Source organism: Bacteroides sp. 51, assembly GCF_010500965.1.
Taxonomy (GTDB): domain Bacteria; phylum Bacteroidota; class Bacteroidia; order Bacteroidales; family Bacteroidaceae; genus Bacteroides.
The window spans coordinates 193,555-246,323 of sequence record NZ_QVMI01000001.1; the positions used below are offsets into that span (position 1 = coordinate 193,555).

The window sequence follows — 52,769 nt, forward strand, 5'->3', positions numbered from 1 at the left end:
GTTCCAATATAAAGTCCAATGCGAGCTTTCATTGCCAGTGCCGATGAACGGCTTGCCCGGCCCCAATCGCTAGAAGAAGCTGCAATCGCTGAGTGTTTGGGCAACCATTGTATTGCAAAGTCTAAATCTTCATAACATTGAGCAATAACTTCTTCCAAGGTATTACGTCCTTTAAGTATCTCAGGATCATCTGTTGTGTCGAAAGGTTGTAGCATCATCGGCACACCACCATAACGTTTTGCAAGTGCGAAATAGTTGTATGCACGGAAGAAGCGAGCTTCGGCCAACCAACGGTTTTTAGCATCTTCCGGTATTGGGGTATTCACGGCCTTAGCCAAGATATTATTTGACACATATATCTTACGATATACGTCACGCCAGTTTGTATCGTCTGTGGAAGGTACAGACCGGCTACCACTTGAAGTATCATCGGCAGATGTTCCTACTAACTCATCGGAACGTTTGTCGTGCCAGAATCCACCCAATTGTTCGTATAAACGGTTACAAGCACCACGCAAATCATTTTCTGTTTTCCAGAATGCCGCATCAGTCAATGTAGTTTCAGGTAGCCTGTCGAGCTCACAGCCTGCAAACAGTAATACTGAGGCGATTAATAATAATGATATCTTTTTCATAATAAGTCTACGATTTAAAATGTAACATTTACACCCACTGTCCATGTGCGGAAGAAAGGATAATAAGTTGCTTTAGCGTCGTTTCCAACCTCGGGGTCGAATACCGAAAGTAGGTTGCTGTGTTCCCAAAGGTCGGCGCCCGATACATAAACTCTTAGTTTTTCAAGGACATTCTTCTTAACTGGTACGGTATATCCTAACGTTACGTTCTTAAGACGAATATATGAAGCATCCTGCACCCATTTATCGGAAGGATGATAGTTAAATGCTTCCTGGTTATTGTAGTTATACAACCGTGGCCAATACCCTTCTTTAATCAAGTTGCCTTCGGCATCAACCTGACAATAATCGCGATGAATTGTCCAAGGCATTAATGAAGTTTGGCTTAATGGCGCTAATGTTCCCGAGTTTACCAGTATTTTACGCTTTCCAACACCTTGGAACATCATTGAGAAGTCAAATCCCTTCCATTGAGCAGCAAGGTTAATACCATACAGATATCTTCCTGTTGTGTTTCCTAAACAAACCAAGTCGCCAGAATCGCCAGGTTTTCCTTCGCCTGAACCTATCTTATGATTGCCATCCCCTTGTGCTACATATTTAACATCACCACCGGAAACTTTACCATTTTGGAATGATTCGTATCCAGGATGGGCTTTTTGATATTCGAGATATTCTTCACGGCTTTTCCAGTATCCATCGGTTTTGTATCCCCAAATTGAGTTGATAGGGTAACCTTCGAGCAGCTTTACTGTCCCAGCCGAAACTACATCAATTCCATTATATTCAACCAGTTCGTTTTGGCTATCGGATATATTGAAGCTAACCTGATAGTTAACATCTTTGATTTTGTCCTTCCAACCAATCACAAAGTCCCATCCCCATGTTTTGAGTTTACCAACGTTAGCATTAGGTGTTTTAATACCAATCTGCGTAGGGAGATTCACTGTAGCCAACATATCATTATTATACTTCCAATAATAATCAGCAGTAATATTCAACCGGTTGTTGAGTAAACCTAAATCAAGACCAATATTCGTAGATTCAATGGTTTCCCAGGTTTTTGATTTTGAAGCTAATACATCTTGGTAATAGAAACCATCACCCTGATATTTACCACTGGAAATTAATGGCAGGTAGTCATAAAGGCCTAATACCGCGCCATTACCCAATTGCCCCCAAGAAGCACGCACTTTAAGATTATTGATCTGCTCTATATTGAACCACTTTTCTTCGTTAATTCTCCATGCTACAGAGAATGAAGGGAAAGCTTTCCAACGCTTGTCCGGATCAAGACGTGAGCTACCGTCATAACGTACATTAGCTTCGAACAAATAGCGATCTGAAAAGTTGTAGTTAATGCGACCAAAGTATGACATTATTGACCAAGGTTCGATCAAGTCTTTCAATGTAGTATTTGAAGCTTCTGAAGTATCATAGTAATTGAAAGAAAAGAAATCATTAGATATCATATTCTTTGCTGTACCTTCAATTTCGTCTTTACGATAATTCTCATATGTAGAACCACCAAGCAAATTGATTGTATGTCTACCCAAGTTCAGATCATAATGAACAGTCGCTTCAAAAAGGTCGTGATAATCATTATTTTTCTTTTTATTCAGTTCATTCGGATTATTCACCTGAAAACGGGGAGGATCTACAGCACCTACGCGATTATACCAGATCAAATGACGCTTTTTAGTTTCTTGTGAATAATATCCAGCCTTTCGTGAAGCACTCAAATTAACCCGAAGTCCTTTTACTACATTCTTAATAGTTAATGTACCTTTAGCCATAAAAGTTTCGTACTGACTCTTTCTAGTACCGCCATTTTTCATAATATCTATGGCATTCTGTTGCAAGTCACCATTATAGGGGCTTTCATTAATATCTTCTTCGGGGTTGTATATTGGCTGACGACCACGAACGCGATAAAGACGTTCCAGAATATTGGTTGCTCCATAAGGAGAATCTTCCGTAAACTTACCTTGATAATTTGCATTCAAACTAAAAGAAAGATAGTCGTTCAATTCTGCATTAATCTTTGCACGTAAATTGAAACGTTCATTGCTATCGGGACCATATTTCAATAAACCATCTTTTGTGAAGTAGTTGGCAGATACCAGATAATTAAGGTCTTTTGTTCCCCCGCTAACAGAAACCGAATGGTTGTGCTGAGTAGTATAATCCTTAACTCCTTCGTCTATCCAGTTTGTGGCCTGAAAGAAATCCCAGCGATTATTCGTTGGATTCTCACGATAGTTAAAGTTAGGATTTCCAATCCATGAACTTTGTTCATCATTCCACTCGGGAGTACCGCCGGTATTTACACGCGATTCATTAATAAGCATTTGCTCTTCCCATGCCGGAAGACGTTCGGGCATATTACCCGGAGAGTTAACAGCAAAGTATCCATTGTAAGTAATCTGAGGCTTACCACTCTTCCCGTTTTTTGTTGTAACAAGAACAACTCCAGCCGCTGCCCGCGCACCATAAATAGCAGAAGCAGCAGCGTCTTTCAGAACTGAAATAGATTCAATATCACTGGGGTTCAAGAGTGTAAGATCGCCTTCTATACCATCAATCAACACCAAAGTTTGTGTATCATTAGTCGATGAAAAGCCACGAATACGCATACCCGAAGTTTCTGAACCGGGCTGTCCACTACTTCTTAATACTGCAACACCAGGCATTTCACCCTGAAGTGAAGTAAGCACATCGCTCGAAGGCTTAGAGGCAATCGCATCTCCTTCAATAGCAGAAACCGCACCCGAAAGATTCACTTTCTTTTGAACTCCATATCCCACTACGACTACCTCATCCAGCGTTTTGGAATCTTCTTTGAGTAGAATAGTGCCTTTTACGTTTTCCGCTTTCATTTCCTGAGTCAGATATCCTATATAAGAAAAGGACACCATTGCACCAGCATTTACTTTAATTGAGAATTTACCATCAAAGTCGGTGATGGTTCCGTTTGTTGTACCCTTTTCTAAAACAGATACACCGATAAGAGGTTCTTGTGATGTTGCATCAAGAATCTGTCCCTGAACAGTTACACTGCTCTGAGCAGAAAGCCCCACAGAATAAAGAAAGAACAGACAGCAGAGTGAGAGTAGCTGCATCGCTTTCTTAGAATAGTTCTTTTCTCTCATAATAAATAGATTTTGTTAATAAATGATTGCCCAACCGGCAATAGTGCAAATATATGTTTAGATGAGCCGCAAATTCTTAAAAAACACTACAACAAAAACTCAATTGAAAGTGATCTATAATACATCACCACTTTCTCTACATTTACAAGATATTACTGATAATCAATACTATAAAAGCACATTATGCCTCATCATTTCTTTTCATTATTTACGAACTGATGTAGTGACGGTTGAGTAAGAAATCTGTTATTCAACACATTAGGATTATCTTTTATTCTCTTGAGCCTGTCTAAAACTTCTTTTATTTTTGCTTTTAGCAAATTATCCTCTAACTTTGTTATACTTAACTCTAATACCATATGAGACACTTCTTATTCCTCGTTTTTCTTTTACTATGTGTTTCAGAAGTCTTTCCCAACTGGCAAAGATCGGTGACCAACTATACCCGTCAGACATATAAAGCGGCCAACCAGAACTGGATGGTGGCACAGCATGAGAATGGATGGATGTATTTTGCCAATAACAAAGGGTTATTGGAGTACGATGGCACATCATGGAATACCTACTCCATTCATAATGCAAAAACACGCGCTATAAAATGTGGAAACGACGGGCGTATATATGTAGGAGGGCTACGGCAATTTGGCTATTTCAACCCGAATAAGTTCGGTGGATTGGACTATATTTGTCTATCGGACAGTCTGAAAGATGAAAGACCGGGCAATATGTGGAACATTCAAATTGCAGACGACCGGGTATATTTCCAAGCCGACCGCCACATTACTTATTTAGAGAATGATTCTATCAAACAGATTAATTATGGTTTGGGCATTATGCACTCTGCCATCATCAACAATAAATTCTATATTGCTACCTGGGAGGGGTTAATGATATTAAACGGAAATACGCTTACCCCGCTACCCAACACGCAGGAAGCCAGCAGAAGTAAAATTGTAGGTTTATATCCGCTGAATAACAACATACTGATTGTCACCAGTCAGCATGGGCTATATTTATATGATGGTATACATACGACGAAATATGAAACTCCGGCAGATGGATTCCTCCATTCAAACCAGCTGTTCTGCACAGCGATGAAGGATTCGCTTCTTGCATTAGGGTCGGTTCAGGATGGGGTTTTATTATTCAATGTATCTAATAATGAGACTGAGAAGATATCGATCCATAATGGTTTGCAGAACAAAACCGTCCTTTCCATGGAGTTTGACCGGGAGAACAATCTTTGGTTGGGGCTGGACAATGGGATTGACTGCGTAAACCTCAACTCTCCGATGTACTTTTTATATAGTAACCGCACGGCCATAGGCTCGGGGTATACATCGAATTATTATAACGGGAAACTGTATCTGGGAACTAACCAGGGGTTATATACCACAAGTTACCCACCTTCCTTACATAAAGAAGTTAACCCTGTGCTTGTTCCCGGAACAGAGGGGCAGGTATGGTCCTCAACAAAGTACGATGACAAGCTTTTCTGTGCAGGAAGCAATTCGTTGATTGTTATTGACGGAGAAGAGAGATCGCGTATAAGTGGCATTCGTGGTATCTGGTGGATCAAGACAATCAGCTATCATCCCGATGTTTTGCTGGCAGGAACATATACGGGAATCTTTCTGTTGAAGAAGAATGGGAATAAGTGGGAACTATCGCACATGCTGGAAGGAGGAGGTTATTCGCCCAAATCAATGCATATAGAAAAAGTTTCGAATGCGATATGGGTGGCCAATAAAGAGCATGGTCTGCACCGGTTGACTTTGTCGCCGGACCTGAAATCGGTAACAGGAAAGAACTATAATAATCAGGAATTGCCTATCGGAAACAATGTATATGTATCGGGCATTGACGATGAGATCGTTATTGCCTCGCGCGAGGGTCTTTTCCGTTATAACCAAATCAAGGATTGCCTGGAAAGGTATACCAGGCTGGAAGAGTTGTTGGATGGAAGAACCAGCTACACCTATATTCTTCAGGATGAATACGGGGATATCTGGTACGTGGCCGACGGCATACTGAAACTTGCCCGGTACAATGCCGAAACAAAGAATTATCATAAGGATGAGAGTGAAACGTACCTGAAAGACTTCCTGATAGAAGACTTCGAGCATATTCAAACATTCGACAACAATCAGGCTATTATCGGGACGGAAGAAGGGTTCTCGTTGTTGCAATTCGACAAGAATACCACAAAGAAATACCCGCTGAACCTACAGATACGGAAGGTTTATCTTACCATAGGAAAAGATTCACTGATCTACGGAAGGAGTTATGCTTATAATGATGTGCCGCTCGTTATTTCTTATAAGAATAACTCGATGCGAATAGAATATAGTGTGAATAATTACGATAAGTCCATCTCGACATTATACTCTTACCGGCTGGAAGGCGACGCAAATGATGCCTGGAGCGAGTACAATGAAAACACCACGAAGGAGTATACCAATCTTAAAGAAGGGAAATACACATTCCACGTTAAGATCATTACAAGTCAGGATAAGGACCCGATCACGACTTCCTTCGACTTCGAGATTCTACCCCCCTGGTACCGCACCTGGTGGTCTTATATGATTTATGCACTTGCTTTTATCGGATTTTTGTTCTATGCTTACTATCAACTGAGCAAGACTCAGAAGAGAGCCATTGCACAGAAAGAGCGGGAAATCCTGAAACAGAAGAAACAGAATGAACTGAAAGACCAGAAAATTGATTCGCTGAAAGAGGAAAAGCTTCAGGCAGACCTCACGCACAAATCGGATGAGCTGATCCGGACTACGCTCAATATTGTACGCAAGAACGAGATGTTGCAGGAGATAAAGAAAGAGGCTGTGGGCATTTCGCACTCCATTACCGAAGAAAACCTGCCGAATATCCGCCGGAAGATGCTCCGACTAATCAGTCATATTGATACGAACATCGAACATGATGAGGATTTGCGCTCTTTCGAGACATCATTCGACTCTCTCCACCATCATTTCTTTGAGAAGCTGGAACAGCGATTCCCGGAACTGAATAAGAAAGAGAAGTTGATGTGTGCCTATATCCGCATGGACCTGATGTCCAAGGAGATTGCTCCGCTGATGAATATCTCGGTGAGAGGTGTTGAAATCGGCCGGTACCGGTTGAGGAAGAAGCTACAACTGACCTCTGATGATAACCTGGCGGACTTCTTGCAGAAGATATAATAAGCCACACTCCGGTGATGCCCGCAGGGGTGCTTACCAGTAGGATAAATGCACTAACAGACAAGCAAAAGACGCGCAAGCAACGCGCTTTCTTTAAACATGCCAGTGCTTGGGATAGAAAAAGACCCGGGTGTTTCTGATTGGAACACCCGGGTGTATTGGGTGGAAAGACCCGGGTGTTTTAGGCTGGTACACCCGGGTCTTTTGATACCTATCATAGTTTTAAATCAAAAGAATTAAATAACAATTCGTGATGTTTTAAATAAGGATACATACCGTGGGCAACTGGTTTATTGAGCCTATCCGTGAGACTTGTGACATTAGGATGTTACTTTTGTGTGAGATACAGATTTTGAATGTCCCTATCCATCGGCATTCCGAGGGGGTGTGTGAGATATGACGCTTTTTCTCTAAGAAAACGCTATGTATGGTGTGGTTAGCGGAATGCTAATATTTGAACAAACAGGATGGAAAGGTGTATAACGGTGTGGAAAGGAAGGAAACGGGAAATAGGTTAACTGTAGGGGCGGTTCGCGAACCGCCCAATGCCCAGAATACACAGGAAGCCATTTTCGGGCGGTTCGCGAACCGCCCCTACAGTAAATCATTTACATCAAAACCCTACAGAAATGAGTGAAACGAGATACATTTACTTCTTATTCTTCGGCTTCCGTCTTGCCCAGCCTTCTTCGCTAAAGTCCGGCTCATCGCCCTTAAAGAACTGCTTCCAGTCGTCTTGTTTCTTTGGACCACGAGAGTTGTTATATCCCCTTTCCTCGCGGCTTGGTTTATCTTTCTTCCGCGAAGATTCTTTAGCGTCATTGCTAGCCGGTTTAGAAGACCGGTACTCTTTCTTCGCACCTGTTGCAGCTCTACCTGCCGAAGGTCTGGGAGAGTCGAATCGTTTCTTATCACCCCGTCCGCCGCCGGCAGGAGTTTCTTCTCCGGCCACCTCAACGGTTACTTTTCTACCGTTGAAAACGGTATTATTCAATCCCTTCAATACGGTTTGCGCCTGTTTTTCTTCCACTTCGAAGAAAGAGAAACTACGCATCAGGTCTATACGGCCAAGACGTATGCGGCGTTGCAGGTTCTTGTTGACCAGGTCAATGAGTTGTGCCGGGTAGAAACCATCTACCTTTCCAAGACTGATAAAGATACGCGTAAAACCCGCTTCGGCTTTCCGACTCATCTTTTCGCTCGACGATCCACGGTCGCGGCGTTCATAACCGGCGCTGTTGCGTTCGCCGCGGCTATCGGTCGGAATCTCAATTTCCTCACGGTCGCGGTAATATTCCAGGAAGCGGTTAAACTCAAGAGATACCATACGTTTGATGATATCTTCCTTGTCCAGCCATTCCAGTTTCCGGTAAATAGAAGGCATATAGTCGGCTATTTCCTCTTCGTTTACCTTTACTTTCTCTACATCATCAATTACTTTCAGGAGTTGCTTTTCACAGATCTGCTTGTTGGTCGGCATCTCTCCCGGTTCGAACTTCTTGCTGATGATGCGTTCTATTTCGCGCATCTTCCCCTTTTCGCGAAGGTTTATAATGGCGATGGAAGTTCCGGTTTTCCCTGCACGTCCGGTACGACCGCTACGGTGGGTGTAACTTTCGGTATCATCGGGCAAGCCGTAGTTGATCACATGCGTCAGATCGTCCACATCCAGTCCGCGGGCAGCCACATCGGTTGCTACGAGGATTTGCAGGTTGCGGATACGGAATTTCTGCATCACCGCATCACGTTGCGCTTGCGAGAGTTCGCCATGCAGCGAGTCGGCGTTATAGCCTTCCTGCATCAGCTTATCTGCAATCTCTTGTGTTTCCTTGCGGGTACGGCAGAAGATGATACCGTATATCTGTGGGTAATAGTCGACAATACGTTTCAGCGCAGCATACTTATCCTTGGCATGAACCACAAATGCTATGTGCTTTACGTTATTTGTACTTTCGTTCTTGCGACCGATGGTTATTTCCTTGGCGTCGCGGAGGTATTTCTTTGCGATGCGTGCAATGTCCGGTCCCATCGTTGCCGAAAACAATAGCGTGTTCCGCTCCTCGGGTACATCGGCCAAGATGGCGTTGATGCTATCGGTGAAACCCATGTTGAGCATTTCATCGGCCTCATCCATAATCACGTTGCGGATGGTGGCCAGGGAAACGGTTTTCCGTTCCATCAGGTCGAGCAACCGGCCTGGGGTTGCTACGATAATGTGTACTCCTTTCTTCAGACTGCGTATCTGGCTGTCAATAGACGATCCTCCGTAAACAGGAAGAACCTTCAGTCCGTCAATATACTTAGAGTAGTCATTCAGGTCGCCTGCGATTTGCAGACATAGTTCGCGGGTAGGGCAAAGTATCAGTGATTGGGGTGCACGGTCGTCAACATCAATCTTTTGTATAATAGGTAGGCCAAAAGCTGCCGTTTTTCCAGTTCCTGTTTGCGCAAGAGCTACAACATCATTGTTTTCTCCCAGTAAATACGGTATTACTTCTTCTTGTACGGGCATAGGGGAAACATACCCCATTTCTTCAATCGCTTTACGTATTTCCGGAGAAACACCCAGCTCTTCAAAACTCTTCATCAATTATCTTTGTATAAATTTGGGCGCAAAGGTACGGATAATTATTGAATTTCAATGAGTTCCGCCCAAATATTCGATCAATGAAGGAGTACACCGCGGAGGTCGCGTATATCCTCTTCCGTCAGGCCGAGTCCCTTATCCAGATAGGTGGGAATATTGCCGTAACTCTTTTCTACCTGGCTTTTGGCGGCATTCAGGAATCCCTCGCGGGCGGAGAACAGGGTAGTTATGGCTTCTTGTGCATGACGCGGCAGTCTGTATCCATAGCCCGATGCACGGGGAATGTCAAAGAAATCATTGCTCCGAAGATAGTCGGACATGATGGTTTCATCGTTTACTCCCAAGGCGGAGAGGATCATGGCCGAGGCGATGGCCGTCCGGTCCATGCCCGACATACAAACGATCATAGCCGGATAGTTATCTTCTTCCTTCAACAGATCAAACATCTTCTTGTACTCGGCCCGGTAATAAATAACCATTTCACGGTTTACGCGCAACATCAGCCGGTAGATACTGTCATTTCTGATCTTTCCTTCGCGGACTTTCTGCATAATATCGTCGGCATTCACAGAGCCGATAGGGATATGAACGACATTAAGTCCTTGTTCCTCCAAGCGGGGGGTCTTGGCTACTTCCTCAGGGGTACGCAGGTCAATGACCGTTTTAATACCAATATTCTTGAGTTCCTTAAACGTAGAATAGGACAAACTTTCAACCTGTGCCGAACGGTATAACATGCCCCAACGGGTTTTCTTTCCCTTGGCGGCAGCGTAACCGCCTATATCGCGAAAGTTCTGTATGCCGGGGATAACGGAATTGCGACTGGCCGTGACCACGCGGTAACGGTTGTTGAACACCATCTTATAGTAATACCGTTGCGTGGGGTCGCTGATTACAATGGTGGCCAATTGATCGGAGATATCGGCTGTGAGTATAGGATTCTTCTCGGGAATCTTGTCCTGATCGGTGGAGGCGTAGATCTTTACCTTGCCTTCGATAACCGGGGTCGTCTCCCATTTTATGATACAGTTTCCCCGTCCTACTCTTGGATCTTCTTCGCAAACCACAGATATGCTGGGCGAATTATCCGAGCAGGATGGACAAAGCAATAACATTGTCAACCATCCAAATAGTTGTCTATACATAGCCTCTTACTCCAAACTTATAATACAAAGTTAGAAATTCCCTACACACAGCCGCATTTGTTTGCTATTATTAGCGAAAGTAAATACTTTTTAAGGCGGCAAATTCCGATGATACGGAATTCGAGAATGTGCGGCACACTTCGGCAGAGAATTCCATTCCGCATTCCACGATCTTATCCCACTGCGCCTCGCTCAGGGTATCGAGTTCACGATAAAGGATGTTATACTTTAGTAATCCGTAGATCAGTCCTGCATTGAAATTATCTCCCGCGCCAATGTTGCTCACTGTCTTCAATGGCTCAACCGGATATTCTTTTGCAATTGTCCGGGTACGTAGCGAAATGTCTTCGGCACCATTTGTACAAAGGAAATTCGGACAATAGAACTGGATCTTTTCTTTATAAATGCGGTCCACCTCATTCAGCTTATACATATTCTCGAAATCTTCTATTGACCCACGTACAATATGAGCGTATTCCAGATTCTCGATAATAGTCGAAGTCAGCCTCATAGCCTCATCCTTATGCGTGCTACGGAAATTGGGATCATAATAGATGATAGCCTTTCTCTCTTTCGCCAGTTCCAGGAATTCAACCACCTTCTCACGGAGCACAGGGTTCAGTGCAAAGTATGAACCGAACACCACAATATCATCTTCCTGAATCTTAGGAAAGACTACATCCAGCCGTTGTGCCGGATAGTCCTTATAAAAAAGATATTCCGCATCGCTGTTTTCATCAAGGAAGGCTAAGGATACGGGCGATTTTCCGTCGGGGAATACACTCATGTATTCGGTCGTCAGGTTGTTCTCGCGCATAAATTCCAATATGGTATTCCCTACCCTGTCGTTCCCCGTCTCACTGATAAAAGATACGTCGGCTCCCATCCGTCCGAGGGAGATCATTCCGTTAAATACCGATCCGCCCGGCACAGCTACAGAAGGCTGATTGTTCTGGAAAATGATATCCAGTATGGTTTCTCCTATTCCGATTACTTTCCGCATAGGCTTCTCGATTTTTCTCCCAGATATCCGCCGTGATGGCGCTTAGAATAGTCGGCTACTGTGAATCCGGTTTTCTCCATCGTCTTGACCACCAGTATATCGCCGATAACGGTCATTACGGTGGTCGATGTGGTTGGAGTCATTCCAATTAAGCAAACTTCATCCGGTTTACCGGTACAAAGACACACGTCGGACTCCTGAGCTAATGGGCTCTCAGGGTTGGCGGTTATCACGATAAACTTTAAGTCCGGATTCAGATTATGTGCCAGTTGGGTAAGCTCCACAATCTCGCGGGTTTTACCGGAGTTGGAAATGAGTAGCAAGAGATCATTTTCTTGTAAGATACCCAAGTCGCCATGTTGGGCTTCGCTCGGGTGCAGGAATACCGCCGGTATGCCGGTGGAACAGAAGGTTGTAGCGATGTTCATCGCGATCTGGCCGGCTTTCCCCATACCCGAGGTTACCAGTTTTCCTCTTTTCACGTGGACTTGCTCCACAATCAGCGCCACTGCCTTTTCGTAGGCATCGGTCACGGGTATGCTCAGGACAGCTTGCGCCTCCTGTTGCAAGAGTTGTTGGATAGAATTTATCATTTGTTATGCTTAGTACTAAATGTTTTCGAGTAATCTGATCAATTCATCTTGTGTGTTTGCTATTTCATAGTGGCTGAAAATCTTCGTCCGGGCAAACTTCTCCCGAATTAATTTATCGAGTATATCTAACAGGTCGTTATAGAATCCTTCTATATTATAGAATACCACTTTCTTATTATGATAGCCCAGCGTAGCTGCCGACATGACATGGAATACTTCATCCAGTGTGCCTATTCCTCCGGGCAGGGCTATCAGTACATCGGACTTTGCGGTAATGATATCTTTCCTGTCGTTCAGGTTCTGGGTATGGATTACCTCATCGGGAATCAGGCTTTCGCGACCGTTCTTCTCCAATTTGGTTGGGATTACTCCGATCACATGTCCGCCGTTATCTTTTACGGCTTTGGCAATGCACTCCATAAGTCCGAGATTAGATCCCCCGTAGACGAGGGTTTTGTGTTCCCTGCCCATCCATTCTCCCAACTGACTAGCCGCATCGAAATACGCCTGGTCAATGGTATTGGAAGCAGAGCAAAAGATTCCTATATATTCCATAAGGATAAGAAGGATTATGTTACCAAGATGCAAATATCCGCATTTTCCTATAAATAGCAATAACTTTTGTTGTAATTTTGCGCGGCGAGGCGGCAGCGAGGCGCTGCACCCAGGTTACCATGCGGAAAGGGCAATGTGCCGTGCGAAGTTTTAATTAATACGTTTTATGGAATACAATCAATATACGTTGCGCAATGGGTTGCGCATTATACATCAGCCTTCATCGTCTAAAGTAGCTTATTGTGGTTTTGCAATTAATGCAGGAACACGAGATGAACTCCCTCACGAACATGGAATGGCGCATTTCGTGGAGCACATGGTGTTCAAGGGAACGAAATCACGAAGCGCCTGGAAGATTCTGAACGGAATGGAATCGGTGGGTGGCGACCTTAACGCTTATACAAATAAAGAAGAAACGGTGGTGTATTCGGCCTTTCTGGTCGAGCACTTTAATCGTGCCGTAAGTTTGCTGGGGGATATTGTATTCCACTCTACTTTTCCGGAGAATGAAATCCGCAAAGAGGTAGAGGTCGTGATTGATGAAATCCGCTCTTATGAGGATAATCCTTCGGAGTTGATCTTCGATGATTTCGAGGATATGATTTTCCGCGGACATCCATTAGGACATAATATATTAGGGACTCCTGAACTGCTGAAAGAGTATTCTTCGGAGAAGGTTATTGATTTTACGTCTCGTTATTACCATCCATCTAATGCGGTTTTCTTTGTACAGGGCAATATTGATTTCAAACGGGTAGTGCGTCAGGTAGAAAAAGCGGTTGGCGATTTACCTGATGTACAGATTGAGAACAAGCGTACTCCTCCACCGGTTTATGAAAAGGCGGAAGAGATCTTGCATAAAGATACCAGTCAGGCCCATGTTATGATGGGTTGCCGCGCTTATAATGCGTACAGCGAAAAGCGCACCGCACTTTATCTTTTGAATAATATGTTGGGTGGACCGGGCATGAATAGCAAACTGAACGTGAGCCTCCGCGAGCGTCGTGGTTTAGTTTATAATGTGGAGTCGAACCTTACTTCATTTACCGATACGGGACTTTTCTCTATTTATTTCGGTACCGACCCGGATAACATTAAACAGTGCATTCGGCTGGTTGAGAGAGAACTCAACACATTGCGCAGCAAGCAACTGACTGAAAGTCAATTGTCTGCTGCAAAGAAGCAACTCATCGGGCAGATTGCCGTAGGATCGGATAATAATGAGAATAATGCATTGGGGATGGCAAAGACTTTCCTGCATTATAATAAATGGGAAGCACCCGAAGCGGTGTTTGGGCGGATCAATGCACTTACTGCCGAGCAGGTGCTGGAAGTAGCGAATGAGGTTTTCGATCCGGCGCAAATGTCGACGTTGATTTATAAGTAAAACATCCACCCCCTGCCCCCGCCAGCGGGGGATACGATGCCGCAGGTATCCCCCGCTGGCGGGGGCAGGGGGTGGATCTCGCTATATCTTCAACTTAATCTTTCCCTTAACCAGCAGTCCCGTAATCCAGACAATCAGCAACGAAAATACCATCGAGCGTAATAACCCGGGAATTCCACTATTCAATATGTCCGGATAACCTATATGCAGCATACTCATCACGCTATACCATATATAAGGTAAAACATAGCAAGTCAGCGTTGCAGTCCCGGCAGGCTTAATAATATCAAACCAGTTTTGTTTCTGCTTCACATCAGTCAGCCAGTAGAAGAATCCGAAAAGTGGGAAGAACGCCGCCATACAATAGAAGAACCAGGTAGGAGTAGCTTGTATTTTAGAGATAATCCAATGCGGATGCGAAATCAATGCACCGATCAGCATGACTACACCTAGCGCACAAAGTATAGAAATAAACTTCCACGGTTTCTTTGTATCGGCATACTTTTGCATCAACAAAGATGTCAATACTCCGGAGAAACCGAATATATGCAACGTAAAATCGCTCGGAATAAAGCTCAATGAGATAATCTTAGCATGGTTCAGGAGCATCAAAACGATGAATATCACCCAAACCACCGCATTACGGACCAGGCTCTCACGGGTGAAAAGGTAGATCACTGCACAGATCACATACGTCCATCCGATCAATCCAAGGATACCCCACCATTTAGGTCCGAAAGGAACTCCATCCCTTCCTTCATAGATAAGAAACAAGAAAACCAGTAGCGCGACTCCAATGGCTTTCATTCCGATGAAAAGGTACTTTTTCTTCTTATCTTCTACTTTAGGATATACTGCCCAGACAAGGAAGAAACCAATAACCATCAATATGCAATACACGTTTACGGTCATACCTGTTGCAACGGGGTCCAGCGAACCGTAGTTTACCGTGAAAAGTCCCATAACAATCAGTGCAACCGTACGCCAGAAAATATGCATACCTACCTGCAACAGACTATCACCTTTCTTTATGCGCCCTTGGACGGCAAACGAAATAGACATACCCATGCAGAAAAGGAAAGCGGGGAAAATAGTGTCCGAGAAACCTAGCATATCTTCATTATATTCGGCATGAAGGAGCCAGTGGGGAATATTCCTCAATCCGGGAATGTCATTCACAAAAAGCATCAAGAACATGGTCAACGCGCGAAACACGTCGATAGCGGCAATGCGCTGTAATGTTAAGTTTTTCATTAGATAGGTGATTTGGGGGTTTGCTACAAAGATAAGGACAGAAGAACAAACGAACAAAATTCTGGTTTATTATTTCTTCTCTCGTTCTTTTGTTCTTCTGTTTGCATTTGTTGTTATCTTTGTGGAACTATGAAGGTCAAAGTCGCCATAATCTGCATCCTATCCATTCTGCTGCCCCACAACCTATGGGGTGGAAACCGGTTGGACTCGCTCCTGCTTGTACTGGATGAAACGATCAACATCCACCAAACCTTTACAGAAGAGAAAGAGAACCGGATAAATGGACTGAAAGCGGAACTCTCAAAAGCCCAGATTCCTGAGGAATCTTACCAATGGAACTTATCCTTGTTTAAAGAATATAAAACATATATCTGCGACTCTGCCATCCATTACCTGAACGAAAATATTGCTTTAGCCGAACAACTCGAAGACCGGAATAAAGAAAACGAAAGCCGCCTCTTACTCTCGTTGTTACTGAATTCATCGGGAATGTTCAAGGAAGCCATTGATATGTTGGAAACAGTAGACCGCCATTTCCTGTCTTCTCACCACCTTACCGAGTATTTTCTTTGTTACAACAACATATACAGTGAACTTGCTTTTCATACACAGGATAAAGCCTCGGCAAAGAGATACCGGGCAAAAGCAAATACATACAGTGATTCGCTGAAGGCAGTTATTAATCCGAATTCCGAATTGTATTACAATCACCTGGAAGCAAGCTATCGCAACTCCAATGACTATCAGCGAGCACTGGAAGTCAATAATATCCGTCTGCAAAAAGCACGTTTCGGCACTCCGGAATATGCTTTAGTTACTTTCCACCGGGCGCTTGTCATGGAGCATCAGGGCAAACGTGAGGAGCAAAAGAGTTATCTAACGCTATCCGCGCTATCCGATATACAATCGTCTATCAAAGACCACGCCTCTCTTTGGATGCTGGCACAGTTGCTTTATGCCGAGGGCGATATTGAACGGGCATACCGTTACATCCGCTTTTCATGGAACGAAACATCTATGTATAATGCACGTTTACGGAGCATTCAGAGCGCGGGCATCCTTTCGCTCATAGACAAGACTTATCAGGGGTTGGTAGAAAAACAGAACCAGAAACTACGTAATTATCTTATTCTGATCAGCGTGCTGGTCATTCTGTTAGTCGTTGCTCTTGCATTCATTTATAAACAAATGAAGAAGTTGGCGATTGCCCGGAATCGGCTGCAAAACGCTAACGAACAACTGAAAGACTTAAATAAAGAATTGCAGAACATGAACACCTGCCTGCAATCGACCAATATGGAGCTGTCTGAGTCGAATCATATAAAAGAGGAATACATCGGACGTTTTATCAAGCTTTGCTCAACCTATATTGATAAGCTGGATGCTTACCGCCGTATGGTTAACAAAAAAATTGGCCACGGACAAACAGACGAGCTTTTCGCTATCACCCGCTCGCCCAATGCTCTTGATGAAGAATTGAACGAGCTATACAACAATTTCGACACGGCTTTCTTGCAACTATTTCCCGATTTTATCGCACAATTCAACAGCCTCTTAGTGGAAGATGATCCGATTATTCCTAAGAAAGGAGAATTACTAAATACAGAGCTTCGTATCTTTGCACTCATCCGCCTGGGAATAACAGATAGTACACAGATCGCAGAATTCCTTCGCTATTCACTGAACACGATTTATAATTACCGCGCCAAAGTTAGAAACAAAGCCCGCGTACCCCGCGATGACTTCGAAAGCCAAGTCATCAACATTCGCTAACTACAGAATCCACAATGAAGCTATTTGTATTATGTTCTGCCAAGCCGTTGGCACAGTTGTGCCGATTCGTTGGCACTGCTCTGCCAACGGCTTGGCAGAACAGTGCCAAACGCGAGGCACAACTGTGCCAAACTGTGGGAAAGAATGGTATATTATAGCCAATGGACAAACAAAAACATTCCTATTTGTGTTACTAAATGATGCGAATCATTTAAGCCAAAAGATTATGGATTACAGAATAGAAAAAGATACAATGGGCGAAGTGAAAGTCCCTGCCGATGCATATTACGGTCCACAAACCCAACGGAGCGTGGATAACTTTAAGATAGCTCAGGACATCAACCGGATGCCTAAAGAAATTATCCGCGCATTTGCTTACCTCAAAAAAGCGGCAGCATTGGCCAATTATAAATCGGGTGTTCTATCGAAAGAAAAATGCGATTTAATCGGCAAGGTATGCGATGAAATCCTTGAGGGAAAACTGGATGCTGCTTTTCCACTTGTTGTCTGGCAAACAGGAAGTGGTACGCAAAGCAATATGAACGTCAACGAAGTGATAGCCAATCGCGCACATGTATTGAACCGCGGCAAGCTGACGGATAAAGAAAAGATGATGTCGCCTAATGATGATGTGAATAAGTCGCAGTCATCGAATGATACCTTCCCCACGGCCATGCATATCGCTGCTTATAAGATGTTGGAAGAAGTTACGATTCCGGGAATTCGCAAGTTGCGCGATACACTCCGCGCCAAGAGTAAGGAGTTCATGGGAGTGGTAAAGATTGGCCGCACACATTTTATGGACGCCACTCCCCTGACCTTAGGTCAGGAGTTTAGCGGTTATGTAGCGCAACTCGACCACGGACTGCGTTCGCTGGGAAATGCTAAAACTCATCTGGCCGAACTCGCGTTGGGCGGCACTGCCGTTGGTACAGGTATCAATACTCCCCCGCATTATGATGAGAATGTAGCACGGGAGATTGCCTTGTTAACAGGACTTCCATTTGTTACAGCTCCTAATAAATTCGAAGCGCTGGCCAGTCACGATGCTATTGTCGAAACACATGGTGCTCTTAAAACCATTGCAGTCAGCTTGATGAAGATAGCCAACGATATACGTATGCTGAGTTCGGGACCGCGTTGTGGCATCGGCGAAATTCATATTCCTGACAATGAACCAGGGTCTTCCATCATGCCGGGCAAGGTAAACCCAACACAGTGCGAGGCGTTGACGATGATTGCTGCACAAGTTATGGGCAATGATGTAGCCATTAGCATAGGCGGAGCCACAGGCCACTTCGAACTAAACGTATTCAAACCAATGATTATTTATAACTTCCTGCACAGCGCACGCTTGCTTGGCGAGGGTTGCACAAGCTTTAACGATAAGTGCGTCGTTGGAATCGAACCTTTATATGATAATATTAATAAGCACCTGAATAACTCGCTTATGCTTGTTACGGCGCTTAACCCGAAGATTGGATACTACAAAGCAGCTGCCATCGCCCAGAAAGCATTCAAGGAAGGTAAAACGCTACGCGAAGCGGCTATAGAATCTGGCGATATCACAGGCGAAGAGTTTGATCAATTGGTTGATCCTGCAAAGATGGTTGGACGGTAATCGTGGCGTGAGGGCAGACACAAGGCCTGCCCCTACACTATGAGGGAATTTAGTTAATAAAAAACCACCACTTTTTCCATCAACAACCACACATGTATCATTCTACAAATCAGTGCATTAACAACTAACCACCATCCTATTCCACCCCCAAATCAGTACCTAAAACCAAATAAGTTCTTCTTTTCTCTATTTTTGATCCACCTAATCAAATACCAGAAATAATGAATTATAAGAACCTGCTTTTCCTGTCGTTATACTTAGGGGCGTTGATTACCTCTTGCACAAGCGACAACCACGTTTCGGTCTACCTTACTACCAACGACCGGACACAAGACCTGTCTTACCAAAACATCGAACTCATCGGCAAAACACTGCCCACAGAGACGACTATTACACTCGATCCCACCACCCGCTATCAAACAATAGATGGCTTCGGTTCTGCCGTAACAGGTTCCACCTGCTACAACCTCATGCAGATGACCGTAGAAAACCGTACCCAATTCCTTACCGAGACGTTCTCGCACGAGAAGGGTTACGGACATAGTTATATCCGTATATCCATCGGTTGCTCGGACTTCTCGCTGAGCGAGTATACCTGTTGCGACATTCCCGGCATCGAGAATTTTGCGCTGCAAAGCGAAGAAACGGAATACGTTATACCTATATTAAAAGAGATACTGGCCATCAACCCCGATATCAAAATACTTGGTTCACCGTGGACCTGTCCGCCGTGGATGAAGGTAAACAACCTGACCGAGCTTGAACCCTACGAATCGTGGACCAGTGGACATCTGAATCCTAAATACTATCAGGATTACGGACTATACTTCGTTAAATGGATACAAGCCATGGCCGATGCAGGCATCACCGTCCATGCCATTACTCCACAGAATGAACCGTTGAACAGGGGCAATTCCGCCTCTCTCTTTATGGGATGGCGCGAAGAACTGGCTTTCGTGAAGGAAGCATTAGGCCCTCAACTTAAAGAAGCCGGACTAGACACCCAGATATACGCTTTCGACCACAATTACAATTATGACAACATGCCCGAGGAGCAGCAGTACCCACTTAAAATCTACGATGATGAAGTGGCTGCTGCCTTCCTCACCGGAGCGGCGTACCACAATTACGGCGGAAACAAAAGCGAATTGAATCGTATACAAAGCACCCGTCCCGACAAAGAGCTCGTTTTCACCGAAACATCCATCGGTATGTGGAACGATGGTCGTAACCTAAACCGCCGACTCATGGAGGATATGCGCGAAGTAGGTTTGGGCACAATCAACAACTGGTGCAAGGGTGTCATTGTGTGGAACCTGATGCTCGATATCGAACGTGGCCCTAACCGCGAAGGTGGATGCACCGTTTGCTATGGTGCTGTCGATATTGATAAATCGGATTATAAAACGATTACCCGCAACTCACATTATTATATTATCAGTCATCTTTCGGCGGTTGTAAAACCGGGTGCAGTACGTATCCAATCAACCGGTACACAAGATAACGGACTGATCTATTCAGCAGTCGAAAATACCGACGGAACTTATGCCCTGGCGATAATGAACGATGCCGAACAAGCTAAATTATTCAAGGTAAATGACTCCAAGCGTCAGTTCAGTTATGAAATCCCGGCCAAATCAGTCGCTTCCTTCCGTTGGAATGCCAATAAGTAACGCACACATATACATCATACAATAAACAAAGTCTAATAAAAGAATCTAACCATGAAACATTCATTATTTATTTTACTCGCAACGATCGTTTTGTTTTGCAGTTGTAGCCCGCAATCTGGAAAAGAAAAAAGTACTCAAAACATAAAGTTTATCACCATCAGCGGACCGGACCTCATCAAACCCGATGGCAGCAAACTCTTTATTAAAGGAACCAATTTGGGTAACTGGCTGAATCCGGAAGGTTATATGTTTAAATTCAATAAAGCCAATTCCGGCCGTTTCATCAACGAGATGTTCAGTCAGATGGTGGGTCCCGACTTCACTGCTGAGTTCTGGAAAGCTTTTAAGGATCACTACATCACCCGCGACGATATACAGTTCATCAAACGTACCGGTAGCAACACCATTCGCCTGCCTTTCCATTATAAACTATTTACCGACGAAGATTATATGGGACTGACTGCCAACCAGGATGGTTTTGCCCGTGTGGATTCGGTAGTAAAATGGTGTCGCGAGGCCGATCTTTATCTGATCCTCGATATGCACGATGCACCTGGCGGACAAACGGGCGATAACATCGACGATAGCTTCGGGTATCCCTGGTTGTTCGAAAGCGAAACAAGCCAGCAGTTGTATTGCGACATTTGGCGCAAGATAGCCGATTACTACAAGAATGAACCTGTTATTCTGGGTTACGAATTATTCAACGAACCCATCGCTCCATACTTCGAAAATATGGAGGAACTAAACGATAAATTGGAGGATGTTTACAAGATGGGCGTAGCCGCCATCCGCGAAGTAGACAATAACCACATCATTCTGTTGGGAGGATCGCAATGGAACGGTAACTTCAAGCCTTTTAAGGATTCCACATTCGATGATAAGCTGATGTACACCTGCCATCGCTATGGTGGTGAGCCGACTAAAGAAGCGATTATGAATTTTATCCACTTCCGCGACAGTGTAAATCTTCCGATGTATATGGGTGAAATCGGCCATAACACGAACGAATGGATGGCAACCTTCTGCAAAACTATGGAAGATAACAATATCGGTTGGACGTTCTGGCCATACAAAAAAGCGGATGGCTCTTCGTTTGTCGGTATCACTCCACCCGAAAACTGGAGCGCGGTTGTAGAATTCTCCGAAGCTCCAAGAGGCACATATAAGGAAATACGCGATGCACGCCCAAATCAGGAAATGGCACGCAAAGCTATGATGAACTTCATCGAAGCCAGCAAGTTTAAGAATTGCGTGATACAGGAAGGGTACATTAATGCGTTGGGACTAAAGGCAGATTAATTTAAATACTTCTACTTTCATTTTGTCACATGAACCATTAATTCTAAATTTACGCCGGTTTAGAAATCATGACTTATGAAAGTAGTTGTCGACGAAAAGATCCCTTATATACAAGAAGCGATCAAGGAAATAGCCGATGAGGTTGTGTATGCTCCCGGCAATGGCTTCACGCCCGAACTAATCAGGGATGCGGATGCTTTAATCATCCGCACCCGTACAAAATGTAACCGGAAACTGCTGGAAGGAAGCAAGGTGCAGTTCATTGCCACGGCCACTATCGGTTACGATCACATCGACGTTCAGTACTGTCACGATGCCGGTATATCGTGGATTAATGCTCCGGGATCGAATGCCAACTCGGTTGCCGAATATATAGAATCCTGCCTGGCTCTTTTGCTGAAAGAACATAACCTCCCGTTGGGACAAATGAAAATGGGTATCATTGGGGTTGGTAATGTGGGAACACTGGTAGCCAAGAAGACTACAACTTTCGGGATGACAGTACTACAGAATGACCCGCCACGTGCCTCACGCGAAGGTAACGCCGGCTTCTCTACTCTCGGGCAAATAGCCGAACAATGTGATATCATCTCTTTCCATACCCCGTTGAATATGGAGGGTCAATATAAAACTTATCACCTGGGCAATGAGGCGTTTTTCCGCTCGCTCAAAAAGAAGCCTATCATTATCAATACCTCACGGGGCGAAGTTGTAGATACCGAAGCATTACTAAGAGCTATGGACGAAGGACTTGTCTCAACAAACGCCATTATTGATGTATGGGAAAACGAACCCGACATTAACCGGGAGTTACTGAAACGGGCATACATCACCACGCCGCATATTGCGGGGTATTCAGCCGACGGAAAAGGAAACGCCACCCGCATGGCGCTGGAAGGATTGTGCCGCCATTTCCACATAGACGCCAGGATTAACATAAAACTTCCCCGGCCGAGGGTTACTGCAAAAAATATATTCAATAACCCCGACGATATTATACTACTTGCCTATAATCCTCAAAAGGATACCAATTTACTGAAAGAAGATCCCGAAAGCTTCGAAGATTTCCGCAATAACTATCCGGTCAGAAGAGAGGTAGCCATGTACTACGAAGCATGGGATAAATACGTGGAACGTGAATCTAAGAGGAAACTCAATGTGCTACACAGAAAAAACTGATAATATCCATCTGAATAACACCTCAGTTTATCATATAATTCCCTATTAGTTTCTTCCTGTATTCAGTAGGCGAATAGTTAAAGTAATCCTTGAAACACTTACTAAAGTAATAAGGATCATCAAATCCTACTTTGTATGCTATTTCGGATATGTTCAGTTCATCTTGTGTTAACAAAACAACACTTTCGCTAAGTCGCTTCTTCTTTAACAGTTCACTGGGTGAAGAACCGGTAGCACGCCTCACACGCCTGAAGAAAATTGTCCTCCTCATCTCTGATAGTTCCACAAATCGGCTTACATTAAAATCACTGTTCCGGTAATTGTCTTCCAGTATTTTTCCTATTTTACAAAGAAATTGCTTGTCTTTATTATTATCATTTATGACAAATCCCTCATCATCAATGACACATACATATATAAGAACTTTCATTTCAGTTGTGTTTATACAATATGAGGTTAGAAAAGCTATCCCGAGACTGTTTTTATCCCGGAATAGCCTTTATTATCCACAATCTATTTACCCATACTCTAACTTATTTCTCAGCTGGTTCATCGGCTACAATTGGCCAATATGGATTTTGATATAATGGCGATTGATCAACGGAGATATAATCCGGAGCTGTTAACAAGAACTGCTTAACAGGAAGCGGTTCCAGGTATTGCGCCATAGACCAGGTATAACCATTGCGGAATAAATTACCAGTAGTCATATTCTTTTCGTAAGGACGTAGGTATTCACTCAGCGTTGGACTTGATACTTTGGCCGATGAACTACCATCATAATCGGTTGCGCTGAAAGAATACCAACTTTCCATCGGTGTATTCCACAGGTGGAAACCTTCTATATGATAAGGTTGTTTAATCATTTGTTCAAGTGCACGCCAACGGATTAAGTCCATCCATCTCAGCCCTTCCGCCATAAGTTCACAGCGACGTTCACGACGAATATTATACAATACTGGATCAGTTAATAGTTGACCAGCGGTATAAGCACCCCAATCCAACGCTTCTTTAGTTATGTCAGTTGCCGCTATTGTTGTTTGCGGATCAATGGCGTCACCGTTAAAGCCGGCTTTCTCCCTGATCGTTTTCCAGTATTCAAGTATCTTGCCCGAACCGATATTACCGGTAAGCATATATTGTGCTTCCACATAATTCAATAAAGCTTCGGTAGCACGGAAAGTAATAGAAGCTGTATATCCTTTATTGTTACCCGCCAGAGCTTTATCAAAAGTTCCCCCTTTACGAAGTGCATATCCTGTGGGATATACGCGGTCTCCCGCACCATTCGTAATATCAGGTTTTGGTTCAATTTCAATAAACATATCCCCAATCCGGTCGTCCATATTCTTAAAAACATTCTTTTGATCGGGTTCTTTCAGGAAGATGATTAAACGAGGATCTCTATTGGAGCGTACACTTGTTATGGTTCCATCGTTGTAAGTATAACCATTATGCTGTGCATAAATAGGTTTACCGTCAGCCATTAAGAAACTTTCTACCAAACCACGTGTCAGACCGCGTCCCATATTTCCACGGTTCACAGCAGTTTCCACCTGATTCTGTACACCCAATCCCCGGCTATATTCTCTCCATAGAAGAACTTCTTTAAACTCGGTCATATCTGTATTCCCGAAAAGTTTAAAATAAGGGTTTTCCGGATCAGTAAGGGATTGAGGTATGGTACCTGTATTCTTTACCAAATCATTTTTATACTTCTCTGCAATAATCTCACCTGATGCAACGGCTACTTCCAGAAAGAATTTAATTTCATTCTCTATACTACCTTCAGGGTATTGATAATTCGCGTTGTAGTCTTTAGATTTACCAGGCCATCCCTCACCATTTGGTACAAAGGCAGTACCTTTAAAGTTGGTTAGCCATGAACCTTCAAATAACGCCACCCGGGATTTCATTAATATGGCTGCATCCCTTGAAATACGTGTGCGACGTGTTTCAAAACCATCACTCATGTAACCAATAGCCTCATCCAAATCTTTTAAGATAAAGCGAGCCACTTCATTACGGGGGCTTCGTTTGTTTGCCGCTACCAAAATTGCCTCATTATCTGGAAATGCCTCAGTAATAATGGGTAAATCACCCCAAAACATCAGCATCTGGAAATAAGCATAGGAACGTAAGAAATAGAGTTCACCGATATATTGACGGATATTCTTATCCGAACCACTGATCTCTTTTTTATCGTAACGTTCAAGTATAGCGTTTAATTGGTAGTTAATGTTACGTATACCACCCCAGGATTTAATATCGGTAGACCAATTGCTATTATCCATGCCTACTTTCTTTTGCCCACTGGCATACTTTTCTACAGCGCCTACTCCTGCCTGATTATCCGTATCCGTATCATGTCCAAAAATACCATAACTGCTGTTACTATTGTAGGTATGAGACAAAAGAATATCTGCATAAAATGCATTAGCACAAGCCTGTACCTGATCTTCCGAGGTATAATAGTCTGTAGGAACGATAGTTGATGGAGGTTCTTTGTCCAGGAAATCACTACAGGATACAAATACGCTGCCTAACAGCACTAAAAACAATGTTTTCTTTATATTTAGTTTCATAGTTATCATTTTAAAATGTTAGACTTAACCCACCCGAAAATGTTCTTGATAAAGGATATCCGTTACCTCCATATGTACCTATCGTTTCAGGATCAAACTGCGACGACAGACTTGTACCGGTCCAGAGATTCTCGCCCGAAATGTAAAAGCGTAGCTTTTGAACGCCCCATCTCATCGTTAAAACGGTGGGTAAGGTATAACCAATCTGCAAATTCTTCAACCGGATATATGAAGCATCCTGGAGATAGCGGGATTGTGCTTGCACATTTTTATCATCTTCCATAGGGCGAGGCAGATAAGCATTGTAGTTTGTTCCGCGATGGCCTTGTTGTACTGACCATGTATCTTCATTGCGGAAATAATCATCCACATTTGTTATCCCTGCGGCACTCCAAAGTCCACTCTTCTTGAATCCGAACATGTATTCACTTCCTTGCCAGTAATCGCGTTTCATTACCCCCTGGAAGAATACACGCATATCAAAACCTTTCCATGCTGCATTCAGATCAATGCCAAACAGGTAGCGTGGTGTGCTATTGCCGATGACTTTTTTATCTCCGGGATCACCAATTGTTTCCGACCCTTTAGAGATCTTACCGTCCTTATTGATATCGGCATACATAATGTCGCCCGCTTTCCAGTCGGAACCTAATGCGTCTTGACCACCATTGGGTAGTGCTGCCAGATGGGCTTTCATCTCATCATCTGTTTTAGCTATGCCAATGGTTTCAAATCCCCAGATTTCACCGGTATAGCGACCTTGAATATATTTAATATAACTAGCATCGTTGCTGTTCTGGGTAGGATCAGAATAATCCGTAGTGAATGCACCGGTAGGATTGTTAGGGTAACGTGTTATCTTTGTACGCGAATCGGATAGCAATAGTTTTGCCGAATAGTTTAATCCGTTTTTCAATACATCTCTCCATGTAATGGACATTTCCCAGCCTTGCGTCCTCAAGTCGGTGTTATTGGTTTGAGGAACGTTAGTACCCAACAGTGCAGGTAATGCAGGTGCATAACCAACCATATCTTTGGTGTTACGGATATAAAGATCTAACGAACCAGTCAACCGATTATTCAGTAATCCCCAATCCAATCCGATGTTATAACTTTCAATAATCTCCCAGGTGAGTAACTCGGAAACTAGTAAGGGTGCAACAGCTGTATTGGTTTTCACGCCGTTTTGCAACCACGCACCATTCGCAGCCTTAACATCTACTTTCTGGTAAGTTTGATACCAGTTTTTTGTGTTTTGATTTCCTAATGAACCATAGGAGGCGCGAAGTTTCAATAAATCAATGGTTTGGGTTAACGGTTCAAAGAAACGTTCGCGAGCAATATTCCATCCGGCCGATACCGAAGGGAATGTTTTCCATTGGTTGCCTTTGCGGAAGCGTGAAGAGCCATCGGCACGTACATTTGCTTCCAGTAGGTATTTACCTTGATAATCGTAGTTCAAACGACCGAAAAAGCCCATAGTTGACCATTCTTCACGCCTACCGCTCATTGTTGGAGTAATGGGGTTCCCGTTGTTATCCAATCCATTAGTCAGGTCAATGTCAGGTTTACCAGGAATCATGATACCATCTCTGCGCATATCAAACATTTTATATTTGAGTTCCTCCGCCTGGAAACCTGCCATAGCATGGAAGTTGTGTTTCTCTGCCAACGACAGAGAATACTCTGTACGTGCATTGAAGTTATAGTAGTTGTCTTTCACAAACTCTTGTTTTACATGCGATGAAGTGGTACGCAAATAGGGCGTCTCATTAATATCGTGACTATATAGAAGTTGGGTAGCCGTATGGGTATCACCCGACTTTATACGGTAGTTAAAATCAATATTTGTAATCCAGTTTTTAATAGGTTCAATTTTAAATCCACCCTGCAAATAAGTATAGTCTGTTTGCTTTTTCGATGTACCTCCTTCTTCCAACGCGGGAACAGCGGTATTGTCATTGTAGAAATAATATCCATTGCGATCGTAAAGTGGAAGAACCGGCCATGATTTACTGGCAAGTTTATTATATAGATCTTTGGTTAGTGCGGAGGGAACTTTGTAGTCTTCACGGGTAAAGCGGATGTTGGCATTAAAATCCAACCAGTCCGTCAGTTTCGAGTTTACTTTAACGGTTGCGGTATAGCGCTGTAGGCCTTCATCTCCGAGTTTCATAAATCCACCCTGATCAAAGAAGCTACCGGAAGCGTAATAGTTGAACTTTTCATTACCACCGCTGGCGCTCACATTATGTTCTTGAGAGAAAGTCCAGTCTTTGTACACTACATCGTAGTAGTCTACATCGTCGGCACCGGTAGAGAATCCACCATTCCATTGTCCGCTGGCACCAGGTTCAAGAGCATAAATAATGTTTCCGTCGTTGTTGATGCGTTGCCCCTTGGCGAATGGAGTTGCATTGTGCCAGGCCAAGATCCGTTGCATACGATCATCGTTGAAATGTCCGTTTTTACCTTTATTGGTTAAGGCATCGTTGACCCAGGTGGCAAACTCAACAGAGTTCATCATCTGCATTTTATTGATGGGGTTGGCCACACGAAAACTATTGTTATAGTTGATGGTCGTTTTTCCGTCTTTACTACCGCTTTTGGTGGTAATCAGAATTACCCCGAACGGAGCGCGCGAACCATAGATAGAAGATGCGGCCGCATCTTTCAGAATAGAGATATTGGCAATATCTTGCGGGTTAATGGTATTGAGGTCACCTTCCATGCCGTCGATCAGGATCAAAGGTGAGCCGTCTGTTCCTTCGCCAATGGTGGTGGTACCACGAACACTGATATTGGGGCGGGAATCTAAACTACCGCTGGATTGGGTAATATCTAAACCGGGAATCATACCTTGCAGTGCTTGCGCGGCATTAGCTACGGGGCGTTCCATCAGTTCATCACCAGATACTACAGCTACGGCACCAGTCAGGTTCACCTTCTTCTGGATTCCGAAACCTACTACTACTACTTCATCAAGGGAGGAGAGCTCTTCTTCCAGTTTAATGTTGATAACAGTTTTATTACCAACTACAGACTCCACAGGGGTATAGCTAATATAGGTGAATTGCAGCTTTGCGGTAGAGGGAACATCAATGGAATATTTCCCGTTAAAATCGGTAATTGTACCATTGGTGGTACCTACTTCAATGATATTTACGCCGATAAGCGGCTCACCACTTTGGTCGGTCACCAAACCAGTGACAGTCCGCTTGTCTTGTTGTTTGACTTCCTGAACGGTTTCTATTTTTACATCATCTTCGGTGACAATGATTTGTTTACCACTCAGGTGGAATTTCATTCCAAGTGGTGAAAGTGCTTCTTTGAGAATGCTTTCTACACTTTTACCTTCGGCGTTGACTGATATTTTTTTTCTCAGTTTAGTGCTTTCACGATATAAAATGACATACTCTGTTTGGCTTTCGATTTCAGAGAATAACGTCTCAACATCTATGTTTGAATTACTTAGAGACATGGTTGTTTGAGAAAAAGCATTCTCTGCATGGAGCATGCTTCCCATAATACCGATTAGAAATAAGACTAACTGTACTTTCATAACTTTTAGAAGAAAACTACTCTTAAAGTTTTTTAAGTGTGTTTTTAATAGTTTTTTCATACTTTTGATTGGCTTTAATGGATACTTGAGATAATCACTTAAAGTTACCGAACCGTATAATATTCGCAGTATTATGCGGTTCACTCCTTTTTATCAACAATTGATATAAAAAGGGATTAAGGTGGACGGTGTGTTTTTCGGGTCATGGTATAAGATTTATTTAAAGTTAAACGAAGAGCACAGGGTTGCTGTTATTTCCTCATATGAATTTGTATTTCATCGCCAGATCCCTTTTTATAAGTAAATGAAAGTGAGGCAGACAAGCTTCTGAGTACCTCTTCCAGGGAATCGTGCAGGTTAAGTTTTCCTTTGTATCGCTCTGTAGATATGGTTTGTTCATCGCACTTGATATTTACGTTATAATGACGGGCAAGGCGAGCGAACATATTATCGAGTGATTCTCCGTCAACAATCATAACACCGTCTCTCCAACAGGTATATGTGTAGGTGTCTACCTTCTTCACCCTTGCCGCTCCATCGCGAGAGAAGTAACCCTGACTGGGTACTAGCCGTTGTTTGTGCGCTTCGGTCTTAACATCGACACTTCCTTCTACTAGTACAACTGAGTTTTCGGTATCTTCGCTGTATGCACTCAGGTTGAATTTGGTACCAAGTACTTCTACATCGAACATCTTAGCATGAACTATAAAGGGTTTTTCTTTAGATTTCTCTACTTCAAGATAGATTTCGCCTTCGATGTAGATTTCTCTTTTATCGGCGGCAAAAACTTTGGGATAGATTAGCTTACTACCTGAGTTGAGCCAGGCCATGGTACCGTCATGGAACTTGATATTGGTTCTTTTTCCGTGAGGAACAACCAACTGGACAAGTTCGGTTTCGAGATCGGCGGATTTTACTTTTTCTTTCTCTCCCACCATCAGGTTACCATCTTCAGTTTGGGTGATGGTTTCGTTATTTTCTATCTGGGTAGTGGTGGAGCCGGATATGATCTGGACTTCATCGGTGTTGATGGTTACTTCATTCAAAAGGGATAGCATTTGTGAGGTCCGTTGTAGTTCGTCAATCCCTGTTCTGTTGAAAAATAGGGAGAAGCCCAGAACCAGACAGGCACAGGCGGCAACACTACCTATGGTCAACCGTAAGGAACGTGTCTTTCTTTGGCGTTGGGTAATTTCTTTAAAGAGTAGATCGTAATCCATATCAATCTGTGTCTGAGACACCATAGCCGGATTAACCTTTAAGTTCTGCAACAGGGTAAATGCATCGGAGATCATATCCCGATGGCCGGAGTATTTTTCGATGTATGCTTCCAGTTTCTCCGGGTTATTCTCTATTGATATGGCGTTTAGCTCTGTATCAAGTAGAAAGTATTCAAAATCCAACTTATTTTGCTCCATAATTTATGCGTCTTAGTTATAGTACAAAGAGAGACCGATTTTATAATCAGTCTCTCTTGATTTTTTTTCATTTTCTTTAAAAAAATGTTTTAAGGCCATTCGGCAAAGAGTGTGAGGAGGAAAAAACAGAGCATAAAATCGGGGTTTTCTTTCCGCATTTTCTCCATGGCTCTATAGGTAAGGTTTCGGGCAGCCTGTTCGGACACATCCATGATGTGGGCTATTTCGTGATATTCCATTTGATGCAGGAATCGCAAATAAATAATCTCTTTTTGCCGAGCTGTAAGGCTACCGATTACATGGTTCACCTTATTACGCAGGATTTGCAGTTCTTCTTCATCCTCAATCTGACTATTCTCCACAGAATAATTCAATTCGAAGTTTTCAATTTGATGGTAAGAAAGATGCCGGCTGTTGAATTTTTCGTGGTTGATAAATGCATTCCGCACGGAGGCAAACAGGAAGGGCTGGATAGTTGCCACTTCTTTAATAAGGTGAGGTCTGGTATAAAGTTTAATAAAAAGTTCCTGAATGATGTCTCTGATGGTTTCATCATCCATACCCAAGCCAATGCCGTATGCATAGAGTTTGGCATAGTTGTACTTGTAGAATAAAGAAAAGGAATCCTTGTCTCCATTCACAAATGAAGTCCAAAGTTCAGAGTCTTTTTTAGTGTTTACAAGTGACATTCTTAAATTGTTAGTAATGGGCAAATGAATGCTGAAATATACAAATATATATTTTCTAACGGTTCTCGCAAAAGGTTTTTGGGTTTAGTTTAATTTAGCTGGGTATAACATAGCAACAGCCAATCTATTTCCGGGCGATAATAGTACTTCTTATGATGTTTAAAAAGTAGTATTCATTCACTAAGCTCGCCCCTACAGCAAACCATTTACATCAAAACTCACTAAAACAATCGATTAAATGGTTCTTTTCTTTTCATCAGAAGGTTATTTCGGGCAGTGTAATAAGAGAATTACATATAAGAACAAGAAATAGATGAAGAATAAGGATAATAAGCAGGAACAGTTCGAACCACCTGGCCTTTCTTATCATTTTATGTCTTTTGAAGCGTTCCATAATACAAATATATTGTTTAATAAGGAAGGAAAGAAAATTAAATCATTCATATTTATCATCCCATCCTCTTAAAGTCTTGGGCTATTACCACCTAAAATCTATCAAAAAACTAGCCTAAACTACCTAAAAACTGTTCGTTGTCTGCTACCCCCCTATTCTGTGATAGATTTTGTCCCATCGTTTTTTGCGATCCACCATACCTTTGCATTACCGGAACGAAAAACAATCTCCGGTCAGAAGTATAACATAGTGGTAATCATTAAAAATAGAAGTTATGAAAAGTAGTGTAGATTTTAAGAGAGATTTGGTAAGCGTACAGGATGAGTTATTCCGCTTCGCTTTTAAATTGACTTCCAATCGTGAAGAAGCTAACGACCTATTACAGGAAACTTCTCTGAAAGCACTGGATAATGAAGAGAAATATGCACCCGACACCAATTTTAAAGGTTGGATGTACACCATCATGCGTAATATCTTCATCAATAACTATCGTAAAGTGGTTCGCGAACAAACGTACGTAGACCAAACGGATAACCTATACCACCTGAACCTTCCACAAGAATCTGGTTTCGAAAATACCGAAAGCGCTTACGACCTGAAAGAAATGCGCCGCGTGGTACACGCTCTACCATCCGAATACCGCGTTCCTTTCTCCATGCACGTGGCCGGTTTCAAATACCGCGAAATTGCCGATAAACTAAACCTGCCTCTGGGCACCGTAAAGAGCCGCATCTTCTTTACCCGCCAAAAACTACAAGAAGAACTTAAAGACTTCCGCTAACCGGCAAGGGCAGCGAGGGCAGCGAGGCGCTGCACCCAGGTTTCCATGCGGCCGGCAAGGTGCCGGTGCCAGGTCTTTATTTATATATTACACTGCGAAACTTCGCTGCGGCACGTTGCCGCCCTAAACCTTTTACCGTAGGGGCGGTTCGCGAACCGCCCAACAAGCCAGAGGAAATCATTTACTGTGCGCTATCGGGCGGTTCGCGAACCGCCCCTACAGTAAACCAGTTATTACCTCCTCAATCACCTGCGGATAATGCTCATACTCCAACGCATGCACCTTAGCAGCTACATCCTGCGGAGTATCCTCAGGAAGAACCGGACAAGCAACCTGCACAATCACTTCACCCTCATCGTACCGTTCATTTAAATAATGTATAGTGATCCCCGTTTCCGTTTCCCTGGCAGCCACTACCGCCTCGTGAACATGGTCCCCATACATGCCCTTACCACCGTACTTCGGGAGTAAAGAAGGGTGTATATTTATAACCTTGTCGGGATAAGTATGCAAAATAGCATCGGGAATATGAGCCAGAAACCCGGCGAGTACAACAAAGTCAATATTATACCTCTGCAAAGCAGCCAGCACATTCGCCCCGCCGCTTGCCCACTCATCGCGCAAAAAGACTTCAAAAGGCACACCAAGCGTTTCTGAACGTTCTAAAACGAAGGCATTACTCCGGGTGGAAACAACCAAAGCCACCCGAATTGTCTCATGATCCATGAAATAACGGATAATATTCTCGGCATTTGAACCCGAACCGGAAGCGAAAATAGCAATGTTTTTAGTCATATTTGATAGGTCGAGTGCACAAAAAGGTGAAAAATGTGCAAGAAATCGCATTTTGTTATTCAAATATTTGCTAGGAACGATAAATATTTATTCCTTTGCAGCGCAAATTTAAAGAAATAAATCTGATTATTAATTAAAACTTAAAAGTTATGTCTGAAATTGCATCAAGAGTAAAAGCTATTATCGTCGACAAATTAGGCGTTGAAGAATCAGAAGTTACAACTGAAGCGAGCTTCACTAACGATTTAGGAGCAGACTCTCTTGACACAGTAGAACTTATCATGGAGTTCGAAAAAGAATTTGGAATTTCTATTCCTGATGATCAAGCAGAAAAAATCGGTACTGTAGGCGACGCTGTTTCTTATATCGAAGAACACGCTAAGTAATCTGTTTCTATTCATCATATGGAATTAAAAAGAGTTGTAGTAACAGGTCTTGGCGCCATTACTCCCATTGGGAACAATGTTCCTGAATTCTGGGAAAACCTTGTCAATGGGGTTAGTGGAGCGGGGCCTATTACTCGTTTTGATCCCGCACTCTTCAAGACCAAATTTGCAGCCGAAGTGAAAAACTTCGACGTAACGCAATACATAGACCGCAAAGAAGCACGCAAGATGGACCTGTACACACAGTACGCCGTAGCCGTAGCCAAAGAAGCAGTCGCAGACTCAGGTCTTGATGTAGAAAACGAGGATCGTACCAAAATCGGTGTAATCTTTGGAGCCGGAATCGGTGGTATCACTACCTTTGAAGACGAAGTCAGCAATTATGCGCTGAACCAGGACAAAGGCCCAAGATTCAATCCTTTCTTCATCCCCAAAATGATCTCGGACATCGCTGCCGGACAAATATCAATCATGTATGGTTTTCATGGACCGAACTATGCCACATGCGCAGCATGTGCTACTTCGACCAACGCTATCGCCGACGCTTTTAACCTCATCCGTCTGGGTAAGGCAAACGTTATCGTATCCGGAGGTTCCGAAGCAGCCATCGCACCTGCGGCTATAGGAGGATTCAACGCCATGCACGCATTGTCGACCCGCAATGATGAACCGCTGGCAGCTTCACGCCCGTTCAGCGCAAGCCGCGACGGATTCGTGATGGGAGAAGGCGGCGGTTGTCTTATTCTGGAAGAACTGGAACATGCAAAAGCCCGCGGAGCGAAAATATACGCCGAAATTGTTGGTACCGGACTTTCGGGCGATGCTTACCACCTGACAGCCTCACATCCGGAAGGATTGGGTGCTAAGTTGGTAATGAGAAACGCACTGGAAGATGCCGAAATGAGTCCCGAAGAAGTTGACTATATCAACGTTCATGGCACATCAACTCCTGTTGGTGATATTTCAGAGGTTAAAGCCATCAAAGAAGTGTTTGGTGACCACGCTTATAAACTCAATATCAGCTCATCCAAATCAATGACCGGACACCTGCTGGGTGCAGCCGGAGCCGTTGAAGCTATCGCAAGTATTCTTGCAGTTAAAAATGATATTGTACCTCCGACAATCAACCACGCAGAAGGAGATAATGACGAAAACATCGACTATGACCTGAACTTCACATTCAGCAAAGCGCAAAAACGTGAAGTGAACGTAGCCTTGTCCAATACATTTGGATTTGGCGGTCATAACGCATGCGCGATTTTCAAAAAATACGCAGAGTAGTTAGTCGTGTTACGTAACCAAATAGACAGGATAAGACTTCTGTTCCACAAGGACAGAAAGTCTTATCTTTGTTTTTATAAGATACTCGGGTTCTTTCCTAAGAACATTGAGTTATATGAACAGGCGCTCCTACACAAATCTAGTTCTCTACGCTCGGAGCAAGGTCGCCCGATCAACAACGAACGTCTTGAATTTCTGGGAGATGCTATTCTCGATGCCATCGTGGGCGATATCGTTTATAAGCATTTCGAAGGTAAAAGAGAAGGATTCCTCACCAATACACGCTCCAAAATTGTACAACGCGAAACGCTGAACAAGTTGGCGGTGGAGATCGGACTGGATAAACTCATAAAGTATTCCGCCCGCTCCTCATCACACAACAGCTATATGTATGGCAACGCGTTCGAGGCTTTCATCGGGGCCATATATCTGGACCAGGGATACAGAAAGTGTAAGAAATTCCTTGAAGAGCGCATCATTGCCAAGTATATCGACCTCGATAAATTGTCGAAGAAGGAAGTTAACTTCAAGTCGAAACTCATCGAATGGTGCCAGAAAAATAAAGTAAAGGTTTCCTTTGAGCTCATCGAACAAACGCTGGACGAGAAGAGTAACCCCATGTTCCAGACCGAAGTACTGATTGAAGGCATAACGGCCGGAGACGGAAACGGATACTCAAAGAAGGAATCTCAACAGAATGCCGCCAAAATGGCACTGAAGAAAATCAAATCCGACCAAACATTTGCAGCAAGGTGCCGTGAGGCAACGCGCGAGGCAACATCCCCCGACGAAGTTGGGGTAACGTGCCCCGGCGAGGTTGGGGCAACGTGCCCCGGCGAGGTTTCTATGCAGGTGGAGGAATCTATAGAAACCGTAGAAGAAATGCTTGAGGATATGTCGGATGAGATTATCAATGATATCATTGACGAGATGGACGACTGTGAAATTACAAAAGAGGAATCGGAAGAAGACTCTACAGAAATAGAGCAGGACAAATCAATAGCAATAGCTCAAATCATAGATGCGCTGAATGAACGGACGACCCGAAGGAGATACCCATTCGTTGACCTTGTATGATGAGGTCGTGATCTTCGGGAACTACTTTGAGTTTTCCGGCAACCTCGCCTAATGGCAGAGATGATATTTCGTTCATACTCCAAGTTATCATGCGTCCAAACTCCCGGCGGGAAATAAGTTCAGTGGCATGACCACCCATCCGGGTTGCCAGATTGCGGTCGAATGAAGTGGGCGATCCGCCACGCTGAATATACCCCAGCACCGTTTCGCGGGTTTCTATACCCGTTTCGTATTCAATCTCCTGTGCAATATATTCGGCTACGCGCTTCCTGCCATCTGTCTGAATACCCTCGGCAACAACCACGATAGAGTAAGGTTTTCCCTTCCGCAACCGGTTAAGAATAGTCTCTCCAATGTTTTTGATGTTATACGGGATCTCGGGGATCAGGATTACATCTCCCCCACCCGCCATTCCGGAATATAAAGCAATCCAGCCCGCCTTGTGCCCCATTACTTCAATCACCATCACCCGTTTGTGCGAGCTGGCAGTAGAGTGCAAACGATCAATGGCATCTGTAGCAATACTGACTGCGGTATCGAACCCGAAACAGAAATCCGTACCCCAGATATCGTTGTCTATTGTTTTGGGAATAGACACAATATTAACGCCCATAGCAGCGAACTTGGCAGCCGTCTTTTGCGTTCCGTTTCCGCCGATACAAACCACACAATCCAAGCCCAGTTCTTCAATATTCCGGGCGATTTCACCGGGTTTATCCGACCCGGCAGGGACTCCCTTTTTCTTGAATGGTTTCTCGCGCGAAGTACCCAGCATGGTCCCCCCCATGTTCAATAAACCGGATAATGATTTTTCGTCCAATATCTCAACATCTTTGGTCAGAAGCCCTTGAAATCCGCTGTGTATACCGACGACCTCCATCCCGTAATGATTGATGGCCGTTTTGCACACACCACGAATTGTAGCATTAATTCCGGGGCAATCTCCCCCTGATGTCAGAATTCCTATTCTCATTGTCCGCTAAATCTTAAAAAATTAACTTTTTATGATTATTTACGTGGTAAAGATAGAAAAAAAAGATAAATAAGGTTACTTTTGCGCAGCCAAACGTTATTAGAAATTTGAGATGAGTATTACAAAGATCATTGGTAAGGTTTTCGAACCTAGATTAAAGCAAATAGACCGATATGCTACACAAGCAGGAGAGATACAGCACAATGTGCTGGTGAAACTCCTTAAAAAAGCCGAGAACACGGAATGGGGAAAGAAATATGATTATAAATCAATCCGTAGTTATGAGGACTTCCGCCAACGTGTGCCTATTCAGACATATGACGATATTAAACCGTGGGTGGAACGTCTCAGAGCGGGGGAAAAGAACCTGATCTGGCCTTCGGAGATCCAATGGTTTGCCAAATCTTCGGGAACAACGAATGATAAAAGCAAGTTCCTGCCCGTCAGCAAAGAATCACTACAGGACATTCACTATAAAGGAGCGGCAGATGCTGTTGCTATGTATCTCAGGAACAATCCAAGCAGCCGTTTCTTTTCCGGAAAAGGCGTTATCCTCGGAGGGAGTCATAGGCCAAATGATAATTCAGGCCATGGATTGGTGGGCGACTTGTCGGCCATTCTGATTCAAAACGTAAGCCCGGCCGTAAACTTTCTACGTGTTCCCAGCAAAAAAGTTGCTTTGATGGACGAATGGGAAACCAAGATCGAAGCCATCGCCAATAGCACCATAAAAGCAGATGTGACAAGCCTTTCGGGAGTTCCTTCCTGGTTCCTTGTACTGATCAAAAGGGTGTTGGAGAAAACCGGCAAGCAAACACTGGAAGAGGTGTGGCCAAACCTGGAAGTATTCTTCCACGGGGGCGTTAGCTTCAATCCTTACCGTGAGCAATATAAACAGATTGTTCAATCGCCTAAAATGCACTACGTAGAGACGTATAACGCATCGGAGGGTTATTTTGGTACACAGAATGATCTGTCGGACCGCTCCATGCTGATTATGATAGATTATGGCATCTTCTATGAGTTCGTTCCGTTGGAAGATGTGGAACTAGAAAACCCGCGTGTCTATAGCCTCAGCGAAGTGGAACTGAATAAGAACTACGCCATGCTAATCTCTACCTCGTCGGGATTGTGGAGATACATGATTGGCGATACGGTGAAGTTTACGAACAACAAACCTTATAAGTTCGTAATTACCGGCCGCACCAAGCATTACATCAATGCTTTTGGCGAAGAACTTATTATAGATAACGCCGAGAAAGGATTGACCAAAGCATGTGCCGAAACCGGCGCACAAATAAGCGAATATTCTGCCGCACCGGTGTTCATGGATGCAAATGCCAAGTGCCGCCATCAGTGGTTGGTGGAGTTTGCCAAAATGCCCGATTCGATCGAACATTTTGCAAGCGTATTGGACATGACTCTAAAAGAAGTCAACTCCGACTATGAAGCTAAACGCTGGAAAGATATTGCTCTTCAACCGCTGGAAGTAATCGTTGCCCGCGACGGACTGTTCCACGACTGGCTGAAAGAAAAAGGTAAACTGGGAGGCCAGCACAAAGTACCTCGCCTGAGCAATGTACGCGATCATATTGAGGAGATGCTGGTATTGAACGAAAAAGACTAAAATGCGATAGCAACATGCTATAACGCTATACATAGTGTTTTCTGGCAGAAAAAGTGTCATATCTCACACAACGCCCTTGAAATACCGATGGATAGGGCGTTTCTTGAATCAGCGTGTTGCACAGAAGTCACACGCTACAATCACAAGTCACACGGAGATGAAAAGCCGCATGAGACTCATCGATATGATTAACAAAATGCTTATAGCGAATTTACGCTGGTTAATGTCTTTTGTCGTTGTGCAAGAGAAGCCGGTCAGAGAAAACACTATAAGCTTCATCAGCAAATGGACAAACCTTGAATACACCCGGGTGTACCAACCCAAAAGACCCGGGTGTATGGGTATGAAAGACCCGGGTCTTCCCGATCGGAACACCCGGGTCTTTTGGAACTCACTGAACTGCCTTTTGGGCAGGAAAAGAGTTCAATTGCTGATAAACTACAGTTTGATTTAACTTAGAACATAGTAGCTGCATGGGGTCACGCTGACTTGTCCTGAAATAGGTTGACTCCTATTCACCCTTTAATATTTTCTCTTATGCGTACAAAAAGTTGTGTAGCTCCTACTGGTCGTCGTTACCCTTTGGAGTTTCGTTTATCTCTTGTAAAATTGTATCTTTGTAGCAACCGTAGTTATTCTAGTTTAGCCTGTGAACTATTCCATCAGAATAAACCCTGCCCATTTCTCCGGATTATCCGGATATTTATCTTTCATATCGCGTTGCGCCCTGATAAAAGCATCGCTTTTGCAATACCCATCTTGCCAATACGTGTAAAAGCCCGTCATCAGTTCTGCGGTTTCTTTATCGGGAACATCGTTCAGGCTCAATATTATAGATCTCACTCCAGACAGGCGCAATGCCTTCTGTATTCCAGCCACCCCTTCCCCATCTTTTATACCTCCGAGTCCGGTATTGCAGGCGGAGAATACAGCGAGCTCAGCTTTTGAAAAGATCATGTTACTCAGATCCATTGCCGTAACAATACAATCATTCTGGAAGTCATTATTCATTGAATCCTTCCAAGCATAATTTGCTCCAGACAACATAAGTCCAGTTCGCAGTAATGGTTCAAAATGTCCACTTTTGCCATTATTGTTGATTCCCGGGGTTTCTATCCCTCTATCAAAGGGCAAATAAAATCCGTGTGTCGAAATATGCAGAACGGAAACATCGGGATTCTGAGATAATGCTCGCAGGTTCTTCTCGGTGGCATCCTTACCCATAAATTTGTATGTTTTCCAAGGGGCCTTCACTAATTGGAAAATTGCATTCACCTCATCTTTAGAGCCAGGTAAATAACCAAATCCCTGACTTCTTACATCATCCATCTCATGCACCACAAGTCCAAAATCGGCACCGCCAAAAAGATAAATACCTTTAGGAGACTGATCCATACGCATTTTACCCTTTTCGGAGTTAACGATATCCAGAGTTTCAATATTCATCTGATAATGGATATCAAACCTCTCACACAAATAGGAGCCATCCGATTTCAGCCCGCCAAAAGGTATGGTATTGATTAATCCTGTGGGAGAGAAAAACAGCGTATTTACATCGCAAAGCCACTCTGACATACGACTCCAAAGCAAAGAAACCAGCAATTCATCCCTATGTTTATGGTTAAGAGCATGCTCCAACTGCTTATGCGAGCATAAATGAATAAATTCAGGCTGCTTGCTATCTTTTTTCAAGAGAATTACCCCATACGTTTTGGGAAAATCAGGTGATTCCTGTAGCTCCACAAAATCAAGAACAGCATCATTTGAGTTCATCATTTTTTGTATATCAGCCCAGCCCTTCAACTTAAATAATCTTAGCTGTTGGATTTCTGTCATATAACTTCTCATTTCTCTCTCGTATGCAACACCCAACATTTCATTCTTGGCTATCTCAACAATATCGCTTGTCAGTTGTGTACGAGATTTTATCTCACTGGTAATATACGCGTTTAATTTATCCGAAAGATCTTTCACATAGGGATCCGTCTGGAAGATATCAAGATCAATCGGCCGCGGCCGTGGCGGACTAAGAAAAATATTCTTTTTCAACCTGTTATTCCCATAAAGAAATGCCGCTATACCTTCAAGGTCAGTATTCTTAATTGCAAAGGTTTGCATCTCATTAAAGTAATCAGCCATCATCTTCCATAGATGAACTCTATCGGCTTCGAGCATATAGGGAATATAACTTTCTAATGATGAAAGCAATAAATCCTGTAACGCCTTATATATTTTAAGAGCTTCTTTCTTAAATCCAACAGAGTTGTATAATTTTGCCGTATAGCTCAATTCTGGTAAAAAGGTAGGAGGACAGGTGGTTCCTATCATAGCAGACACTGCATTCTTGTGATAATAATAGCCGGAGACTGCTCGATCGAGCAGATCGGCAGCTTTAGCGTATTCTCTTTTACAGAGGGCTATATTGGCTAAATTATTAAGAGTAGTAGCTTCAAGAAATCTATTTGGAGCAGAAGGAAGAACAGATAATACTTTTTCTGCTTCTGATATCTTTGAATGTTGTATATAATAAGCCGCTACTTCATTGCTAAAATAGAACAGACTCTTATCGGTGATATTCTCCCATCTTTTTCGCGTCGCTAACATTTCGGTATAACACTCCTTTACCATTTCTTCATTTCCTTGTTTAGCATAAAACCGCATTCCATAAACAAGTGCATCTATATACTGATGAGCAACTCCTCTATGTTCAAATCCTTTTAACGTATGAATTGCATACCTGTAATACATATCTATCTTTTCAGCGGGCGTTGTTTTATGAAAATCCGAAAGTGCAGCAAGCTGCGCCAGGGTATGAGCAGCTAAAGGTACTATACGAGGGTTTTCTCTTTCTAGCTCGCTAACTAGATAGATAAAAGCACGTTCCATAACAAGATAGCCATGAACAGAATAACCATTTTCACAACAAAGACAGGCAAGTTTAATGAGTTCTACCGCATAAAGCGTACTATCTCTTTCGGCCGCTTCAAGCTTTTTAATAACTTGATATGTTTTCTTTAAATAATGTCCCCGCTCAACATCCAGCTCCTGCCCTACCAACAAAGCAGAAAGCACGCAAAACATTAAGAATATACACCATTTCTTTAAAACCATACGCGTTGTTTCAATTTGGTTTGAATTTCCTTCGCCATCTCTTTATAATGCAAGCTATTTCCGGCCATTTCACCGGCAATTGATCCGGCTTGCTCCTTATCACCCACACCCAGATAAGCACATAGCAACAGCCATTTAGCCTCTTCTGTATAGTCAGTATCATTAACCCGGCTCAATACAGGAATCGCCTGCTTCGGGAGATCGCTTTCTATATAACTAACAGCAATATACAACAACGTAGCCGAGGAAACATTTGTTGGTAACTGTTCCTGCCATTGCTCCTGATACATAGCAGCGACTTGTTTATATTCCTTATTTTCAAAATGCGTTATGATTTGATTGTTAATCACGGCATCCTCCATCGAGAGAGCCGTTCCACCTCTGGGGCGCTCAATCATAGGAATGGAATAGTACTCCCGGAATATATCCTGCGCGCTATACTTCGGACTATATCCTATCATAAAAACAACTCCAATCAAAGCCGCTGCAATAATAATAGATGCTACCCTAAGACGCTTTACCCCCAAACGTTCTTGTGGTTTTTGTTCCATTATCTTCCGTACTTCTTTTTCGGCCAAATGCCGTTCTGCTTCCACTATAAGCTGGCGAAGAGCAACCTTTTCACGTAACTCCTCATCGTTTTCGAGGTTTTCACAGAAAGCAAGATGTTCTTCTACGCCCATCTGGTCGAGAATGAAATCGTCTATATCCTGATCTGTATATTTTTCCATAATTCAGATGGTATATTTATTTCCAGTTTATGCCTATTTTCTTTAATCGCCCTTTAAGCTCCAACGTTATTTTCTGGAGGCAACTCCTTTTCTTATTCTTGGCCACTTGCTCGGTCTTATAATCCATCAATTGGGCTATTTCAGTCATTTTCTTTCTTTCCCAATAGTACAATTGCAATATCTTGTTACAATCTCCTGCCGATTCATAGATTAACCTGCGGGCCACGTCCTGCGCCTCTTCCCACTCGTGGTTTTTATAATATTGAAGCAGCCATTCCTGAGCCGGGATCTGCCTGACCTTATCAGTCCTTTCTTTTCTCTCCCAGTACTTCTTAATATAGTTCTTCCCTATCCCAAACAAATATGTGTGAAGGGAGTAACCGGAATCCTTGTATTTGTTTGCCTGTAGATTTTCGTAAAGCTTGATGAAACTCTCATGGTATATTTCCCCGGCATCTTCCGGAGGAACATCATAATACTTTCGGGCAAACGACACAAATTTCCCCTGATATTGCTCATACATTTTACGCACAGCGTCATTACTGAGGAGCTGACTCGCCGGATGCATCTTGTTTTTCTCTCTCATGCTTATCTTCCTACTCTAAAAGGGATATTTCTGTGGGTACACTCCATGTAAGGCGTCTGCTTATCCGAGTGAGGTTTCAATCGCCTCATCTCCTGGACTAACTGCTGCATAAAACCATCAACGCTCACGCCAGATGCATTTCCTTTGCCGACAACATTCAAAAATGCATAAGTCAGAAAGCCATAATAAGTAGAAGACTCCCGATGAAAATATTCGTAATTATTCTCCTGGCTCATACAAGCGCTGAATACGGTTACCGGCGAACAGCCCGCCTTCGGTTTCAAGTGTAGACTCAACTCCGGGTTATTTCCTTTTTTCGGTACATAATCATCCGGAGCAAATATAGCACCCGTTCCCCGCACGTATTCCTGTTGTTCGTTCTTCCGGTTTCCGGTTCCGCTATGACAAGCATCCAATACAACAGTCACATATCCGCTACTTCCCGCTTTCCGGCGCAGCTTATCAATCCATAAACCCAGTTCATCGTCTCGTAAATGGTTTTTGCCTTCATACTTTCCGGGTATATACCAGAATGTGGCATCATAAGGAATCAGTGCCTCGTCAAGACCATCCTCTTCATCGCCATTGTCATCCATCATCTGCTGGCCGTGACAGGAGAAATGAACGTATAAATAATCACCCGCAACAGTCTGGTTATACAGTTTCTGTAACCCATCAACTATACGTTGTTTCGTAGCCTCCGATTCGGACAAGAACAATATATTTTGCATACTAAACCGATTCTGAGCCAAGTATGATTGAAGTATTTTCTTGTCATTACAAGCATGTAAAGGTTCCCATCCCGAGTACGTCGGATACTGGCTAATTGTAACAATAAGTGCTCTGTTTGTTTGGGAATAAACACAGATTGTAGTAAACAAACCGATGCAGAACAGGCACAGACGGATTTTGCACATGATATATCTTTGCTTTTCAGGCAAAGGTATCTTTTTTTTTAGATTTATCCTATTACCTTTTACTCTTTGGACGGATAAAAATATAGACCCATTAAAAACAGCAGGTATGGTTCGCTATACCTTGTTTGCTTTTAAAATGTGGCTATTTAGAATAAACCTTATAATCAATCGCTTACTTAGACAAGGTTTGTTATTTTGATCGAAGAACCTTGTTTTCAAGCCTTTTGAGATAAATATTGATTTACTTTTGCCGGAAGCTCCGGTTATTTGAATTTATGAAAAATAAGCATACAAAAATATCTTATAGCATAGCGAAGGGGTTCTTGCTGGAGTTGTTGGATCATCATGATCTGATGAATGATACAGATATTAAAGAGAAGATAGAACGACTTACCTCACAAGACAACAGCCTGATTGAAAATGAATCGCCAAGCCGGATTGTGATTGATAGAAAGTGTCGTGTGTATCTTCCGGATTATTCGGAACAAGAGGCTGTTATGCCTTATTTGGCCAAAACCTTATTCCTCTTCTTTTTGAATCACCCTCAAGGACTCGAATTCAGAAAGATGCATAAACATACGAAAGAACTATATGATATTTATCAGGTGGTGTCCGAAGCAAAAAACATGGAAGCCGAACGCATCCGAAATAGCATAAACAATCTTGTAAACCCTACAAACAATCGCATCTATGAAGTATGCTCACTTGTTCGTAAGGCTTTTCTTCAGATTGTTGCAAATGCAGAGCAGGCCGAACATTATTGTATTTCGGGACAGCACGGTGGGATACGCCGAATCAGTATAGACCGGAAGCTGGTTCATATTGAGAATGAGAAACTGAAATTATACTTTATGAATAATTGATAGAATAACAAATACATTGGCTAAATCAAACAATTATAACTATGAAGCAACTACTTTATCTCATGCTAGGCTTAATACTCTTCTCCTGTTCAAAAGAAGAAGCAGAGATTGAGAACGCAAAAACGCCAATCTCCTTCTCGTCTCAGGTAAATATACGCGAGAAGTCGAGAGCAAGCGATGCAGGTTTCGAAACGAACGATCAAATCGGCGTTTATATCACCAAATGGAACAGTAGTACACAAACCAGCTTGAAATCATCCGGCAATTATGTCGATAATAAACTTTACACCTATTCATCGGCGGGTTTTAACACCAGCTCTTTGGCGTATTACCCGGAAGACGGAAGCAAGATAGATGTTTATGCTTATTATCCATACGGCGAACTATCTTCTTCGACAAATGTATCGTTTACGGTAAAGCCCGACCAGTCTACACAAGCGGGATATACAAACAGTGATTTAATGACGAGCACAGTTACCGGACGGTCCACTTCGACTGCTCCGATTCCACTGGCTTTTAATCATGCCCTGGCTAAGATCGTAATCATTCTCGATTCTAAGACGGTTCCCGCAGGTACGAAAAGTGTTACGTTGGAGAACGTTTACACAAGCTGCAACTATAATTTAAGTAATGGCGAATGCTCTATTAAAGGAAGCAAATCGCAGATTGTGTTAAAAGCCGATGGAGCAAACCGGTTTATTGGTATCCTACCTCCACAAACCTTTAGCGCTCAACAGCTTTTGGCAACGATCACGATAAACGGAGAGCCATATACCTGGACACCAAAGTCGGATATCAGTTTCGTAAGCAATATAGAAAATGAATATACATTAATCTTTGAAAATGGAGACCCCGTAGCACTCTCTGCAACTATTAAGCCATGGGGAAAACCTAAAGACGACGAATTAAAACTTACTATAGAGGCTTCGGGCTATGATGTAGTCAAAGATCTTAAAAACCTTGCGGCAGAGAATTACTTCACAGGGAAATTGCCCGACAATATTCGCCTTCGCATGAGTTCCTATCTTTATAAAGCTACTACCGCTTTTGTTGGAGATGAAAGTATGGTAAGCAAGTATGATATATTACTTAACAACATTACCCAGACGGCTACATTCACAACCAAGTTGGATGAAGCCGGATACTATCAAGCTATCACTGTTTGTGATTTGGTAGAAGTAAATGCAAGCGGAACAATAATAAAGGAGTACAATAAAATTACCGCAGAAACAAGCGGACCAAAGGTATTTATCAATTCCAGCACCAAAGCGGGATATTTAAGCGCTTTTGGTACAGCCTACTCTGACTTCACAATAGAAGGTAGCAGAACCATAAACTTGTCTCCTAAACCTGCGGGTGGTTTGATTACGCTTCACTTTACAAATATTGATAGTTCGGTATATCCGCAAATGACTTATAAGTTTGATGGAGAGTATTTTAGTAATTATGATGCAAAAATAGGAGGTACAAATTACACCAGTTCATTAACTGAATATCATACATTCAATACAGAAGTCCAATATACAGATTATAAACTACAGTTATATGCCATACCAGCAGATCCCAGTAGTTTTACTTGGGGGCGTACATTAATGTGGAATGGTAAAGATTTCACCGTAACCCCTGGAGTGAACAATTATATTGTAGCTGACGGAAATGCCCACTCAACAACGATCTATAATGAGATTAAGAAATAAAGACTTTAAACCATCCCTGAACAATCAGGATATATTGTATTATATTAATTTTAATTCATTCATCATTATGAAGAAAATTTTCATTACTGTTTGTGCTGTTTCAGCACTTATTTTCTCAAGCTGTGGAACTATCCAATCTGGAATCTCGGGTGCTTTATACACCGATGTTAAAAGTCCGGTAGCTGTTACATCGAACTCAGGTTCATCAAAGGTGGGTACCTCAAACGCATCTATGATTATTGGTATTGCTACGGGCGATGCCAGTATAGAAGCAGCTGCTAAATCGGCTGGTATCACTAAGATTCACCATGTAGACAGCCATGCAACAAACATTCTGGGAGTATACGGAAAATATGTTATCACCGTATATGGTGAATAATATTATTAGTGCCTCTAAGCGGACAACGGCAGGTATTTTACCTGCTGTTGTTTCCAATACACGTATACTGAAAGTGCTGACGGGCATGTTCTTCATCCTGTTGTCCATTCAGTTTACTGCGGCACAAAACATATCCAAATACTATACATTAACCAATCAGGGAGATCATAAATTATATTTTATTTATCCACAAAGCGGATTCAGGAGCAACACGGATAAATTAGTTTTTGACCTCACCCATCTGGACTCAAGAGATTACGTTACTTTCAACTTCACATATACTAATAAAGAATCGCTCGAAGTGGACTCGGTGTCTTTCATTTATGATGGAACAGTTGCCCAGCTTCCGGCTCAGAGAATCTACACAGAGTTCAAATCGAAATGGGTGCACCGCATAGGTGTCGATATTCCCTTTGAACAGATGCAGGCTTTCTTCAGGAGCGACAATACACCTGAGATCTGTCTGAGCAGCAACGGAGGAAAGAAAATCAGTCTTTATATAAAGAAAGGAGATTGGAAGAGAGTAGCCCGGATAGATGGCCGCATTCTTGAGATTATAACTTTGAACAAAAAACAATAAGATGATGAAGAACTTTATATCCAGTTTAGTAGCATTTCTTTGCATGGTACTCATGTCTGCCTGCAACGATAGCAGTCCGCAGAAAGAATTATTTGACTATGCTATGGATAACGGTATAGTCACCGAATGCCAGCTTCTATCCTTCCCCGAATGGGATGGTAAACCCAAAATTGTCGATTCGGAAGAGGTTATTCTGTTGGTTCAGGGTCAACAGGCAAAGGTTTGTTATAAAGATATTCCGAACATTAAAGATATTCCTTTCCAAACCGATGTCTATATCATAAATGTAATATCCAGCGACGCCATTTTAGTTTTAGCCTGCATACCGGCCGATCGGATAGAAGCCGGGAAAAAGGATTTCTCGACCATAAAAGGATATTTCACTACTGATGAAGAGCAAATAAAGGAAATATTGAAGTCGGTAACTGCAAAAGCCGAATAAGAAATAGTACTCAAACCTAATATTAACTCTAAAAACAAGTTATCATGAAGTCAAGTTTATTATGTGCAGTACTCTGCTTTTTATCAGTCTCCTTGTCGGGCATGGCGCAGAGTGCAATTCCTGCAAAGATTGTAGAGATCACTAAACCCAATGTAAATATCAGAAAAACGGCTGCGACTAATGGTGCTATTGTCGAAAAAGCCCCCAAAGGCAAGCAGTATGAGCTTGTAAGCACACAAGGTGCATGGTATGAGATTAAAGATCCAATCACGAGTGAGGTTGCCTTTGTATCCAACACCGTGTCAGTAGCTAAAGCGCCTGTGGCTTTGGAGAGTTATATTAAAGAAACAGGGAGCAAGAATAAAGAATTTAGATATGCAAAAACCAGCCCTTCCGAGGAAACGTCATACGCATATTCGTTCTCCCTAGGAGAAGGGAACAATAAAGTTGTAAATGCATGGTTACATTATCAGTATGTTAATGATAAAGGGCATTCAAGAGGAAACGATAATTCATACATAGGAGAACTCAAAGGATGGTATATCGTACTAAACAAAGAAAGAGATATAATAACAGAAGAAATTAGTGAAATGAGTCCAATCATCGTATATAAATCAGTAGTCGATGACGGATACTACATTGATGGAATATTATATAAAACAGTTCAGGGAAGCACGTTCTAAACAGATTTGACAAAGTAAGTCTGATGATACTTTAGCAATAAAGAGTTTATACTCAACGGCTGACTTATCAGCACGCAAGTAATATAAAAGAAGAAGAATAGCGCTGTTCTTCATAAAGAATAGCGCTGTTCTTCGCGAAAAACAGCGCTATTCTTCTTCTTTTATAGGGATTAAGTAAAAATTCGCAAGCTATACCGTGCAACTACGCCAGCGGTTGAGTATACACAATGCAACTGCAACCTGTATTCTCAAGATGAATAAAAAAGAAGGGGTATCTTAAAAAACAAAAGAAGATACCCGAGATGGATACCTTCTTCTTCACTTATCTATGGTTTAGGTTGTTTGTTTGAAAAGACTGTCGGAAACCTGGTTGTAGCGCCTCACTACCCGCATGGAAACCCGGTTGTAGCGCCTCGCTGCCCTCGCTACCCGCATGGAAACCTGGCACCGGCACCTTGCCGGCTAGCGGAAGTCTTTTAGTTCTTCTTGCAATCTTTGGCGGGTAAAGAAGATACGGCTCTTTACGGTACCCAAAGGCAAGTCTAATTTATCGGCGATCTCGCGGTATTTAAAACCGGCTACATGCATAGAGAAAGGAACGCGATAATCAGAAGGTAATGCATTTACCACGCGACGCATTTCTTTCAGGTCATAAGCACCCTCGGTGCTTTCGAAACCAGAGTCTTGTGGAAGGTTCAGGTGATATAGGTTATCGGTCTGGTCAACGTAAGTCTGCTCACGAACCACTTTACGATAGTTATTAATAAAAATATTACGCATGATAGTGTACATCCAACCCTTGAAGTTAGTATCAGGAGCATATTTATCTTCATTATCTAACGCTTTCAGGGAAGTTTCCTGTAACAAGTCATTAGCTTCTTCGCGGTTGGCAGTTAATTTAAATGCGAAACGTAATAATTCATCTTGTACGCTTACCAAATCTCTCTTAAAATCGACGCTGCTTTTCATAACTTTAATTCTTTTAATGATTACCACTATATGTTCAGTACTTTAAAACCACTATATGTTCTCAGTATGATCGGATACTGTTTTATCGTTCCGACAATGCAAACTTACCACCAATCCCAAAGAGAGATGGGACAAAATCCATCACAGATTAGGGGGCAAACTGACTTCGGATAGTTTTCAGGTGGTTTTAGCCTGTTTCCTGATAGATTTTGGGTGGTAAAAAGCAGACTAAATAGCAAGTAGAAAAATCAGCAAAGGCCTATTCCGTGATTTTGACTAGTTTTTTGATAGTTTTTCAAAGGAATAAACGTACAAATAACAACACAACACGGAAAACCGTAGCAAATTGTTTAGAAAAAACAAAGACCTTTGCATAATAGCTATTCTACTATAAAATAAAAGTAATTTTTTTAATACGCCGGTTCTTATAGTTATAGAACAATAAATACAGTAAGGCAATTGATTGAATGAAAACATTTTAACCAACTAAATCAGAAAATAAACTCAATTATTGACTCACATTAATTATAATCATGAAGCAACTACTTTATCTCACGCTGGGCTTAGTACTTCTTTCCTGTTCAAAAGAAGATACAGAGCCGTTCATTGAAAACGCAAAAATACCGATCTCCTTCTCATATCAAAGAGAAGTAGGAACCAGAGCCACGGATTATGGCTTTGAAACAGGAGATAGGATAGGCGTTTACATCACTAAATGGAATGGGAATAACCAAACCAGTTTAAAGGCATCGGGTAACTACGAAGACAATAAACCCTTTACCTATGCCAACAACGCGTTTACTTATTCACCACAAATCTATTTCCCATCGGACGGAAGCAAAGTGGATATCTATGCCTACTACCCACAACAGACAGGTAGCTCGGCAAGTCAAATCAACTTCAAGGTAAAGCTAAACCAGGCATCAGGGAGCAACTTTACGCTTAGCGATTTTATGATAACCACTAAGAAAAACTGCTCGCCCTCAACGCAGAGCATCCCGCTTTCATTCACTCATTCACTGTCAAGAATAAACATTGCGCTCGACCAGGCAACGCTTCCCTCCGGGACGCCACAGGTCTTTGTTTGCGGAATGGCAAGCTCTGTTAAGTTAGACCTTGTAGAAATGACCTATGCGACAGGAAATGAGTCGGACGACATTACAGCCTGTCCAAACGGAATCAGAAACTACAAGGTTATAGTGCCTCCTCAAACCATCAAAGCCGGAACCAACTTCATCAAGATTGTGGTAGGAGGAAAGACGTATACCGTGAAAAAGGACTATGACATAAATCTGGAAACCGGATTGGAATATAGCTATACTATCTCATTTTAGAAATTACACTATAAAATTATACCATTATGAAAAAGAAACTTTTTTTAGGCATGCTTGCCAGTTTTGCTTTATTCTCGTGTGGCGGAAGTGATGATGATCCAAAAGTAGAAGAAACACAGGTTCCCATCTATTTCTCGTCTCAGGTAAATATACGTGAAAAATCGAGAGCAACCGATGCAGGATTTGAATCAAACGATCAGATTGGTGTTTACATCACCAAATGGAACGGTAGTACACAAACTTCATTAAAATCATCCGGCAATTATGTCGATAATAAACTTTACACCTACTCATCGTCGGGTTTTAGTGCAAGCCCCTTGGCATATTACCCGGAAGACGGAAGCAAGATAGATGTATATGCATATTATCCATACAGCGAACTATCTTCTTCGACAAATGTATCGTTTACGGTAAAACCTGACCAGTCAACACAATCAGGTTACACAAAGAGTGATTTAATGACGAGCACAGTTAGCGGACGGTCCACTTCGACCAGCGCGATTCCTCTTACATTTAATCATGCTTTGGCTAAAGTCATAATCAACCTTGATTCGAAAACGGTTCCCGCAGGTACGAAAAGCATTACTCTGGAAAACATTTACACAAGCTGCAACTATAATTTAAGCAGTGGCGAATGCTCTACTAAAGGAAGTAAATCGCAGATCGTGTTAAAAGCCGATGGCACAAACCGGTTTATAGGAGTTTTACCACCACAAACATTTAACTCCGGACAACTTTTAGCTACTATTTCGATTAACGGTGAACCATACACCTGGAAACCAACCTCGAATGTAAGTTTCGCAAGCAACACAGAGACCGAGTATACATTAGAATTTGAAAACGGAGACGCGGTAGCATTTACTGCAACGATTAATCCATGGGGAAAACCTAAAATCAACGAAGTGGTTCCTACCGAAATGCAGGAAAAGATCAAAGATTACATGCCTATTTACAATGGCTCTACGCCTCCCAATGTGATGGGAACTTATCTGTGTAGTCCTAACTATATGATTCATTCTTCTATTCCGGGAGAAACAAATGATGATTACGATTTCGCAGATAGATTATTCAGATTCAGCAATCAGAATTTCACGAATAATACGTTAGATTATGACAGTAAACAAGGAGCTGATGGTCAATCGTCTGGTAAAGGTTACTTCATTAGTGGTTCAGGAGACAACTTTACTGTATTCTTTAATACTACCGGTACAAGTTATGGGATTTCTATTAAAATGGCAACAGTTATATCCGGAACTAAAACATCGCAAGGCATTAAGAATTATAGATATGCATTCTTAATGTTAGAGAAAGGACCAGACCCAGAAAACAAATTAGTCGAAGTTGGAACTTTCCGCATATTCAAAGATGAGAACGAACTGGCAAGTAATTCAACCTGGACAAATACCAGAAGCCTTGATTGGGGCACCGGACAATCTATCTATTCGGCAAATAAATAAAGATATCAAGCACACTTAATATAAGAAAGCCCGTTTGAGAATAAACTCAGACGGGCTTGTTATATAATAAAGGTTTAGGTTGTATCCTTGAAAAACAGTCGGAAATTTGATATCGCTACTTTGCTCTGCTACCCGCATGGAAACCTGGGTGCAGCGCCTCGCTGCCCTCGCTGCTAGCGGAAGTCTTTTAGTTCTTCTTGCAATCTTTGGCGGGTAAAGAAGATACGGCTCTTTACGGTACCCAAAGGCAAGTCTAATTTGTCGGCGATCTCGCGGTATTTGAAACCGGCCACGTGCATAGAGAAAGGAACGCGATAATCAGAAGGTAATGCATTTACCACGCGACGCATTTCTTTCAGGTCATAAGCACCCTCGGTGCTTTCGAAACCAGAG

40 protein-coding genes and 1 pseudogene (1 of these 41 running past the window's edge) are annotated in these 52,769 nt (G+C 42.7%); 20 read left to right on the plus strand and 21 right to left on the minus strand.

Annotated features, from left to right (window positions below):
* Together D0T87_RS00640 and D0T87_RS00645 are read right to left on the minus strand one after the other, a co-directional pair.
* Positions 1–635, minus strand: the 5' end (the start) of a protein-coding gene (locus D0T87_RS00640; protein ID WP_163171810.1) for a RagB/SusD family nutrient uptake outer membrane protein. It extends 1,027 nt beyond the left edge of the window; only the first 635 of its 1,662 coding nucleotides appear in the window; it begins with the start codon at positions 633–635; its stop codon lies beyond the left edge, outside the window.
* Between the two features lie 14 nt (positions 636–649).
* Positions 650–3,787 carry a TonB-dependent receptor gene (locus tag D0T87_RS00645; RefSeq protein WP_163171812.1) on the minus strand — a complete coding sequence of 1,046 codons (3,138 nt, stop codon included), beginning with the start codon at positions 3,785–3,787 and terminating at the stop codon, positions 650–652.
* A gap of 359 nt (positions 3,788–4,146) precedes the next feature.
* Here D0T87_RS00645 and D0T87_RS00650 point away from each other — a divergent pair, with 359 nt between their 5' ends.
* Complete coding sequence (locus D0T87_RS00650; RefSeq protein ID WP_163171814.1) at positions 4,147–6,987, plus strand: triple tyrosine motif-containing protein; 2,841 nt, start codon at positions 4,147–4,149, stop codon at positions 6,985–6,987.
* Between the two features lie 649 nt (positions 6,988–7,636).
* Here D0T87_RS00650 and D0T87_RS00655 read toward each other — a convergent pair.
* From D0T87_RS00655 to D0T87_RS00675, 5 genes are all read right to left on the minus strand, one after another.
* A complete protein-coding gene (locus D0T87_RS00655; RefSeq protein WP_163171816.1) occupies positions 7,637–9,574 on the minus strand; it encodes a DEAD/DEAH box helicase in 1,938 nt (645 codons plus the stop codon).
* Positions 9,575–9,651: 77 nt separating this feature from the next.
* Positions 9,652–10,719 carry a tyrosine-protein phosphatase gene (locus tag D0T87_RS00660; protein ID WP_163171818.1) on the minus strand — a complete coding sequence of 356 codons (1,068 nt, stop codon included), beginning with the start codon at positions 10,717–10,719 and terminating at the stop codon, positions 9,652–9,654.
* Between the two features lie 70 nt (positions 10,720–10,789).
* Positions 10,790–11,722, minus strand: coding sequence for a carbohydrate kinase (locus D0T87_RS00665; protein WP_163171820.1), 933 nt, complete (start codon positions 11,720–11,722; stop codon positions 10,790–10,792).
* On the minus strand, positions 11,710–12,315 hold the full coding sequence (locus tag D0T87_RS00670; RefSeq protein ID WP_163171822.1) for an SIS domain-containing protein: 606 nt from the start codon (positions 12,313–12,315) through the stop codon (positions 11,710–11,712). Before D0T87_RS00670 ends, D0T87_RS00665 begins: the two co-directional genes overlap by 13 nt.
* Before the next feature lie 15 nt (positions 12,316–12,330).
* A complete protein-coding gene (locus tag D0T87_RS00675; RefSeq protein ID WP_163171824.1) occupies positions 12,331–12,870 on the minus strand; it encodes a TIGR00730 family Rossman fold protein in 540 nt (179 codons plus the stop codon).
* Between the two features lie 166 nt (positions 12,871–13,036).
* Here D0T87_RS00675 and D0T87_RS00680 point away from each other — a divergent pair, with 166 nt between their 5' ends.
* Positions 13,037–14,257, plus strand: coding sequence for a pitrilysin family protein (locus D0T87_RS00680; protein ID WP_163171826.1), 1,221 nt, complete (start codon positions 13,037–13,039; stop codon positions 14,255–14,257).
* Between the two features lie 81 nt (positions 14,258–14,338).
* Here D0T87_RS00680 and D0T87_RS00685 read toward each other — a convergent pair whose 3' ends face one another.
* Positions 14,339–15,511, minus strand: a complete 1,173-nt coding sequence (locus D0T87_RS00685) for a DUF5009 domain-containing protein (protein ID WP_163171828.1) — start codon at positions 15,509–15,511, stop codon at positions 14,339–14,341.
* A 129-nt stretch (positions 15,512–15,640) separates the two neighbouring features.
* Here D0T87_RS00685 and D0T87_RS00690 point away from each other — a divergent pair, with 129 nt between their 5' ends.
* The 5 genes from D0T87_RS00690 (at position 15,641) to pdxB (ending at position 23,059) form a co-directional block, all read left to right on the plus strand.
* Positions 15,641–17,284, plus strand: a complete 1,644-nt coding sequence (locus D0T87_RS00690; RefSeq protein WP_163171830.1) for a DUF6377 domain-containing protein — start codon at positions 15,641–15,643, stop codon at positions 17,282–17,284.
* A gap of 226 nt (positions 17,285–17,510) precedes the next feature.
* On the plus strand, positions 17,511–18,905 hold the full coding sequence (gene fumC / locus D0T87_RS00695) for a class II fumarate hydratase (RefSeq protein ID WP_163171832.1): 1,395 nt from the start codon (positions 17,511–17,513) through the stop codon (positions 18,903–18,905).
* 221 nt (positions 18,906–19,126) lie between these two features.
* Positions 19,127–20,578 carry a glycoside hydrolase family 30 beta sandwich domain-containing protein gene (locus tag D0T87_RS00700; RefSeq protein ID WP_163171834.1) on the plus strand — a complete coding sequence of 484 codons (1,452 nt, stop codon included), beginning with the start codon at positions 19,127–19,129 and terminating at the stop codon, positions 20,576–20,578.
* A 51-nt stretch (positions 20,579–20,629) separates the two neighbouring features.
* Positions 20,630–21,880, plus strand: a complete 1,251-nt coding sequence (locus D0T87_RS00705; RefSeq protein WP_163171836.1) for a glycoside hydrolase family 5 protein — start codon at positions 20,630–20,632, stop codon at positions 21,878–21,880.
* Positions 21,881–21,955: 75 nt separating this feature from the next.
* Positions 21,956–23,059, plus strand: a complete 1,104-nt coding sequence (gene pdxB / locus D0T87_RS00710; protein ID WP_163171838.1) for a 4-phosphoerythronate dehydrogenase PdxB — start codon at positions 21,956–21,958, stop codon at positions 23,057–23,059.
* A 22-nt stretch (positions 23,060–23,081) separates the two neighbouring features.
* Here the strand turns inward: pdxB and D0T87_RS00715 are convergent, their stop codons facing one another.
* The 5 genes from D0T87_RS00715 to D0T87_RS00735 form a co-directional block, all read right to left on the minus strand.
* Positions 23,082–23,489, minus strand: coding sequence for an AraC family transcriptional regulator (locus D0T87_RS00715; protein WP_163171840.1), 408 nt, complete (start codon positions 23,487–23,489; stop codon positions 23,082–23,084).
* 103 nt (positions 23,490–23,592) lie between these two features.
* Positions 23,593–25,644, minus strand: a complete 2,052-nt coding sequence (locus tag D0T87_RS00720; RefSeq protein ID WP_163171842.1) for a RagB/SusD family nutrient uptake outer membrane protein — start codon at positions 25,642–25,644, stop codon at positions 23,593–23,595.
* Positions 25,645–25,654: 10 nt separating this feature from the next.
* Positions 25,655–29,206 carry a TonB-dependent receptor gene (locus D0T87_RS00725; RefSeq protein ID WP_239063405.1) on the minus strand — a complete coding sequence of 1,184 codons (3,552 nt, stop codon included), beginning with the start codon at positions 29,204–29,206 and terminating at the stop codon, positions 25,655–25,657.
* Between the two features lie 251 nt (positions 29,207–29,457).
* The gene (locus D0T87_RS00730; RefSeq protein WP_163171844.1) at positions 29,458–30,624 is read right to left on the minus strand and encodes a FecR family protein; all 1,167 of its coding nucleotides are present in this window, start codon (positions 30,622–30,624) and stop codon (positions 29,458–29,460) included.
* Positions 30,625–30,713: 89 nt separating this feature from the next.
* Complete coding sequence (locus tag D0T87_RS00735) at positions 30,714–31,313, minus strand: RNA polymerase sigma factor (RefSeq protein WP_163171846.1); 600 nt, start codon at positions 31,311–31,313, stop codon at positions 30,714–30,716.
* A gap of 668 nt (positions 31,314–31,981) precedes the next feature.
* Here D0T87_RS00735 and D0T87_RS00740 point away from each other — a divergent pair.
* Positions 31,982–32,488 carry an RNA polymerase sigma factor gene (locus D0T87_RS00740; RefSeq protein ID WP_163171848.1) on the plus strand — a complete coding sequence of 169 codons (507 nt, stop codon included), beginning with the start codon at positions 31,982–31,984 and terminating at the stop codon, positions 32,486–32,488.
* 216 nt (positions 32,489–32,704) lie between these two features.
* Here D0T87_RS00740 and D0T87_RS00745 read toward each other — a convergent pair whose 3' ends face one another.
* Positions 32,705–33,334 carry a phosphoribosylglycinamide formyltransferase gene (locus D0T87_RS00745; protein ID WP_163171850.1) on the minus strand — a complete coding sequence of 210 codons (630 nt, stop codon included), beginning with the start codon at positions 33,332–33,334 and terminating at the stop codon, positions 32,705–32,707.
* A gap of 98 nt (positions 33,335–33,432) precedes the next feature.
* Here D0T87_RS00745 and D0T87_RS00750 point away from each other — a divergent pair, with 98 nt between their 5' ends.
* The 3 genes and pseudogenes from D0T87_RS00750 to rnc all read left to right on the plus strand — a co-directional run bounded on the left by D0T87_RS00750 (position 33,433) and on the right by rnc (position 36,027).
* On the plus strand, positions 33,433–33,669 hold the full coding sequence (locus D0T87_RS00750; RefSeq protein ID WP_002558672.1) for an acyl carrier protein: 237 nt from the start codon (positions 33,433–33,435) through the stop codon (positions 33,667–33,669).
* 18 nt (positions 33,670–33,687) lie between these two features.
* Positions 33,688–34,950, plus strand: coding sequence for a beta-ketoacyl-ACP synthase II (gene fabF / locus D0T87_RS00755; protein ID WP_163171852.1), 1,263 nt, complete (start codon positions 33,688–33,690; stop codon positions 34,948–34,950).
* Positions 34,913–36,027: pseudogene (gene rnc, locus D0T87_RS00760) on the plus strand (ribonuclease III). Before fabF ends, rnc begins: the two are co-directional and overlap by 38 nt.
* Here rnc and D0T87_RS00765 read toward each other — a convergent pair.
* On the minus strand, positions 35,966–37,000 hold the full coding sequence (locus tag D0T87_RS00765) for an ATP-dependent 6-phosphofructokinase (protein ID WP_163171856.1): 1,035 nt from the start codon (positions 36,998–37,000) through the stop codon (positions 35,966–35,968). The pseudogene rnc and the gene D0T87_RS00765 overlap by 62 nt on opposite strands.
* A 112-nt stretch (positions 37,001–37,112) precedes the next feature.
* On the opposite strand from D0T87_RS00765, the gene D0T87_RS00770 reads away from it, so the two are divergent.
* The gene (locus tag D0T87_RS00770) at positions 37,113–38,627 is read left to right on the plus strand and encodes a GH3 auxin-responsive promoter family protein (RefSeq protein WP_163171858.1); all 1,515 of its coding nucleotides are present in this window, start codon (positions 37,113–37,115) and stop codon (positions 38,625–38,627) included.
* A 654-nt stretch (positions 38,628–39,281) separates the two neighbouring features.
* Here the strand turns inward: D0T87_RS00770 and D0T87_RS00775 are convergent.
* Genes D0T87_RS00775 through D0T87_RS00790 form a run of 4 tightly spaced genes read right to left on the minus strand, consistent with a single transcriptional unit; the run spans position 39,282 to position 43,972 of the window.
* The gene (locus D0T87_RS00775; protein ID WP_163171860.1) at positions 39,282–41,738 is read right to left on the minus strand and encodes a CHAT domain-containing protein; all 2,457 of its coding nucleotides are present in this window, start codon (positions 41,736–41,738) and stop codon (positions 39,282–39,284) included.
* Positions 41,729–42,469, minus strand: coding sequence for a hypothetical protein (locus D0T87_RS00780; RefSeq protein ID WP_163171862.1), 741 nt, complete (start codon positions 42,467–42,469; stop codon positions 41,729–41,731). The genes D0T87_RS00775 and D0T87_RS00780 overlap by 10 nt, the downstream gene beginning before the upstream one ends.
* A 16-nt stretch (positions 42,470–42,485) precedes the next feature.
* Entirely contained in the window at positions 42,486–43,055 is a 570-nt protein-coding gene (locus D0T87_RS00785) for a sigma-70 family RNA polymerase sigma factor (protein ID WP_163171864.1), read from the minus strand.
* Between the two features lie 2 nt (positions 43,056–43,057).
* Positions 43,058–43,972: a caspase family protein gene (locus D0T87_RS00790; protein WP_163171866.1), complete on the minus strand. Its 915-nt coding sequence runs from the start codon at positions 43,970–43,972 to the stop codon at positions 43,058–43,060.
* A gap of 275 nt (positions 43,973–44,247) precedes the next feature.
* Between D0T87_RS00790 and D0T87_RS00795 the strand changes: the two genes are divergently transcribed.
* From D0T87_RS00795 to D0T87_RS00820, 6 genes are all read left to right on the plus strand, one after another.
* Positions 44,248–44,835 (plus strand): hypothetical protein, encoded by a 588-nt coding sequence (locus D0T87_RS00795; RefSeq protein WP_163171868.1) that lies wholly within the window; start codon positions 44,248–44,250, stop codon positions 44,833–44,835.
* Positions 44,836–44,876: 41 nt separating this feature from the next.
* A complete protein-coding gene (locus D0T87_RS00800) occupies positions 44,877–46,532 on the plus strand; it encodes a fimbrillin family protein (protein ID WP_163171870.1) in 1,656 nt (551 codons plus the stop codon).
* Between the two features lie 67 nt (positions 46,533–46,599).
* On the plus strand, positions 46,600–46,911 hold the full coding sequence (locus D0T87_RS00805) for a TRL-like family protein (protein WP_163172266.1): 312 nt from the start codon (positions 46,600–46,602) through the stop codon (positions 46,909–46,911).
* Positions 46,901–47,491 carry a hypothetical protein gene (locus tag D0T87_RS00810; protein ID WP_163171872.1) on the plus strand — a complete coding sequence of 197 codons (591 nt, stop codon included), beginning with the start codon at positions 46,901–46,903 and terminating at the stop codon, positions 47,489–47,491. The genes D0T87_RS00805 and D0T87_RS00810 overlap by 11 nt, the downstream gene beginning before the upstream one ends.
* Position 47,492: 1 nt before the next feature.
* On the plus strand, positions 47,493–47,933 hold the full coding sequence (locus D0T87_RS00815; protein WP_163171874.1) for a hypothetical protein: 441 nt from the start codon (positions 47,493–47,495) through the stop codon (positions 47,931–47,933).
* A gap of 44 nt (positions 47,934–47,977) precedes the next feature.
* Positions 47,978–48,616 (plus strand): SH3 domain-containing protein, encoded by a 639-nt coding sequence (locus tag D0T87_RS00820; protein ID WP_163171876.1) that lies wholly within the window; start codon positions 47,978–47,980, stop codon positions 48,614–48,616.
* 462 nt (positions 48,617–49,078) lie between these two features.
* Here the strand turns inward: D0T87_RS00820 and D0T87_RS00825 are convergent, their stop codons facing one another.
* On the minus strand, positions 49,079–49,585 hold the full coding sequence (locus D0T87_RS00825) for an RNA polymerase sigma factor (RefSeq protein WP_163171878.1): 507 nt from the start codon (positions 49,583–49,585) through the stop codon (positions 49,079–49,081).
* Between the two features lie 533 nt (positions 49,586–50,118).
* Between D0T87_RS00825 and D0T87_RS00830 the strand changes: the two genes are divergently transcribed.
* Positions 50,119–50,919, plus strand: a complete 801-nt coding sequence (locus tag D0T87_RS00830) for a fimbrillin family protein (protein ID WP_163171880.1) — start codon at positions 50,119–50,121, stop codon at positions 50,917–50,919.
* A gap of 26 nt (positions 50,920–50,945) precedes the next feature.
* Entirely contained in the window at positions 50,946–52,376 is a 1,431-nt protein-coding gene (locus D0T87_RS00835) for a fimbrillin family protein (RefSeq protein ID WP_163171882.1), read from the plus strand.
* A 173-nt stretch (positions 52,377–52,549) separates the two neighbouring features.
* Here the strand turns inward: D0T87_RS00835 and D0T87_RS00840 are convergent.
* Positions 52,550–52,769: sigma factor-like helix-turn-helix DNA-binding protein (locus D0T87_RS00840; protein WP_304521275.1), on the minus strand; the 220-nt coding region annotated here is incomplete at its 5' end.

Bases quoted from the DNA above. Each gene is read 5' to 3' on its own strand.
- D0T87_RS00645 (WP_163171812.1), bottom strand. From the start codon at position 3,787: ATGAGAGAAAAGAACTATTCTAAGAAAGCGATGCAGCTACTCTCACTC.
- D0T87_RS00650 (WP_163171814.1), top strand. From the start codon at position 4,147: ATGAGACACTTCTTATTCCTCGTTTTTCTTTTACTATGTGTTTCAGAA.
- D0T87_RS00655 (WP_163171816.1), bottom strand. From the start codon at position 9,574: ATGAAGAGTTTTGAAGAGCTGGGTGTTTCTCCGGAAATACGTAAAGCG.
- D0T87_RS00660 (WP_163171818.1), bottom strand. From the start codon at position 10,719: ATGTATAGACAACTATTTGGATGGTTGACAATGTTATTGCTTTGTCCA.
- D0T87_RS00665 (WP_163171820.1), bottom strand. From the start codon at position 11,722: ATGCGGAAAGTAATCGGAATAGGAGAAACCATACTGGATATCATTTTC.
- D0T87_RS00670 (WP_163171822.1), bottom strand. From the start codon at position 12,315: ATGATAAATTCTATCCAACAACTCTTGCAACAGGAGGCGCAAGCTGTC.
- D0T87_RS00675 (WP_163171824.1), bottom strand. From the start codon at position 12,870: ATGGAATATATAGGAATCTTTTGCTCTGCTTCCAATACCATTGACCAG.
- D0T87_RS00680 (WP_163171826.1), top strand. From the start codon at position 13,037: ATGGAATACAATCAATATACGTTGCGCAATGGGTTGCGCATTATACAT.
- D0T87_RS00685 (WP_163171828.1), bottom strand. From the start codon at position 15,511: ATGAAAAACTTAACATTACAGCGCATTGCCGCTATCGACGTGTTTCGC.
- D0T87_RS00690 (WP_163171830.1), top strand. From the start codon at position 15,641: ATGAAGGTCAAAGTCGCCATAATCTGCATCCTATCCATTCTGCTGCCC.
- fumC (WP_163171832.1), top strand. From the start codon at position 17,511: ATGGATTACAGAATAGAAAAAGATACAATGGGCGAAGTGAAAGTCCCT.
- D0T87_RS00700 (WP_163171834.1), top strand. From the start codon at position 19,127: ATGAATTATAAGAACCTGCTTTTCCTGTCGTTATACTTAGGGGCGTTG.
- D0T87_RS00705 (WP_163171836.1), top strand. From the start codon at position 20,630: ATGAAACATTCATTATTTATTTTACTCGCAACGATCGTTTTGTTTTGC.
- pdxB (WP_163171838.1), top strand. From the start codon at position 21,956: ATGAAAGTAGTTGTCGACGAAAAGATCCCTTATATACAAGAAGCGATC.
- D0T87_RS00715 (WP_163171840.1), bottom strand. From the start codon at position 23,489: ATGAAAGTTCTTATATATGTATGTGTCATTGATGATGAGGGATTTGTC.
- D0T87_RS00720 (WP_163171842.1), bottom strand. From the start codon at position 25,644: ATGAAACTAAATATAAAGAAAACATTGTTTTTAGTGCTGTTAGGCAGC.
- D0T87_RS00725 (WP_239063405.1), bottom strand. From the start codon at position 29,206: ATGAAAGTACAGTTAGTCTTATTTCTAATCGGTATTATGGGAAGCATG.
- D0T87_RS00730 (WP_163171844.1), bottom strand. From the start codon at position 30,624: ATGGAGCAAAATAAGTTGGATTTTGAATACTTTCTACTTGATACAGAG.
- D0T87_RS00735 (WP_163171846.1), bottom strand. From the start codon at position 31,313: ATGTCACTTGTAAACACTAAAAAAGACTCTGAACTTTGGACTTCATTT.
- D0T87_RS00740 (WP_163171848.1), top strand. From the start codon at position 31,982: ATGAAAAGTAGTGTAGATTTTAAGAGAGATTTGGTAAGCGTACAGGAT.
- D0T87_RS00745 (WP_163171850.1), bottom strand. From the start codon at position 33,334: ATGCGATTTCTTGCACATTTTTCACCTTTTTGTGCACTCGACCTATCA.
- D0T87_RS00750 (WP_002558672.1), top strand. From the start codon at position 33,433: ATGTCTGAAATTGCATCAAGAGTAAAAGCTATTATCGTCGACAAATTA.
- fabF (WP_163171852.1), top strand. From the start codon at position 33,688: ATGGAATTAAAAAGAGTTGTAGTAACAGGTCTTGGCGCCATTACTCCC.
- D0T87_RS00765 (WP_163171856.1), bottom strand. From the start codon at position 37,000: ATGAGAATAGGAATTCTGACATCAGGGGGAGATTGCCCCGGAATTAAT.
- D0T87_RS00770 (WP_163171858.1), top strand. From the start codon at position 37,113: ATGAGTATTACAAAGATCATTGGTAAGGTTTTCGAACCTAGATTAAAG.
- D0T87_RS00775 (WP_163171860.1), bottom strand. From the start codon at position 41,738: ATGGTTTTAAAGAAATGGTGTATATTCTTAATGTTTTGCGTGCTTTCT.
- D0T87_RS00780 (WP_163171862.1), bottom strand. From the start codon at position 42,469: ATGGAAAAATATACAGATCAGGATATAGACGATTTCATTCTCGACCAG.
- D0T87_RS00785 (WP_163171864.1), bottom strand. From the start codon at position 43,055: ATGAGAGAGAAAAACAAGATGCATCCGGCGAGTCAGCTCCTCAGTAAT.
- D0T87_RS00790 (WP_163171866.1), bottom strand. From the start codon at position 43,972: ATGTGCAAAATCCGTCTGTGCCTGTTCTGCATCGGTTTGTTTACTACA.
- D0T87_RS00795 (WP_163171868.1), top strand. From the start codon at position 44,248: ATGAAAAATAAGCATACAAAAATATCTTATAGCATAGCGAAGGGGTTC.
- D0T87_RS00800 (WP_163171870.1), top strand. From the start codon at position 44,877: ATGAAGCAACTACTTTATCTCATGCTAGGCTTAATACTCTTCTCCTGT.
- D0T87_RS00805 (WP_163172266.1), top strand. From the start codon at position 46,600: ATGAAGAAAATTTTCATTACTGTTTGTGCTGTTTCAGCACTTATTTTC.
- D0T87_RS00810 (WP_163171872.1), top strand. From the start codon at position 46,901: ATGGTGAATAATATTATTAGTGCCTCTAAGCGGACAACGGCAGGTATT.
- D0T87_RS00815 (WP_163171874.1), top strand. From the start codon at position 47,493: ATGATGAAGAACTTTATATCCAGTTTAGTAGCATTTCTTTGCATGGTA.
- D0T87_RS00820 (WP_163171876.1), top strand. From the start codon at position 47,978: ATGAAGTCAAGTTTATTATGTGCAGTACTCTGCTTTTTATCAGTCTCC.
- D0T87_RS00825 (WP_163171878.1), bottom strand. From the start codon at position 49,585: ATGAAAAGCAGCGTCGATTTTAAGAGAGATTTGGTAAGCGTACAAGAT.
- D0T87_RS00830 (WP_163171880.1), top strand. From the start codon at position 50,119: ATGAAGCAACTACTTTATCTCACGCTGGGCTTAGTACTTCTTTCCTGT.
- D0T87_RS00835 (WP_163171882.1), top strand. From the start codon at position 50,946: ATGAAAAAGAAACTTTTTTTAGGCATGCTTGCCAGTTTTGCTTTATTC.